This window comes from Nocardia jiangxiensis NBRC 101359, assembly GCF_000308615.1.
Taxonomy (GTDB): Bacteria; Actinomycetota; Actinomycetes; order Mycobacteriales; family Mycobacteriaceae; genus Nocardia; species Nocardia jiangxiensis.
The window spans coordinates 56,272-105,963 of the sequence record NZ_BAGB01000163.1; the positions used below are offsets into that span (position 1 = coordinate 56,272).

General features: G+C 66.7%; 42 protein-coding genes and 1 pseudogene (1 of these 43 only partly in view). 24 read left to right on the forward strand and 19 right to left on the reverse strand.

Annotation, left to right across the window (positions count from 1 at the left end):
* Window positions 1-167 carry the 5' portion of a hypothetical protein gene (locus tag ON40_RS39040; protein ID WP_040830479.1) on the reverse strand. 22 nt of this gene lie to the left of the window's left edge, so 167 of the gene's 189 nt are visible here — the first part of the coding sequence; its start codon is at window positions 165-167; its stop codon lies beyond the left edge, outside the window.
* A gap of 457 nt (window positions 168-624) precedes the next feature.
* Here ON40_RS39040 and ON40_RS39045 point away from each other — a divergent pair, with 457 nt between their 5' ends.
* Both ON40_RS39045 and ON40_RS39050 read left to right on the forward strand, forming a co-directional pair.
* Complete coding sequence (locus ON40_RS39045; protein ID WP_040830480.1) at window positions 625-1,509, forward strand: helix-turn-helix domain-containing protein; 885 nt, start codon at window positions 625-627, stop codon at window positions 1,507-1,509.
* 5 nt (window positions 1,510-1,514) lie between these two features.
* Complete coding sequence (locus ON40_RS39050) at window positions 1,515-1,721, forward strand: DUF397 domain-containing protein (protein ID WP_040830538.1); 207 nt, start codon at window positions 1,515-1,517, stop codon at window positions 1,719-1,721.
* Between the two features lie 260 nt (window positions 1,722-1,981).
* Here the strand turns inward: ON40_RS39050 and ON40_RS39055 are convergent, their stop codons facing one another.
* Window positions 1,982-3,241 (reverse strand): amidohydrolase, encoded by a 1,260-nt coding sequence (locus tag ON40_RS39055; RefSeq protein WP_040830481.1) that lies wholly within the window; start codon window positions 3,239-3,241, stop codon window positions 1,982-1,984.
* 130 nt (window positions 3,242-3,371) lie between these two features.
* Window positions 3,372-4,493, reverse strand: a complete 1,122-nt coding sequence (locus tag ON40_RS55200) for a DUF4913 domain-containing protein (RefSeq protein ID WP_245568186.1) — start codon at window positions 4,491-4,493, stop codon at window positions 3,372-3,374.
* 564 nt (window positions 4,494-5,057) lie between these two features.
* Between ON40_RS55200 and ON40_RS52805 the strand changes: the two genes are divergently transcribed.
* The 3 genes from ON40_RS52805 to ON40_RS39085 all read left to right on the forward strand — a co-directional run bounded on the left by ON40_RS52805 (window position 5,058) and on the right by ON40_RS39085 (window position 10,774).
* A complete protein-coding gene (locus ON40_RS52805) occupies window positions 5,058-5,825 on the forward strand; it encodes a hypothetical protein (protein WP_157186723.1) in 768 nt (255 codons plus the stop codon).
* A 113-nt stretch (window positions 5,826-5,938) separates the two neighbouring features.
* Window positions 5,939-8,965: an alpha-mannosidase gene (locus ON40_RS39080; RefSeq protein ID WP_040830483.1), complete on the forward strand. Its 3,027-nt coding sequence runs from the start codon at window positions 5,939-5,941 to the stop codon at window positions 8,963-8,965.
* 183 nt (window positions 8,966-9,148) lie between these two features.
* Window positions 9,149-10,774, forward strand: a complete 1,626-nt coding sequence (locus tag ON40_RS39085; protein ID WP_051194266.1) for a class I adenylate-forming enzyme family protein — start codon at window positions 9,149-9,151, stop codon at window positions 10,772-10,774.
* Window positions 10,775-10,777: 3 nt separating this feature from the next.
* Here the strand turns inward: ON40_RS39085 and ON40_RS39090 are convergent, their stop codons facing one another.
* A complete protein-coding gene (locus ON40_RS39090; protein WP_040830484.1) occupies window positions 10,778-11,563 on the reverse strand; it encodes an acyl-CoA thioesterase domain-containing protein in 786 nt (261 codons plus the stop codon).
* 124 nt (window positions 11,564-11,687) lie between these two features.
* Between ON40_RS39090 and ON40_RS39095 the strand changes: the two genes are divergently transcribed.
* Window positions 11,688-12,125: a MarR family winged helix-turn-helix transcriptional regulator gene (locus tag ON40_RS39095; protein ID WP_245568187.1), complete on the forward strand. Its 438-nt coding sequence runs from the start codon at window positions 11,688-11,690 to the stop codon at window positions 12,123-12,125.
* A gap of 51 nt (window positions 12,126-12,176) precedes the next feature.
* Window positions 12,177-13,592, forward strand: coding sequence for an MFS transporter (locus ON40_RS39100; protein ID WP_218008948.1), 1,416 nt, complete (start codon window positions 12,177-12,179; stop codon window positions 13,590-13,592).
* On the opposite strand, the gene ON40_RS39105 is transcribed toward ON40_RS39100, so the two are convergent.
* The 3 genes from ON40_RS39105 to ON40_RS39115 form a co-directional block, all read right to left on the reverse strand.
* The gene (locus ON40_RS39105; RefSeq protein WP_040830486.1) at window positions 13,508-14,668 is read right to left on the reverse strand and encodes an alkaline phosphatase family protein; all 1,161 of its coding nucleotides are present in this window, start codon (window positions 14,666-14,668) and stop codon (window positions 13,508-13,510) included. The two genes, ON40_RS39100 and ON40_RS39105, sit on opposite strands and share 85 nt — an antisense overlap.
* A gap of 97 nt (window positions 14,669-14,765) precedes the next feature.
* Window positions 14,766-15,560: an aminoglycoside adenylyltransferase domain-containing protein gene (locus ON40_RS39110; RefSeq protein WP_040830488.1), complete on the reverse strand. Its 795-nt coding sequence runs from the start codon at window positions 15,558-15,560 to the stop codon at window positions 14,766-14,768.
* Window positions 15,560-16,219: a hypothetical protein gene (locus ON40_RS39115; protein ID WP_040830489.1), complete on the reverse strand. Its 660-nt coding sequence runs from the start codon at window positions 16,217-16,219 to the stop codon at window positions 15,560-15,562. The genes ON40_RS39110 and ON40_RS39115 overlap by 1 nt, the downstream gene beginning before the upstream one ends.
* 18 nt (window positions 16,220-16,237) lie before the next feature.
* On the opposite strand from ON40_RS39115, the gene ON40_RS39120 reads away from it, so the two are divergent.
* Window positions 16,238-16,417: a hypothetical protein gene (locus tag ON40_RS39120; protein WP_040830491.1), complete on the forward strand. Its 180-nt coding sequence runs from the start codon at window positions 16,238-16,240 to the stop codon at window positions 16,415-16,417.
* Window positions 16,418-16,475: 58 nt separating this feature from the next.
* Here the strand turns inward: ON40_RS39120 and ON40_RS39125 are convergent, their stop codons facing one another.
* Complete coding sequence (locus ON40_RS39125; RefSeq protein ID WP_051194252.1) at window positions 16,476-17,162, reverse strand: arsenate reductase/protein-tyrosine-phosphatase family protein; 687 nt, start codon at window positions 17,160-17,162, stop codon at window positions 16,476-16,478.
* A 150-nt stretch (window positions 17,163-17,312) separates the two neighbouring features.
* Complete coding sequence (locus ON40_RS39130) at window positions 17,313-18,206, reverse strand: alpha/beta fold hydrolase (RefSeq protein ID WP_040830493.1); 894 nt, start codon at window positions 18,204-18,206, stop codon at window positions 17,313-17,315.
* Window positions 18,207-18,483: 277 nt separating this feature from the next.
* Between ON40_RS39130 and ON40_RS39135 the strand changes: the two genes are divergently transcribed.
* Entirely contained in the window at window positions 18,484-19,677 is a 1,194-nt protein-coding gene (locus tag ON40_RS39135; RefSeq protein WP_083896252.1) for a DUF5005 domain-containing protein, read from the forward strand.
* Window positions 19,678-20,430: 753 nt separating this feature from the next.
* On the opposite strand, the gene ON40_RS50780 is transcribed toward ON40_RS39135, so the two are convergent.
* From ON40_RS50780 to ON40_RS39145, 3 genes are read right to left on the reverse strand one after another with little or no spacing between them, the layout of a single operon-like run.
* A complete protein-coding gene (locus ON40_RS50780; RefSeq protein ID WP_245568188.1) occupies window positions 20,431-20,613 on the reverse strand; it encodes a ferredoxin in 183 nt (60 codons plus the stop codon).
* Complete coding sequence (locus ON40_RS39140; protein WP_063713180.1) at window positions 20,534-21,745, reverse strand: NADH-ubiquinone oxidoreductase-F iron-sulfur binding region domain-containing protein; 1,212 nt, start codon at window positions 21,743-21,745, stop codon at window positions 20,534-20,536. The genes ON40_RS50780 and ON40_RS39140 overlap by 80 nt, the downstream gene beginning before the upstream one ends.
* The gene (locus ON40_RS39145) at window positions 21,742-22,308 is read right to left on the reverse strand and encodes a ferric reductase-like transmembrane domain-containing protein (RefSeq protein ID WP_040830495.1); all 567 of its coding nucleotides are present in this window, start codon (window positions 22,306-22,308) and stop codon (window positions 21,742-21,744) included. The genes ON40_RS39140 and ON40_RS39145 overlap by 4 nt, the downstream gene beginning before the upstream one ends.
* A 324-nt stretch (window positions 22,309-22,632) precedes the next feature.
* Here ON40_RS39145 and ON40_RS39150 point away from each other — a divergent pair, with 324 nt between their 5' ends.
* Window positions 22,633-23,781 (forward strand): RNA-guided endonuclease InsQ/TnpB family protein, encoded by a 1,149-nt coding sequence (locus ON40_RS39150; RefSeq protein ID WP_040830496.1) that lies wholly within the window; start codon window positions 22,633-22,635, stop codon window positions 23,779-23,781.
* A 95-nt stretch (window positions 23,782-23,876) separates the two neighbouring features.
* Here ON40_RS39150 and ON40_RS39155 read toward each other — a convergent pair whose 3' ends face one another.
* Window positions 23,877-25,100: an oxygenase MpaB family protein gene (locus ON40_RS39155; protein WP_040830499.1), complete on the reverse strand. Its 1,224-nt coding sequence runs from the start codon at window positions 25,098-25,100 to the stop codon at window positions 23,877-23,879.
* 114 nt (window positions 25,101-25,214) lie between these two features.
* Window positions 25,215-26,075, reverse strand: a complete 861-nt coding sequence (locus tag ON40_RS39160; protein WP_051194254.1) for an oxygenase MpaB family protein — start codon at window positions 26,073-26,075, stop codon at window positions 25,215-25,217.
* A gap of 250 nt (window positions 26,076-26,325) precedes the next feature.
* On the opposite strand from ON40_RS39160, the gene ON40_RS39165 reads away from it, so the two are divergent.
* Window positions 26,326-27,945: an acyl-CoA synthetase gene (locus ON40_RS39165; RefSeq protein ID WP_040830501.1), complete on the forward strand. Its 1,620-nt coding sequence runs from the start codon at window positions 26,326-26,328 to the stop codon at window positions 27,943-27,945.
* A gap of 227 nt (window positions 27,946-28,172) precedes the next feature.
* Window positions 28,173-28,838: a TetR/AcrR family transcriptional regulator gene (locus tag ON40_RS39170; protein WP_245568189.1), complete on the forward strand. Its 666-nt coding sequence runs from the start codon at window positions 28,173-28,175 to the stop codon at window positions 28,836-28,838.
* A 40-nt stretch (window positions 28,839-28,878) separates the two neighbouring features.
* Here ON40_RS39170 and ON40_RS39175 read toward each other — a convergent pair whose 3' ends face one another.
* Window positions 28,879-29,691 carry an SAM-dependent methyltransferase gene (locus tag ON40_RS39175; RefSeq protein ID WP_245568190.1) on the reverse strand — a complete coding sequence of 271 codons (813 nt, stop codon included), beginning with the start codon at window positions 29,689-29,691 and terminating at the stop codon, window positions 28,879-28,881.
* A gap of 796 nt (window positions 29,692-30,487) precedes the next feature.
* Here ON40_RS39175 and ON40_RS39180 point away from each other — a divergent pair.
* Together ON40_RS39180 and ON40_RS39185 are read left to right on the forward strand one after the other, a co-directional pair.
* Entirely contained in the window at window positions 30,488-31,561 is a 1,074-nt protein-coding gene (locus ON40_RS39180; RefSeq protein WP_218008949.1) for an FO synthase, read from the forward strand.
* Window positions 31,554-33,023, forward strand: a complete 1,470-nt coding sequence (locus tag ON40_RS39185; protein ID WP_040830502.1) for a flavin-containing monooxygenase — start codon at window positions 31,554-31,556, stop codon at window positions 33,021-33,023. The genes ON40_RS39180 and ON40_RS39185 overlap by 8 nt, the downstream gene beginning before the upstream one ends.
* 95 nt (window positions 33,024-33,118) lie before the next feature.
* Here ON40_RS39185 and ON40_RS39190 read toward each other — a convergent pair whose 3' ends face one another.
* Window positions 33,119-33,538 (reverse strand): hypothetical protein, encoded by a 420-nt coding sequence (locus ON40_RS39190; protein WP_051194257.1) that lies wholly within the window; start codon window positions 33,536-33,538, stop codon window positions 33,119-33,121.
* A 966-nt stretch (window positions 33,539-34,504) separates the two neighbouring features.
* Here ON40_RS39190 and ON40_RS39200 point away from each other — a divergent pair.
* The 7 genes from ON40_RS39200 to ON40_RS39230 all read left to right on the forward strand — a co-directional run bounded on the left by ON40_RS39200 (window position 34,505) and on the right by ON40_RS39230 (window position 41,738).
* Window positions 34,505-35,509, forward strand: a complete 1,005-nt coding sequence (locus ON40_RS39200; protein ID WP_040830504.1) for a Rieske 2Fe-2S domain-containing protein — start codon at window positions 34,505-34,507, stop codon at window positions 35,507-35,509.
* On the forward strand, window positions 35,506-37,176 hold the full coding sequence (locus ON40_RS55835; protein WP_083896255.1) for a TetR family transcriptional regulator: 1,671 nt from the start codon (window positions 35,506-35,508) through the stop codon (window positions 37,174-37,176). Before ON40_RS39200 ends, ON40_RS55835 begins: the two co-directional genes overlap by 4 nt.
* A 123-nt stretch (window positions 37,177-37,299) precedes the next feature.
* Window positions 37,300-37,842, forward strand: coding sequence for a DoxX family protein (locus ON40_RS39210; protein ID WP_040830505.1), 543 nt, complete (start codon window positions 37,300-37,302; stop codon window positions 37,840-37,842).
* Window positions 37,843-37,896: 54 nt separating this feature from the next.
* A complete protein-coding gene (locus tag ON40_RS39215; RefSeq protein WP_051194258.1) occupies window positions 37,897-40,332 on the forward strand; it encodes a sensor histidine kinase in 2,436 nt (811 codons plus the stop codon).
* Entirely contained in the window at window positions 40,329-40,748 is a 420-nt protein-coding gene (locus ON40_RS39220) for a roadblock/LC7 domain-containing protein (protein ID WP_040830506.1), read from the forward strand. Before ON40_RS39215 ends, ON40_RS39220 begins: the two co-directional genes overlap by 4 nt.
* Window positions 40,745-41,122 (forward strand): DUF742 domain-containing protein, encoded by a 378-nt coding sequence (locus ON40_RS39225; protein WP_040830507.1) that lies wholly within the window; start codon window positions 40,745-40,747, stop codon window positions 41,120-41,122. Before ON40_RS39220 ends, ON40_RS39225 begins: the two co-directional genes overlap by 4 nt.
* Window positions 41,103-41,738, forward strand: a complete 636-nt coding sequence (locus ON40_RS39230; RefSeq protein WP_051194259.1) for a GTP-binding protein — start codon at window positions 41,103-41,105, stop codon at window positions 41,736-41,738. Before ON40_RS39225 ends, ON40_RS39230 begins: the two co-directional genes overlap by 20 nt.
* Window positions 41,739-41,760: 22 nt before the next feature.
* Here ON40_RS39230 and ON40_RS39235 read toward each other — a convergent pair whose 3' ends face one another.
* Window positions 41,761-42,174, reverse strand: a complete 414-nt coding sequence (locus ON40_RS39235; protein ID WP_157186724.1) for a hypothetical protein — start codon at window positions 42,172-42,174, stop codon at window positions 41,761-41,763.
* Between the two features lie 216 nt (window positions 42,175-42,390).
* Between ON40_RS39235 and ON40_RS39240 the strand changes: the two genes are divergently transcribed.
* On the forward strand, window positions 42,391-44,067 hold the full coding sequence (locus ON40_RS39240; protein ID WP_040830510.1) for an FAD-dependent oxidoreductase: 1,677 nt from the start codon (window positions 42,391-42,393) through the stop codon (window positions 44,065-44,067).
* A gap of 264 nt (window positions 44,068-44,331) precedes the next feature.
* On the opposite strand, the pseudogene ON40_RS39245 reads toward ON40_RS39240, so the two are convergent.
* Window positions 44,332-44,767 (reverse strand): annotated as a pseudogene (locus ON40_RS39245) (UTRA domain-containing protein); the annotation flags it as partial.
* 152 nt (window positions 44,768-44,919) lie between these two features.
* On the opposite strand from ON40_RS39245, the gene ON40_RS39250 reads away from it, so the two are divergent.
* Together ON40_RS39250 and ON40_RS39255 are read left to right on the forward strand one after the other, a co-directional pair.
* Window positions 44,920-47,802 (forward strand): acyl-CoA dehydrogenase family protein, encoded by a 2,883-nt coding sequence (locus tag ON40_RS39250; RefSeq protein ID WP_218008950.1) that lies wholly within the window; start codon window positions 44,920-44,922, stop codon window positions 47,800-47,802.
* Between the two features lie 47 nt (window positions 47,803-47,849).
* Window positions 47,850-48,941, forward strand: a complete 1,092-nt coding sequence (locus ON40_RS39255) for a Gfo/Idh/MocA family protein (RefSeq protein ID WP_085997874.1) — start codon at window positions 47,850-47,852, stop codon at window positions 48,939-48,941.
* 140 nt (window positions 48,942-49,081) lie between these two features.
* On the opposite strand, the gene ON40_RS39260 is transcribed toward ON40_RS39255, so the two are convergent.
* Window positions 49,082-49,669, reverse strand: a complete 588-nt coding sequence (locus tag ON40_RS39260) for a PaaI family thioesterase (protein ID WP_040830511.1) — start codon at window positions 49,667-49,669, stop codon at window positions 49,082-49,084.
* Between the last annotated feature and the right edge of the window lie 23 nt (window positions 49,670-49,692).

Here is a 49,692-nt window from a genome sequence, read left to right on the forward strand (position 1 = left end):
TCCGCAGGTACGAGCCGCTGAGCCTGCACCAGCCGCGCCTTCGCCTGCCGCTTGACCGCACAGATGGTCACCGGACAGTCGATGTGCCACTGCATGATCCAATGCGCGAGCTCTGTCGACATCACCGCCAGCGGCGCATGATCGGTCGGCGGAAGTATCTCGGCCACGACCCATCACCCGACCGACGCGTCAGTAGAAGTCCACGCACGCAGGGCATCTCGAATACGACAGAGCAATTCCGGCGTGGGCTCGTCCACCTCCCCGAGATCCCGCACCCCCGGACAGGTCACGAGCCACACCCGGTATGCACCGGGCGACCGCCGAGGCAAAACGCCTTTCTGCGACACACTCAACATGCTTCCGCCCCTTCATATTTCATGATATCGGTTGGGTATCCCGCGATCCGACGCAGCGGGATCAGCACCCGGACGAGAGAAGGGACTGCGACTTGACGACCAGCGTGATCCCCTCGGGCGCTGCATCTATGACACACCTGCGCGATCCCGGAGTCACCCCGAAACGGGGCCTCCTGACAAATCTCTCCTGAGTGCCTGCGGAACCTCCGTACGAGATGGAAGCAATTCCCCGAACCGGAGATTCGCATATCCCCGAAACGGAGCCACAATGTCAGAAACACCGACCATCGGATCGACGCTGCCCAGGCGGCAGCTCGGGCGTTACCTCGTGGACTGGCGTACCCGCGCCGGTTACACCCAAGTCAAAGCCGCTCAACTCCTGGAGATGGGCGCGACCAGTCTGAACCGCTTGGAGAAGGGCGAAACCGGCCGCATCAAGAATATGGTCATCCAGGCCATCTGCGACTTGTACAGCGTCCCACCGGATCTCGCCGAAGCCTTCAAAGGACTGGCGCAGCAGGCCAACGTCAAATCGTGGTGGCATCAGTACGGCGATCTCATCCCGAAGAATTTCGACGTGTACGTCGGCCTGGAAACGGCCGCAACTCAAATCATCACGTACCAACCGGATCTCATTCCGGGACTGCTTCAAACCGCTGACTACAACCGATCCTTGGTTCAGTTGATCTGGCCCGACGAGACGGTTGAGCAGTGGGAGCAGCGCGTTCAGATCAAGACTCAGCGACAGCGGATCGTCACCAGGAAGACCCAGCCCGTAAAGTTGGACGTCGTAATCGGCGAAGCCGCTCTACATCGCGTCGCGGGAAGCCGAGCGATCATGGCCGCGCAGCTACGCCATCTCGCCGACATCGGCGCGAGGGACAACGTGAGTGTCCGTGTTCTGCCTTTCGAGGCCGGATTCCCTGACGGGGCGGCTATGCCGCCCTACGTGATCCTGAGCTTCGGGCAGGATCAAGGCGGCGCTCATGTCGAACCACCTGTCGTCTTCCTCGAAGGGGTAGTCGGAGACATGTATCTCGAGAAGGAGGATGACGTGCTGCACTACTATCGTCGACACGAGAGTATCGAGGCGGCAGCCTTGGACGAGACAACGAGCAGAGTCCTGCTTCGGCGGGTGGCAAAGGGAGCATGAGCAACATGAGCGCTGATCTGTCCGGGGCGAACTGGTTCAAGAGCAGCCGCAGCCAAGGGGGAAAAGAGTGCGTTGAGGCCGCCTTCCTCGACGGCGACATGGTCGGCGTACGCGACTCCAAGAACCCAACCGGCCCAGCGCTCATCTTCACCCCGCGCGAGTGGGACGCGTTCACCGCAGGCATCCAGCGTGGCGAGCTCGACCAGGCTTGAGCACTGAATAGACCGGAACGGCCCGATACCGACGACGTCGGTATCGGGCCGTTCGAGTATTCGCACTCGGTTCATATCTTCAAGGGCACCAACCTGTTCCGGCCACAGGCGCACCGAAGCACAGCGACGCACCATGACTCGAGCGCATTCGCACTCTCGCATGCCAGCACCGGACGTCGACGACCGAGGACACGACAGCGTCATGAGCCGAACCGCTCCCTCGTTCCGGTACCGGTCGTCGGCCGAGACGCTCGGTCCGATCAAACAGGTGAACCCAGCCATGTGCGGGCTGCCACCACCATCGCCTCCACGCCCGTACCGAGAGTGGGTTCGATCTCCGGGGCGAACTCGGGCGAGTGGTTCGCGGGCGCCTGGTCCACGCCCCGGCCCTCGACTACCTCGCTCAGGTCCAGGCCCGCGAAATCTACTCCGCCCCAGAACCAATAGACACTCGGGACACCTGCGGACGTGCCGAAGACGCCCGCGTCCTCGCTCGCGTTCACCTGGGGTATGGGCAGGATGCGCTGTTCGCCGAAGTGCTCGGCGAACGCGGCGATCGTGGTTTCGGTCGACGCGGGATCGTTCACCAGGACGGGGGCGCTGAGGTTCCAGTCGAAGTCCGGTTCGCGTTCGGCTCCCGATGCGGTGGCCTCGGCGCGCACGATGCGTTCGATGGCGGCGCGGACCAGGTCCCGGATCTTCTCGTCGTAGGTGCGGGTGGTGATGCCGAGTTCGGCGGTGTCCGGGATGATGTTGTCCTTGGTGCCCGCCTGGAGGCGGCCGACCGTCACCACCGCGGTTTCGGCGGGCGGCACCTCGCGAGAGACGATGCCCTGCAGCCTGGTCACCACGTTCGCGGCCATCAGGACGGTGTCGATCGCGGCCTCGGGCCGGGATCCGTGCCCGCCCCGGCCGTACAGCCTGACCTGCACCGCGTCCATGCCGGACATCACCGGGCCGCTGCCGTAGCCGATCATCCCGGCCGGTAGCGGGCCGACGTGTTGTGCCAGCACGATGTCGGGCTTCGGAAATCGCTCGAACAGCCCGTCCGCCACCATATTTCGCGCACCGCAGGCCAGTTCCTCGGCCGGTTGGAACACCGCCACCACGGTCCCCGACCACTCCGCGGTCGAATTCGCCAGCAGTGTGGCAGCGCCGACCAGACAGGTGGCGTGCATATCGTGACCACAGGCATGCATCACCGGCACATCGGCACCCGAATGATCCTGCGCCCGAACCGAACTCGCATAAGGCAGACCGGTTTTCTCCTCGACCGGCAGCGCATCGAAATCGGCCCGCAGCAGCACCGTCGGCCCGTCCCCGTTCCGCAGTACCCCGACCACCCCGGTCCCGCCGACCTCGGTGGTCACCTCGAACCCCGTCGGCCCCAACGCCTCGGCCACCCGCTGCGCGGTCCGGAACTCCTGCAACGACAACTCCGGATGCTGATGCAGGTCACGATAGAAATCGGCGAGCTGCTCACGCAGTCCCGGACTGCAGTCCCACGGTAACGCGGCCATAGCTGGCTCCTTCCGAGACTCGGTACGCCGACTGTACCGAGGAAGACATCGGCCTACCACGACCATGTGCGGCGGGAGACACGACCGCTCGGCGTCGTGACCGTCGAACCGCTCGCAAATTCTGCGGGTGTCACCGCGGGGCTTGGTCGGGCGACTCCGGGCTTGCAAACAAGTTCGTCGTCCGGAGCGGAAGGGGAGGAATCGAATCCCGGTGTCCGTTACGGGCGCTACAGGATCCGAAGGGGCCGCGCTGGTCGAACAGTTCGTTCATATGCGGGTCGGCGTGATCGAGCAACCATACGCTCATACCTGTCGCGCCATCACGTCCGAGGATTTCCCAGGCTCGCCACAGCGTATCCAGACGTACGACCGCTTCGGTGTGCATCCACCATTCAGGGCACCATACGGTGTCATTCGAATCGACGACCTGTCGTCGATAAACCGGACTGACATAGTCTTCGACGAACCGGACGAGACTCTCGAAGTGGGTACTGCTCGCTGCGAGACCTTCGGCAGCGGGCTTGTCGAACACGGCATCGGGTGGCGACATCACAGGCAGCGGTTCGAGCGCATCTCGGTGCCCATTCCGCACGCCGCAGTACTTGAACGGGCCACGATGATCGAAAAGCCTCTTCATCTGCGGGTCGCCGTGATCGAGAAACCACCGGCTCATGCCTGGCATGCTGTCTTGTCTGAGATGTTCCCAGGCTCGCCACACAGCGTCCAGGCGCACGACCGCCTCGGCATGCCTCCACCATTGCGGACACCACGCCGCATCGTTCGGATCGCTTACCTGTCGCTGATAGAGAAGACTCAGATAGTTCTCGACGAACTGCCCCGCGTCGGCGTAAACACAATGAAGCGGGTCGACCTGCGCCGAATGGGCGAGGCCGGATGAATTCGCCGATGGCAACTCGGGAGACTCCATGGGCAACGGCGCCAGGAATGTTCGATGCCCTCCCTGGGCACTGCAATATCGGAAGGGACCGCGCGGGTCGAACAACCGCCGCATATGCGCGTCGGCGTGATCGAGAAACCATGCACTCATACCCACAAGGCCCACGTTTCGAAAATATTCCCAGGCCCGCCACAAGGCTTCCAGACGTATGACCGCTTCGGGATGTCGCCACCATTCAGTGCACCACACGGTGTCACTGCGATCTTTCACCTGTCGCGCATAGACGAAGCTCAGATAGTTTTCCACGAACTCGCCGACGTTGCCATAGACCGTCGAAGCCGACTGCTCATCCACCGTGGCACCTCCCCCGCCCGGTTCTGTGACCGCCACGGAACCGATTGCAGCAAGCCTACTCGCGACGGCACATCGACGGGCCGGATGCGAGCAGCCACTCTCGGATACCGAACGCAGGAGAAACGCTGCCTCGGTTCAGAATTCGTATCGGGCGATGCGCATCGCATCGCGCAGGACCGGGATTCGGTTGAGCCGTCGCGGCCATGCTCGGACTGCTCGATCCCGATCTCGCTGGTCCGGAGGTCCGTCCACTCGCCCAGGACGGGCTCACCGCATAACTGGCAACTCACGAGCAGAACCCACGCGCCAACTCCGGCCAGCACTGATTCATGGAGCCACCGAAACTCACCGGCCCCCAGCAACCATCGGGCCTTGACACAACGCCTGTCACCCCTTTGACTTACCGCAAGCTCGTGTTACCTCATCCGACAGCGTTCCGAGAGGTGGACATATGCACTTCACGTGGTCAGCGGGCCCAGGGCATCGGCCCGGATCGGTCGCCCGCCGCGCGACCCTCTCGCTACCGGCGCTGTTCCCAGTCGAATCCAGCGAGAGGGTGTTCGCATGACGCGTCGGTCCAGACACTCCCAACCCCGCGCGTTGCGACGCGCCCTGCTGCCGATCGTCGGCGCGATACCGATAGCCGTCGTGGTGACCTGCGCCGGGGCAACGGGCAGCGCGGCGGCACAGCCGAGCGTCCCGGCTCCCGCGCCCTTCGAGCAGCTCTGGACCAGCCTGGTACAACACGGCGGCAACCCGTTCCCGATCGCACCTCCGGCCGCGCAGCGCCCTGGTCGAGTGCACTTCGGAACGGCTGCGCCCGCACTCGCACCGGGCGCTGACCATGCGGTCCGCGAGGTCCCCCGGATAATTCGGCACGCGGAGCCCATGCGGGTCATCCCCTGGGGGAACACGCGCGCGGCCGAACCCGCCCGGACCGGCGGGCTGCACCCGGTCCCCGTCGACAGCAATTATTCGGACAGGGTCACCCAGCAGACGGTGAATGGCGGGACCGCCGGCATCGTCATCGGCACGCTGGTCGGGGGAATCCCGGGCGCAGCATTCGGGGCGCTGCCGGGAGCGATCCTCGGCGGTTCGATCGGTGCGATCATCGGCGGGGTCGCGGGCGGTGTCGCCCTGGCCGTTCCGACCCTCGGGATGGCCGCGCCTCTGGGAGTGATAGGCGGCGGCCTCGCGGGTGCGGGCGTGGGCGCCGTGGTGGGCGCTGTGGCCGGCGCGTTGGCGGCGGGTGTTCCCTTCGGCATCTTCGGCGGACTCGTCGGTTACGAACTCGGCGCGGCTACCGGGATCGGCAACGGTTCGCAGGGCTGAGCTAACCAGCAGCCCAACGGAATTCACCACGCAGCACGGAGAATTCACCATCCTGCCGGACAATGAGGACGCCTCGGTTTCGTCACGTCCCCGGTCCGATGGGAGCCAGCGCCATGCACGATGACCGCCTGCTGATCGAGGGCCGCCTCGCGCGCGTCCTCACCGAACGGATCGTCCCGGCGATCCATCCGGCGTCCACGCCGCTCACCGTAGGTATCTGGGTCGCACCGGACGAGCCGGTTCCGGTCACCGAGGGTGTGGCCGCACCACGCACGCCGATCGCGTCCGGTGCGCGCTGGGGTGCGCCGTGGGGAACCAGCTGGCTCACCGTGGCGGGGACGGTGCCCGCAGAGTGGGCCGGGCGCACCGTCGAGGCGATCATCGATCTCGGTTTCGACTCGGGGATGACCGGATTCCAGTGCGAGGGACTGGTTTATCGGCCGGACGGATCCCCGGTCAAGGGGCTGCATCCGCAGAACAGCTGGGTCCGGGTGGCATCGCCCGCGGTCGGCGGCGAAGATGTGCTGCTGCACGTCGAGGCGGCGTCGAATCCGGTCGTCCCGTTCCCCGGGCCGACGCCGCTGGGCGATCGGACCACCTCCGGCGACGAGCCGCAGTACCGGTTGGGGCGAGTGGATCTGGCGATCTTCGACGAGGAGGTCTGGCAGCTGGTCCAGGATCTCGAGGTGCTCGGCGAACTCATGCACGAGATGCCCGAGAATCCCGCCCGCCGTTACGACATCGCCCGCGCCATCGAAAACGCCTTGGACGCCATCGATCTGCAGGATGTGAACGCCACCGCAGCCGCAGCGCGCGCATGCCTGACCGAGGCGCTCGCCGCGCCCGCCATCGGCTCGGCGCACACGATCTGCGCGGTCGGGCACGCGCACATCGACACCGCATGGCTGTGGCCGTTGCGCGAGACGGTGCGCAAGGTGGCCCGGACCGCCGCGAACATGTCCGCGCTGCTGGCCGACGAACCCGAATTCATCTACACGATGTCCCAGGCCGCGCAGTACGACCTGCTCGCCCGGCACCGGCCCGAGGTCTACGAGAAGGTGCGCGCGGCCGTCGCGGAGGGGCGATTCGTCCCCACGGGCGGTATGTGGGTCGAGGCGGATACGAATATGCCGGGCTCGGAGGCGATGGCGCGACAGTTCGTGTACGGCAAGCGGTTCTTCCTCGAGGAGTTCGGCATCGAGAGCCGCGAGGTGTGGTTGCCGGACACGTTCGGATTCGCCGCCGGGCTACCGCAGATCATTCGCGCGGCCGGCTGTACCCGGTTGCTCACCCAGAAGATCTCCTGGAGCCGGACCAATCAGTTCCCGCACCACACCTTTCTGTGGGAGGGCATCGACGGCACTCGGATCTTCACTCATTTCCCGCCGGTCGACACCTACAACTGTGCCATGACGGGCCGCGAGATCGCCCATGCCGCAAGGAATTTCAAGGAGAAGGGGAGCGCGTCGACCTCGCTCGCGCCGACCGGGTTCGGCGACGGCGGCGGCGGGACGACACGCGAGATGATCGCCAAGGCCGCCCGCATGCGAAACCTCGAGAGTTCGCCGAAAGTCGTGTGGACCGCGCCCGCCACGTTCTTCGACCGCGCCGAGGCCGAATACGCCGATCCCCCGGTGTGGGTCGGCGAGCTGTACCTCGAATTGCATCGCGGCACGCTGACCAGCCAGGCCGGGACCAAACAGGGCAACCGGCGCAGTGAACATCTGCTGCGCGAGGCCGAGCTGTGGGCGGCCACCGCGGCGGTCCGCACCGATGCGGCCTACCCGTACGAGGACCTGGACCGGATCTGGAAGACGGTGCTGCTGCACCAGTTTCACGACGTTCTGCCGGGATCGTCCATCGCGTGGGTGCATCGGGAGACCGAACAGGCCCACGCCGAGGTGGCACGGGACCTGACGACGCTCGTCGAGCAGGCACAGTGGACGCTCGGCGGCGGGGAGGCCGGGCCGAACGTCTTCAATCCCGCTCCGCACGAATGGTTCTCGATTCCGGCCGGTGCGGCGGGGCCGGCGCGGGCGCATCGGCCGTGCACGGTGACCAAGCTCGCCGACGGCGGACACGTCCTGGACGACGGGCTGATCCGGGTCGAAGTGGATGCGCGCGGGCTGGTGGTCTCGGCATTCGATCTCGTGCGCCATCGCGAAACGGTGTCGCCGGGCGCGACCGCGAATCTGCTGCAACTGCACCCGGACCTGCCCAACGCGTGGGACGCCTGGGATGTGGATCTGTTCCACCGCAACCGCGTCACCGATCTCACCCACGCGGATTTCATTGCCGTACAACCGGATTCGAGAACGGGAACGGTTCTGCGAATCGGCCGGTCGTTCGGTTCCTCCAGCGTCGAACAGACGCTGTCACTGCGCGACGGAGCGCTGCACATCGAGACCGCCGTCGACTGGCACGAGACCGAGAAATTCCTGAAACTGGCCTTCCCCTTGGATATCCACGCCGACCGCTACGCCTCGGAAACCCAGTTCGGCCACATGTTCCGGCCCACGCACACCAACACCAGCTGGGAGTACGCGAAATTCGAGGCGTGCAACCACCGGTTCGTCCACCTCGGCGAGCCCGGCTGGGGCGTGGCCGTGGTCAACGACGGCACCTACGGACACGACGTCACCCGGACGGTCCGGCCCGACGCCGGGACCACCACGACCGTGCGAGCCTCACTGCTGCGCGCGCCCCGCTTCCCCGATCCAGCCGCCGATCAGGGCTCACATCGCTTCCGGCACATGCTGATTCCCGGCGCGACGATCGGTGATGCGGTGCGCGAGGGTTATCGCATCAACCTCAGCACACCGCGTCGCGGTGTCGCCGAACCCGTCGCGCCGCTGTTCACCATCGACAACGATGCCGTCGTCACCAGCGCGGTCAAACTCGCCGACGACCGGAGCGACGACGTCGTGCTGCGGGTGTACGAAGCGCACGGCGGCCGCGCTACAGCCCGGGTAACCCCCGGTTTCGCCACGTCCGGGTTCCGGATCTGCGATCTGCTCGAACGCCCTGTCGTCGACGAAGTTTCGGCGCTGCCCGATGGACCCCGAGTCCGCTTGCAGCTCAGGCCCTTCCAGCTACTCACGCTTCGTTTCACCCGATCTCGCGCGGATGATCCCGACTGAACAGCGCACGGCAGCAGGTCGGTCGGCCCCACCCCGCACTGCCGCGAATCGATGACGACCGTCTCGGGAACGCAGCCGGGACGGCAGTATCGTGCTGGACGGCAACCGTTCGGTATCCGAACGGCCGCAGCGCCCGACACGCTCCGAGGTGGCGGGTGACGCCGACGAAGTGAGGTGATCGTGATGACCGATGGCGAAGTGCGGCGAGATTCGCTCCGCCCGGGGGGATTCGCGAGCACGCCGGAGCTGTACGCGGATCTGTCCGTCGACGAACTCGTACAGACCTGGTCCCGGCAGATCCCCGACGCCACGGCATTCGTGACCGCCGAACGATCGATGACCTGGCGCGAGTACGACCGGTTCGCCGAGGCCATCGCCACCCGACTACGCCGAACCGGCGCGCCCCGCTCTCGCGTGGCCCTGCTACTGCCCGACACCGGCGTCATCCATGCCGCACTGTGTGGGGCCTATCGGGCGAACCGGGTCGCGGCGGCGATCGCCATCCGTTCCGGGCTGCGCGAAATCGCACACGTCATGGCCCGGACGGGAGCCTCGACGCTGGTCACCGTCGAGTCGATTCGCGGACGTTCGTGGCGTGAACTCCTGGCCGAATTGCGCGAATACGACATCGCACCGTCGAATGTCCTTGTTCTGGACGAGGATTCGTACCGCGTCGCCCGGCACCAGCTCGCCGACGACGACACCGCCTCCGAAGCCGCCGAACCATTCACGACCTCGGACATCACCATCCTCAACTCGACCTCGGGCACGACCGGACTGCCGAAGGTGGTCACCCACACCGAACGCCGCTGGGTCGCCTTCGCCCGGGAAGCCATGTCGGGCGGGCGAATCGGCCCCGCTGACGTCATCTGCTCGGTCGTCCCGGCCCCCTACGGCTTCGGCCTCTGGTCGGCGCACTTCCTGCCCGCGCTGCTGGGCATCCCGGTCGTACTCACCGCGCGCTTCGACACGGCCGACACCGCCCTGCTCGTCGAGCGCGAGCGCGCGACCGTATTATGTTGCGTCAGTACACAATTCAAGATGCTGCTGCGCTCCGAGAACGCCCGCGAGCACGACCTGTCCAGCCTGCGCGTCCTCTACACCGGAGGCGAGCCGGTCCCCTACGACGACGCCCTCGCCTTCGAACAGCGCACGGGTGCAAGCGTTCTCCAGTTCTACGGGTCCAACGAGTCCGGCGCGGTCAGCCGCACCACCCTGGACGACGATGTGGACACCCGCCTGCGCACCTGCGGTCGCATCCTGCCCTCGATGACCGTTCGGATCCTCGACGACACCGGCGCGGACGCCACCGGCAGCCCGCGCCGCGGTCAACCGGCGGTGCGCGGACCGCTCGTGTCCCCCGGCTACTGGGACGATCCGGCCGCGAATGCGGAGCTGTTCACCGCGGACGGCTGGATGCTGCTGGGCGATATCGTGGAGGTCGACGACACCGACCGGGTCCGAGTGGTCGGCCGCACAGCGGATTTCGTCATCCGCGGCGGGAAGAACATCTCGATCGTGGAGATCGAGCAACTCGTGCGCGCGCACCCGTCGGTGTCCGATGTCGCCGTCGTGGGCGTGCCCGACCCGATCTTCGGCGAACGCGTCTGCGCCGTGGTCGTTCTCACCACCGGCGCCGACCTGACCACCGAAACCCTGGCGAGTTGGCTCCGCGCCGAGGGCGTGAGCGCGGAGTACCTACCCGAGTACGTCGTCCCGGTCGATCGGCTCCACCTGGGTCCGGGCGGCAAGACCGACCGCGCAGCAGCCCGGGAGGCCGCGTCCGGGGTGGTGAACCTCGGGCGATAGCGGCTACTTGTCGCCCGAGAAGTCGATCTGCGCAGCGGCATTGGACACCGCGGTCACCATCCCGGTCCCGATCGGCCCCACCGAATCGAACAGCGTCGCCGTACCGACCGACAGGCCGTTGGCCGTCAGATGCGTCTCGGCGCGCAGACCGATCCGGTCCCCGACCGGAACCCGATCCAGCCCGACGGTCAGATCCGCGTTGATGTACCCGACACCCTGCGAACCCCAGTTGGTGACCAGGCTCGTGGACTCCGCGGCGGTCACGGCCTGCACGAACGGACTGCGTTCCTCACCCTCGACCGCGGTCAACGGCACGATCCACAGGCTCTTGCGGCCGGAGTTCTGATGGTCGGCCATACTCGTCGACCAGTCGTGGTCGCTCTCGTGCCACCAGTCCAGGCCCGAATCGGCCGGCGGATCGAACGGATGCTCCGAATGCCATTCGTCCCCGGGCGGCGTCTCGGCGGCGCGCAACTGCACCAGACGAGCCTCGGCGACCTCGACCTCACCCTGCAGTACCTTGGCCGCGGCGACGTGGACCCGGCGGCCCGCGCGCACCACCTCGGTCCGCACCTCGAGCGGCTGCCCCTTGGCCGCCTTGAACAGATCGATGGTGAACCGGGCCGGGACGAAGCCGTCCAGACCGTGTTCCCGCTCGAGTGAGCGCGCCGCCGCGGCGCAGATCGCCGGACCGTTGAGCATGTCCGCTCCCCATCGTCCGTACGCCCATTTCTCCGGGAGGTAGCGCCCGTCGTCGTCGACCTTGAACAGGGCCGGCATATCACTCATGCGTCCCATATTCCCGTATCGCCCGAACGCACCCCGCACGGACCGTGCCCGATCCGGGTTCCGAAACCGCCGTCACCCGCGACCGAAATTAACTTAGACGCTCTAATAAGGTAGACTAATAAGCGTGGGTGGAAGGACTTCCGAGGGCGATCTCGCCACGGTGACCACGCTTCGGGCGTCGGTCATGCGGCTCGCTCGCCGCCTGCGTCACCAACGGGTCGAGCACACCCTGAGCTCGACCGAGATGCAGGTGCTCGCAACGCTTTCCCGCACCGGCCCGGCGACGCCGGGCGAGCTGGCCCGTCAGGAACACGTCCAGCCGCCGTCGATGACCAGAATCATCGCGCTGCTGGAGGACAAGGGGCTGGTGCGGCGCGAACCACATCCGCAGGACCGGCGGCAGGTGCTCGTCATCGCCACCGAACCCGCCGCGGAGATCTTGGAGCAGAGCCGTCGACTGCGGGACGCCTGGCTGGCGGACCTGGTCGGCAAGCTCACGGATGAGGAGTGGGAGCTGGTGCGTTCGGCCGCTCCGGTGCTGGAACGTCTCGCGCAGCTGTGAGGTGTCTTCCGGTACCGCGACCGAACATATCGCGCCCCGGAGAGGCAGTACGTGACATCCAGCGACACCGACGAGAAGGACCTCACCCACAACACCCCTGACACCGATCCGGACTCCATAGAGCTGGTCCCGCCCTCCCACTCACGGGTGGGCATGTTCACCTCACTCCGAGTCCGCAACTATCGCTACTTCTTCCTCGGCCAGGTGGTTTCCAACACCGGCACCTGGATGCAGCGCATCGCGCAGGACTGGCTGGTGCTCAGCCTCACCGGCAGTTCCTTCGCGGTCGGCATCACCACCGCGATGCAGTTCCTGCCGATGCTGTTGTTCGGTCTGTACGGCGGAGTGATCGCGGACCGCTTCCGCAAACGGCAGCTGCTGATCCTCACGCAGGCCGCCATGGGTCTGCTCGCCGCGATCCTCGCGATCCTCACGCTGACCGACGCGGTGCACGTGTGGCACGTGTATCTGCTGGCTCTGCTGTTGGGCATGGTCACGGTCGTGGACAACCCGACCCGGCAGACGTTCGTCTCGGAGATGGTCTCGCGCGGCCAGCTGCGCAATGCGGTCAGCCTGAACGCGGCCAATTTCCAGACCGCACGGCTGATCGGGCCCGCGGTGGCCGGTGCGGTCATCGCGGCGGTCGGCTCCGGCTGGGCCTTCGCGATCAACGCCCTGTCCTTCGCGGCGGTGATCGGCGGGCTGCTGCTGATGCGTCCCGCCGAACTGCACGTCATGCCGCGGGTGCCACGGGAGAAAGGTCAACTGCGCGAAGGGCTGCACTATGTGCGGTCGCGACCGGAACTGATCTGGCCGATCGTGCTGGTCGGCTTCATCGGAACGTTCGGCTTCAACTTCCCCACCGTGCTGTCCGGCTTCGCGTACAACATCTTCCACATCGATGCCGGCCGATACGGTCTGCTCAACACCGCCCTCGCGGCCGGATCCCTGGTCGGCGCGCTGCTGGCGTCCCGGCGCACGAAGATGCGGCTGCGGATGATCGTGTTCACCGCGGTCGGCTTCGGCGTCCTCGAGGCGGTGACCGCGTTCGCGCCGGAGTACTGGGTGTTCGCCGCGGGGCTGACGATCGTGGGCCTGATCGGGATGACCTTCAACACCTCCAGCAATTCGATGGTTCAGCTGGCCACCGAGGCGTCCATGCGCGGGCGGGTGATGTCGCTGTACATGATGGTGTTCACCGGCGGCAGTCCGATCGGCGGGCCGATCGTCGGCTGGGTCACCGAGCGGTACGGTCCGCGGATGGGGTTGTTCGCCTGCGGTGCGGTCTCCGCGCTGGCTGCGCTCGTCGTCGCGCGAATCCTGGCCCGCCGCAGCGGATTGCGCCTGCGGATCTCCCGGCACGGCGTCGAGTTCGTCCCCCGTCAGCTCGTGGTCGCGCGCTCGGAGATCGCTCCGGCGGTGGCGATGAGCGGCACCAGCTGCTCATCGGCGGTCCAGGCTCCGTGATGTCCCAGTAGGGTCGACTCGAGCGGCTCGTCGCCCGGACGCACCAGCACCGTGCCGCCCTGTGCGACCGCGATCAGGTCGCCGATGCGCGCGGTGATTGTCTCGTCGGGTGGTGTCGGGCCGAACCAGTGCTCGTCCAGGGCCTGCTCCCGGCCGACCACCCGTGCGTGCGTGGACAATTCACCGGTCCACCGGTCCTGCACGTCGGCGAATGCCGCGGGGTGGTCCAGGTAGATGTGCCGCACGCGCGCCTCGCCGCCGATCAGCCGCACGTCGCGGTGCAGATGTTCCCGGACGTCCAGGTCGATGACGTTGTCCGCCAGGATCATTCCGTGATCGCCGGTGATCAGCAGGGAGCACGTCCCGGGCAGATCGGTGAGCAGTCCGGCCACGCAGGCATCCACCCGACGCAGAATATCCAGCCACTGCGGTGATCCGGGGCCGTGCAGATGTCCGGTCGCGTCGAGGTCGGCGAAATAGGCGTAGGCGAACCGGGATTCGACACCGGAATGTTCGGCGACCACGAGGATTCCGGCGCGCAGCTCGTCCAGCGTCGCGGCCGGGTGCACCGTTCCGGCGGCGCGGAAAGCGGCCCTGGTGAGACCGGAGTCGCGCTGATAGCCCGGAATCACGTAGTGCACCGCGACGCCGTGCGCCGCGAGATCCTGCACCCGGCTGGGCCGCTGCTGCACGGTCTCGGGCGGATGGGTGTGCAGGGCGTCGTCGCCGACGGCGGTGTCGAGCCGCCAGCGCAGTGCGTTGAGCAGCCGCGGACCTCCGGTGTCCGGGACGGCGAAGCTGTAGCCGATGACGCCGTGCGTGGCGCAGGGCGCACCGACGGCCAGACTGGTGAGACTGGTCGCGGTCGTCGCGGGAAATCCGGCGGTCAGGGTGGTGGCGACGTGCTCGGCGAGGGTGGGCGCCACATCGCGGTGCCGCGCCAGCAACTCGGCGCCCAGACCATCGATCAGGAGCACCACGACATCACGATGCGGCACGAGCCCCAGCGGGGCGGCCACATCCATCCCGAAGGATGCGGCGACGGACGGCAGGACATCGGCGAGTGTGTACGGCATCGTCGTCCATGCTGCCCGATCGGCCGCTGCGGCGCTCGTATCAGCTTGTCCCGCACTGTGGGTGCTCAGGACGGGTCGCCAACGTACGTTGCGCTGATCACCCGTCCGCGTTCCGGACGGTTCGCTCGACGATTTCCCGCACCCGGTCCAGGAAATCGCGCACCTCGTCCTGAGGCAGGTCCCATGCCTGCGAGCGAGGGAGTTCGACACTGCGCAGCGCACGGTCAACGAGTGGCCGGAATTCCGGCTCCGAGCTCGAGAGCATCTGTCCGGCAGCATATTTCGCGACCCACCGACCGGTCCGGCAGAAGACGACGGCGCGGCAACCGTTGAGGATCCGATTGTCGGCCAGATGACCCACGCCCCGCGAATGGTCGCGCACCGAGTCCAGAACCGCGGCCAGCTGATCCTCGTGCGACGGCGCGGCGAGCACCTCCCGCACCGGCCTGCCGAACAGCAACCGCCCCGACTGATACCCGATAGCCCGATCGATGACGAACCAGAACGCGGGTGCCCCGGACGGATCGTAGGTGGCGTGATATCGCAACAGCGGCCCGGTATTCAGGTTCAACCGGAATCCCGCCTCAGCGGACGACCGAGCGGCGAAGTCGGCGTCGTACAGGACCAGTTCCAGACCCGTGGCGGGGCAGGTCTGGTCCGTGAGCGAGTCCGCCAGCTCCCGTACCACCGGTCCCGGCAGCGACGGATCGACCACGACGGTGACATCGATATCGCTGCGGCCGTGCCGATAGTCCTGCAGCGCAATCGATCCCACGGCGAACACGCTCACCAGACTCGATCCGCAGACCTCGCGCGTTCGCCGCACGAGCTCGGTCAGATACGGCCGCACCTCGACGGGCACCGCCTGCGGATCGGCGAGCAGACCGGTCATCAGCTCTGCGGAACGTCGATCGGAATCTCGCCGCCGAGGTGGTACCCCTCGTTCAGCCGCAGGGTGTCTCCACTCCAGAATCGGCCCGGGTCATACCAATTCGCGCGTCGCTCGGGCAGCAGCCCCATCGACTGATAGGTCAGGGCCACGATCTCGGCGCAATAGGCGCTGCGCAGATCCTGTCCCGGCGGCGAATCCTGCTGGGCCGCACGTTTTCTCCCCCGCACCCGGGCCAACCGGCCACCGAACCAGCGGGCGGCCAGGGTCGAGGTCGACGGGAACGGCAGCCCGTCCAGGCGGGCCACGGTGCGCAACGCGGCATCCTCCATCTCGGCGGACACCGGACGGTCCAGCTGACGCAGCCAGGCGCGCTGACCGTAGCGATTCACCCACACCAGCACCGCATCCCGCAGATCGTGCAGCTGCGCGCCGCGCTGATGGTGGCCGGACCACATGTCCGGCAGCGACCTGCCCAGTTCGGCATGCCAGATCAGCACCGGTAGATCGTCCATCGCGATCACCATGCCGACGTGATTCACCGGACTGTTCGTGGTCATCCGAATCGCCCGGTCCGCCGCCGAATGCCCCCGGAACAACCACAGATCCCCGGTCCTGGTGAGCTCGAGTGCCCGGTCCAGGTGGATGCTCGTCTCCGCCATACCCAGTAGCCTAGGCACATGCGCTGGTGGAAGGTACTCGGTTTGGCAGGCGCGGCGGGCGTCGCCGCGACGGGAGTGGTGATCGTGCGCGCGGAGCGCAAACGACGTTCCTACACACCCGATCAGATCCGCAGCCGGTTGCACGAGCGAGTCGCCGAACTCGAATCGGGCAGCGACAGTTCGGATCAGACCACCTGAGAGGGCGAATATCTCGGCCCGGCAACGTCATCGGGCAGGTTTGGAGCCCCGGGCCGGATCAGCAGGCGACCGGAAGATCCAGGCTCGCCAGCAGATCGCGGACGCGACGGCCGATCTCGTCGCGAATCGGGAGCACCTCGGCCACCGACAGCCCGGCCGGATCGTCCACGATCCAGTCCTCGTACCGGATGCCCGGCACCAATGGGCACATATCCCCGCAGCCCATGGTCACGATGACGTCGGCGGCCCGAATGATCTCGTCGGTCCAGCTCTTGGGGAATTCGTGGGAGATATCGATCCCCGCCTCGGCCATCGCCGCGACCGCCGCCGCATTGAGTCCGCCGCTCGGCTCGGAGCCGCCGGACCAGGCCAGGGCGCGTCCCTGCGCATAGCGTTCGAAGAAGCCCAGCGCCATCTGCGAACGCCCGGCATTGAAAGTGCACAGGAACAGCACCACCGGAATGGCGTGTTCGATCCGTCCCTCGACGCGGGCGCGGGCGTACAGCCGCTGCCGGGCGAAACGCTCGGCCAGCAGCGGCAGATACAACTGCACCGACGCCTGCGTCCCGAGTTCGGCGTAGGAATCGTAGAGGTATTCGTGAATCGTGTTGGCCTCGAACAGAATAGTGAACTCGCAACACAGCCGTCGTTCTGCGCGGCCCAGCGCCGTGCTCTGCACGATGTCCAGTAACCGGTAGGCCGGAGTGATCTCGGCGTATCCGGCCCCATGGGTCCGTTCGGGCATGGCCACGATATTTACGATCGCACCGGCGCACTGCGGCGGCAACCGAACTCATGATGAATCCGGTTGAACCTTCCAGCAACGAACGGCCGTACCCCCGACGAAGCCGCACGATACCGAGGCCCTGCGAAAACAGTTAGCGCAGAAAATTTTTCACCCGGAAATGTACTCCGAGATCACATCGCCGACCACCTCGGGCTGCTCGAGGTGCAGGAAATGCCCGGCCCCGGACACCGGGACGATGCGGCTGCCCCTGGGCAACCTGCCGCGGACGGCATCGAACAACTGTGGTCGCAGACATCCGTCCGAGAGCCCGTGCAGTTGCAGACTCGGCTGCTGCGGTGGGGCCAGCACGTAGTTCTGGAAGGCGGCGTGCCGATCCGAGAGACGGTGGGGCCGTGCGAAACTCCGGTAGTAGCCGATGACCGCGCTGCGCTGCGCGGCATCCTGCACGGATTCGGCCAGGTAGCGCAGATCCACACTCGCGTCGTAGCCGGGCGACCAGACCCGCCACAGCAATGCGGTCATCCGATCGAACACCTTCTCCGGCACCACCGGAAGCTGATTGACCATGACGTACCAGCTGTTCACGGATTGCAGCAGGATCTGCGGAATCTGCTCGATGAGACGACCGCGCGCGGGAGTGAGGCAGCCCAGTGGCGGCACGGCCAGCGCGACGATCCGGCGGAACGGTGAATCATGCATCGCCGCAATGCTGTTCGCGGTGATCGCACCCCAGTCGTGGCCGATCAGGACCGCGTCGTCGGATTCCACGAGCGAGACCAGATCCAGTGCGTCGGCGACGAGTGCGCCGACCGAGAGGTCACCGTTGCGGGGAATCGCGGACGGCCCGTACCCACGGGTGAACGGTGCGACGGCGTAGTACCCCGCGTCCGCCAGCCGGGGCGCCAGATGCCGCCACGTCCACGCGGTGTCCGGATATCCGTGCAGGCACAGTGCCAGCGGCGCACTCGGATCTCCCCAGGTCAGCGCATGGATACGGACGTCATCGAGGTCGAAGGTCCGCCGCCCGGCCGCCGCGCTCACGCCAGGACCGCCGCATGCGCCGTGCCGCGGCGGGCCGATCCGCCGCTCGCCGGCGCTCCGAGCCCCGCAGCGCCGAACTCGTCCTGCCCGGATGTCACGGCCCTCCCGCACGGCCGTACTCTCGCCACTGGTTTCGACAATCTTCGGCCTCGATTCGGGAGGTAGTGAACTGTGTTAACCGACACCGTAATTTCGGCCGCCGGGCACTGGCAACCTCCGAACCGACCGGAACGATAGTGACGATCGCGCACCCGACCGACGTCTCGGGTTCCGACCGGTGAGCGGATCCGCTCGCAGGTCCCGGCCGCACGTGCCGTGGGCCGCAGTTCGACTGCTCGCAGTCGTTGTCGTCGTGGCCGTGGGGCTCGGGTTGTTCGCACCGTGGCCGCCTCCCCGAGATCCCGCACCCGCTGTCGCGAACGCACGCCCGCTCACCTGCCTCGATGACGCCCTCACCGCGTACGGGAACTCCGGACACGGCTGGACCGGCGGGGATTCGACCTGGTCGACCGCGTTGCCCGGCGGCCGGGAGGTGTTCGCGTTCTCCGATACTTTCCTGCCGCCCATCACCCCGCCGAGCCGTCCGGCCGACGCCGGATTCGTACACAACTCCCTGCTCGTCCGCGACGCCGAGGGGCACCTGTCCACCATCGTGGGCGGCACTGTGGCGCAACCGGATTCGCTTCTCTCACCGCCGGATCCAGCGGATTGGTTCTGGCTGGGCGCGGCGACGTATCTCGATGGCGCACTCCAGATTCCGCTGACCGAATGGCGCTCGGCCGGACCGGGTTCACTCGATGTCACCTTCGTCGGCTCGGCGCTGGCCCGCCTGAACCCGGACGACCCGCACGAACCCGCGTCGATCACACCGTGGCCCCGCTCGCGTGGCATCCAGTGGGGGCAGTGGGTGCAGCAGGAGGGTGCGTTGACGTACGTCTACGGCATCGAACCGGTCGCGGGCCGCAAGTACCTTCACATCGCACGCGTCGCGGGAACCGATCTGCGGCAACGATTCTCATACTGGACCGGCCGGGGATGGTCGGATTCCGAATCCGATTCGGCGCGGATCGCCGACGGAGTCTCCGCCGAATTCTCCGTCCACCGCCTCCGGGCGAATGCGTATCAGCTGATCACCATGCAGGACGGTGCACTCGGCAATCGAATCACCGCCCGCTACGCCCCGACCCCGATGGGCCCGTTCGGCCCCGCCGTCACGCTCTACCTGACACCGGAGGCAGGCGGCTCAGGCTCGTACCACGATCCCGCCGTCTACGCCTACAACGCCCATATCCACCCCGAATTCTCCACCCCCACGAGACTTGTCGTCTCCTACAACGTCAACAGCCTGGACACCGCCCCCGGCAGTGAGGTGTACCGCCACGCGAGCATCTACCGTCCCCGATTCATCGTGGTGACACTCGACGACGCGGGCAGCGCCTCGCCCCGGTCTGCGCGGGACGCCTGCGGATAGCCACGTAAGCCGCAGTGCTGCAACATATCTCACGCACGATCCCATGTGACGCGCTGCGTGTCGTGAGTATCCAGCAGACGCAATCCGTGCAGGACCTCCGCGTCCGGGTCTACCACCACTTCACGAATAAGCAGGCGCTGTTTCGCGCGGTCCTCGAACTCGTCGACGAACGAACCGTGACCATGATCGCGAGCACCGCGGGCTCGGTCGACTCCCCCTGGGACGCCACACTCGCGGGCCTCGCCCAGCAGGCACGAAATGCCATGGGCCGCACGATGGTCGAACTACTCGAGGGCCTGCGTCCAGCTCCCCCGAAAAGAACCAGGAAGCCGTCCGGATGCACGGCCGACAAAAGCGCTGAGGAGACGCCACCCACCGATCCCCCTCTCGACTCCTCGTCGGCATTCCGGAACGTCTTCCGACGACTCGTTCGCCGATGGGCAGCGCACCGATTCACTGTCGGCGCCAATACCGGCCGACACCTACAGCGGCGCAGTGTATTTCATAGTCGATGTGCAGCGGATCGGGCCGGACGGATATCGCGCGCGGCCCGAGTCCGCCCGACTCACCGCGGGATTCGAGATTCCGCGAACGCCACCGGTGTGGCGCTGCCGATCCCGGCGGACCCCAGGTCCAACTGGTTGAGCATGTTCTGAATCGCGACCCAGAAATCCATTCGTGCACTCCTTGTCTTCGCGACCGACTCTCGGCCGGAATCCTGTTCACTACGAACCGCGCCGATCGGCGCGGATTTCACCGCCGCTGCCAGCGCAACGCGCGGGACGGGCAGAGTTTGATGGCCTCGGCGGCGAGCCCCTGATCGGGGGCGACATCGCGGAGGATCGGATATCCCCAGTCATCGAGATCTATTGCGCCGGACAGAATGTGAGCGCAAATCCCGTGTCCGGTGCAGGCGATGCGATCGACGGTGAGCACGCTCGTATCCGAGGGTGCGGCGGTGCCGAGTAGGCGGTTCATCGGTGACATGGGGTCGTCCTGAGGATGGGGTGGGCAGCGATCTTCCGGCGGGGGGCGCGGCCGTGCCGAACACCTCGAGCGCCGAGCCGAGGAATCCGGCGACACCGTCGGGATAGCCACACGCACCCCGGCCGGTCACCTGCTCGAGCCTGCGGGCGAGACGATCGGCCGCGCCGACGGGCGGACGCGGCCGCAGTACACTCGTCAGATCCTCGAGCAATGCGGGCAACCCGAACATGCAGGGCCCACACTGTCCGGCCGACTCCCCGACCGCGTAGGCCAGCACCTCCAGCAGGTCACCCCACGGGTCGATCCCCGCCTCGATGACCCGCAACGTCCCGACGGAAGGACGAATCCCGAACCGCGCCAGGCTCTCCCGAGACCAGAGTGCGTCCTCGGCATCGGCAGCGGACAGAAATCCACCGCCCAGCCCGCCGACCCACACCGCCTGCATCGGCACGGTGAGTCCGCCTGCGCGATCGAGGATCTCGCGCAGACTCATCCCTGCCTCGACCGGATGCACACCGGGCGAGCCCACCCCGTTGGCGAGCGTGACCAACTGCGGTCCCGGCTCCTCGGCCGTGCCGTACGAGCGAAACCACTCGGGCCCGTTCTCGATGATCTGCTGTACGCGCCACACGGTTTCGGCATTCAGCACCAGTGTCGGCGGCAGTCGTCGGCCGTGCGGATCGCGGCTGCCCGCGGTGACCGGCTCCGAGCGCATGAGCGGTCGCGCCGGCCCGCCGTAGGCCAGCCGGGTCAGCGCCGACTCCTCCGAGGAGACGTACCGGCGCGGCACGACCACGGTGTCCACCCGCGCCGCGTGCAACGCCGCGAGAGTGTCCGAATCCCGATGCGCCGCAATCCTCATATGCCTGCGCGTGAGATATCGTGCGCCTTCCAGCACCTCGGGCAGATGGTGGGCGACGACCCAGGCGTCCTTGCCGGAATCGAGTTCGCCGTCACAGGCATTGATGATCAGCTCGGCGTTATGACGTTCGGCCAGTTCGAGTTTCACGCCGGTGGGAAATCCCGCGCCGCCTCGTCCGGTGAGTCCGGCGTCGAGCAGCAGTTCGGACAGTGCGCTCATGACCACTCCTGTGCTGCGATCTGCGCACGGCGGCGGGTATCGGGATTGCGGCCGAGCCAGCGCCATGCCGCGACGGCCACCATGGCCGCCGCGCAGGTGGCGGCGACCCCGAGCAGCACCGGATTGTCCGGAGCGCCCGTGGTCAGTGCGTGCACGACCGCGAGCGGCGCGATCGCGTAGGACAGATAGTGCACCGCCCGCCACACTCGCACCGGCAGCCGATGGCGCAGCAGCGAGGTCAGGTTCAGGGTGAGCAGGATGTCGAATGCCATGGCGCCCAACGCCACCCACTCGCGGCGATATCCGGAGGCGAACGGCACGACCGCCGACCACCAGCCCAGATGGACGTAGGTGTCGACCAGGGCGGTCAGAACGTGCACCGCCAGGAAGACGGTCATGCCGAGGGCGAGTGTGCGATGCACTCCCATCGCCACGGCCATCGCCGCACTGTGCGGGCGCGGATGCGCGGTGGTCAGCAGTCCCAGCAGGACGACGAGCGTGAGCAGGATCAGGGAGACGACACCGGCCGCCCGCGACAGGTACCACAGCCACGGACTGGTCATGACGCACGCCGCCGCGCCCGCTCGTCCAGCATGTTCTGCACCGATGGCGTCGGCGTCCAGGACGGCGGCAGCTCTCGCAGATGCCGGGCGCCTCGGTAACCGCGAGGCTGAAAGTACCTTCCTCCCAGGCTATTTCGACGGTCAGTCCGGCGATCGCCAGAATCGCGGCCACGGAGATCCCGGCCGCGACTCGACGAATTCGCCGCAGACTCGGACTGTTGTTCATCGGGCATCCGCCTCGGATACTCCGTTGTTTACAGCGGAGCGACATAGACGGGTGTGTCGTTTGTGCCGCACGACCATTTCTTTCGATAGCATGTTCGAATGGATGAGGTGGTGCGGTACACGTACCGGCTTCGGCCCGGATGCACCGCCGAGAAAGCGCTGCTGGCCGAATGGGGGCGTTGTCGATGGTTGTGGAACGAGGCAGTTCACCAGGACAGGTCCGGGCAGAAGCCAACGTTCGCGCGGCTCGGGAAGCTGCTGACCCGCGCGCGAGCGACGATGCCGTGGCTGCGTGAAGGTTCCCAAGTCACGCAACAGCAAATGCTGCGCGGTTACGCGCGATCGCTGGATAAGTCTTTCACCGTGAAGGGGCGTGGTCGCCCGAAGACCAAGTCCCGCAAGAGTTCCCTGCCGTCGCTGGAGTACACCATGCGGGGATTCTCGATCCGTAAGGGCCGTTTGATCCTGCCCAAGGGCACCGCGATTCCGGTGGTCTGGTCGCGGGAGTTGCCGTCCGAGCCGACGTCGGTCCGCGTCAACCGGGACAGTCTCGGACACTGGTATGCCTCGTTCGTCGTACGCCGCGAAATCACGGCCCGCCCGTGCGGCCAGGGCAGTATCGGGATCGACTGGGGTGTGAGCACCACTGCGACCACCACCGATCCCGCCTTCGATCTCCCTCATGTCCGCCACCGCAGACGATGCGCTGCGGAGTTGGCGAAGGCGCAACGCAAGATGGCGCGGCGTCACCGGAAAGGCCGCCCTCAGTCGCGGGGATACCTGGAGGCCAGGAGACATGCTGCCCGGCTGACGAAGAAAGCTGCCCGCCGAACCGTGCACGACTCGCGGGTCTGGGCCAAACGCGTTGTCGACCACCACGACCTGATCGCCGTCGAGGACTTCAAACCAAGGTTCCTGGCGAAATCCAACCTTGCACGTAACGCCGCTGACGCCGCGATCGGTGCGGCCAAGCGTGAACTTATCGAGCGTGCCACGCGGGCCGGGCGGACGGTGGTGATGGTCCGGCCCGCATACACAACCATGACGTGCAGCCAATGCTTCGCGAGAACCAAGCGACTGGAACTGCACGAGAGAAACTTCCGGTGCCAGGACTGCGGCTACGCCGACAGTCGGGATCGGAACGCTGCCAGAGTGATTCTGGCCGTGGCAGAACGGGGCCACGTCAGTGCCGAGGACGTCAGACAAGCGGATCACCTCCTCCGGGTGGATGATTCGGTTGCGGTCTGAGCTGGAAATCTCCCGCCTGAAGGCGGGAGAACCGTTAAGAGATCTGTCTTTCTCCGCACACCCGAACCCGTTCACCGTTTCCGGTGAATCGTGAATTACCGGTTGGTCTGCGGGATTTCGATGCTCAGCGGCATCCGCAGTTCGGATACGTACCACATCGTGAACTGGCGCAGGAACTCGTCGAACATCCAGTAGGCGTCCTTGCTGGGCGGCACGACGCCGAGGATGCCTTCCCGAACGGCCAGGAACGGACCCCAGCTGAACTGCAGCAGCGGTCCCCAGACCGGCTCCCGCGCGACGTTCAGCTCGTCGGCGATCTTGTCGCCCAGGATGAATCGGGTGAACGCGCCCAGGATCCCCCGGCTGAGCAGGGTCAGATCCAGGTCCGCACCCAGATTCAACAGCTCGTTGGCCAGCCACCGGCCCTCGGGCGTGGGCTCGAGGATCGGGTCCAGCACCTGCGCGGCCTGGGCGTCGGCCTGATCCCACGACACCGGGATGTACTCGTCGCGAATGCCGAGCAGATGCCCGGCGAGCTGCCAACTGTGCAGGTACCCAACCGATTCCGCGGCCGGGATCGGGATCTTCCACTCGGTCAGCACGCGCATGATGCTGGTGCCCAGGCTGTGCCAGGTGACCATCAGATCGTCCTGGCTGATCGGGGTGTGCCCCTTGGGCCAGACCGGCGCGGTCGGCAGCAGATGCCGCACGGCGGCATGGATGATCCTGGTCTTGACGCAGGTCACGATCATTTCCCCGCCGGGGGCGTAGGCGTTGACCGCGCCGATGTCGTAGCCGAACTTCGCGGTCTTGGCGATACGTTCCTTGAGGTGCGACCCGCCTCGGGAGTAGTACACCGCGAGCGCCTCGTGCGGGATGACGTTCGACATCATGCCGCTGGCGAACGCGTAGAGCACCCCGAGGTAGGTTCCGCGCTTCTGCTGGAACTGAAACGAGTCGGCCAGCTTGCCCGGATCGGCCCACGAGGGCAGCCGGCGTGCGTACTCCATGAAGTCGCGCAGATTCTTCGGCAACCCCGCGGGAATCGGTTGATCGTTCTTGATCCAGGTCGCGAGCAGCCGATTGACCTGGGGCACATCGGCGTGGTCCATCACATCGGCCACGACCGGATCCGCCTCGGCGTCCCACACCGTCATCGGGTCCGCGCCCTGGCCACTGCCGAGCACCGATCCGCTGGGCGACCAGGTCCAGGGTTCGGCCCGGACCGTTCGCGCCCCTAGTGCGAGTGCGCCCGCGGCTCCCACGAAGCCGCTGCCCACTCGCAACGCGTCACGTCTGTTGAGTCCGATTCCATCCATGCCACGTTCCTCTTCGTCGAGTCACTGATACAGAGATACAAAGTCTGCATCTGCGTATCTCTATATCAGCACACTGTGTCTGCCATCACAAGCCGAGGAACCGGATTTTTCGCACTAGACGAGCGGCTTGCCCTGGGCGTGCCGCGCCCGCATCTCGCGCAGGTACGTCTCGAACGGATACAGCCGGAAGCTCGCGGGCAGAACGGTGAAGACCGCACCGATCGCGCGCATCACCACCTCGAACGCCCGCTGCCGGACCGGCCCCCACGGCAGATCCAGTTCGTCCCGGAACTGTTGCGGCAGAAAGCCCGTGGTGAAGAACCGGTTGACCCGCCCGAACAGGATCTGCTCGAACCTGGGATAGGGCCCGAGATCGACGACCTGCTCGAGCAGGTAGCGGCGCACCTCGTCGTCGAAGGACATCTCGCCCACGTGCGTATCCCAGTACTGCGCGAACGCGGCCCGATCCGACGGCCACATCTGCGGGCGCACCTGCAGTGTGGTGCCGAATCGCGCGGCCTCGCGATAGAGCTCGTCGGCGGATTCGTCGTCGATACCGCCGTACAGGAAGTTCAGCGAATCCACCGTGCCGCGGTACAGGCATGCGGCGACCCAGAGTTGCAGTTCGGGGTGGAAGGCGTTGTAGGCCACCGGACTGTCCGCGTCGGAGCGGACCTGGCGGTGCGAGGTGTTCACCGCCGCGCGGTAGATCGCGCGATCCTCGTCGGTGCCGAGCATGGCCACGGCCAGGTAGGTCAGGGTCGTGCGGCCGCGTTTGCGCGGATGCAGATCGAAGCGGCCGCTTTCGACCTTGCTCTCGATCACACCTCGGCCGACCGGGGCCAGACCCAGTTGCATGATCACGTTCGCCGGGCCGCCGAGCAGTGCCGCGGGACCGGCCATGAACCGCCTCCGGTCGGCCGGTGCGTCGTCGGCCGGATCGTGCCGACGCAGGAATCGGGTGGGGAGAGACATGAATGCTCCACGAGTCGATGAGACGATTTTCACAACATCATGTCAGCGTGGACAACGCCTGACAATGCACCCCGAGTGGGGCTCGCGGCCCGGTGAGCGATGTTGTAAGTTACTCAACATTCTTGTTCGCCTATTGTGACCCGCGCAACGCGGATACGGCAGTAACATGCTGATAAACAGGTGAATTCACTCATGCTTAGCGATCGTTCAGGAGTGGTAAGTGAGGGCACCATCAGGTTCAAGAGCAGCGGTGAAGGCGATCGCTGAGCCCTTCGCGGCCCTGTCCGTGCTGTTCCGGCGCGGTGTCGTCGAACCTCAGCACCCCGTCGAGCTGATACGAACCGTGCATGACTCGGGAATCTACGGGCCCTTCGTGACCGTCCTGCGCCACGCGCGGCGCACCCGCGGAGCATCGAATGCGCTGATCGACGAACGCGGCACACTCACCTTCGAACAACTCGACCAGCAGTCCGACGCGCTGGCCCGCGGACTGGCCGCGGCCGGTATCGGCGCGGGAACCGTCGCCGCGCTGCTGTGCCGCGACCATCGCGGCATGATGCTGTCGCTGCTGGCCGCCGGAAAGCTCGGCGTGCGAATCGTGTTGATGAACACCGGATTCGGCGGCCCGCAACTGGCCGCGGTCGCCGAACGCGAGAACGTCGGCGCGATCCTGCTCGACGAGGAATTCCTCGGCCTGCTCGACGAGGTCCCCGCGACCGTCCCCCGCTTCCTCACCTGGGTCGAGGACCCGGACACCGCGTCCGGCGAGATCAGCACGGTCGAGGCCCTGATCGATGCGCATCCCACCGGCACGCTGGCGGCCCCGAAACGTCCGGGCGGCATCGTCATTCTAACCAGCGGAACCACTGGAACGCCCAAAGGCGCTCCGCGCGACAAGGTTTCGCCATTGCAGTCCGCACAGTTCCTCGATCGGATACCGCTGCCACGCGATTCGGTCATGATCGTGGCCGCACCGACCTTCCACGGCACCGGCCTGTCCCAGCTGACCCTCGGCTGGGCGCTGGGCAACGCGATCGTCTGCCGACGGCGACGCTTCGACGCCGAGCGCACCCTCGCCGACATCGCGAAATACGGTGCCGCAGCACTGGTTCTGGTGCCGACCATGCTGCAACGCATCGTCGATCTGGGCGAGGAGGTGCTGTCCCGGTACGACACCTCGACACTGCGCGTCGTGTTCGCCGCCGGATCCTCGCTGTCCCCCGACCTGAGCCGCCGCACCGAACGGATCTTCGGCGAGGTCCTGTACAACCTCTACGCCTCCACCGAGGTCGCCGTGGCCGCGGTGGCCACCCCCGAGGACATGCGTATCGCACCCGGAACCGTCGGGCGGCCGCCGGTGGGTTGCCGGGTCGCGATCTACGACGCGCAGCGGCGCGCGGTCACCGAACCGGGCGTGATCGGCACGATCTTCGTCTCCAGTGGCCTGAGCTTCTCCGGCTACACCGACGGCAGGCACAAGGAGATCGTGGACGGCCTGCTCTGCAGCGGCGATCTGGGCCACTTCGATTCCACCGGAAGGCTTTTCATCGACGGCCGGGAGGACGACATGATCGTCTCGGGCGGCGAGAACGTCTATCCGCTCGAGGTCGAGAATCTGCTCGTGGACCGCCCCGACGTACTCGAGGCCGCCGTAGTGGCCGTCGACGACCACGATTTCGGCAAACGACTGCGCGCATTCGTCGTCCCGGCCCAGGGCACCTCCGGCGACTCGCAGGAGATCATGACCTACGTCAAAACGCATCTGGCCCGGCACAAGGTGCCGCGCGAGGTGATCTTCCTCGAGGAACTGCCGCGCAACGCCACCGGCAAACTGCTGCGCCGCGAGCTCGAACAACTCGACATCGGCTGAGGCGAGCGGTCTCCGACTCCTCTCCCCGCGCCGCATCGCGATCGCCAGGTGATCCGCGACGCTCCGGCGTATTCACCGCACCGAGCCGGGCAAACCGGGTGATACGCTGAATCGAGCGTCGTATCTCAGTACCATTCGGCGAGATCACCGTCGGCAGACATCACATCTCTTGTCGTCTCACTCTTGTCGGCACGGCGTGGATGGAGATCGCGCGGGTAGGAGGAGTCGTGGCACAGGTGGAATCGGGAACGGCCTCGGGCGCGGAACGGCTGATCGCCCGCGCCTACACCGAGGCGCTCGAACAGGTCGACGAGGTCGACGAAATCCGTTTGCGCCTACTGGATTCGGCGTACGACCAGTTCTGCCGGATGGGCATTCAGCGCTCGACCATGGAGGACGTCGCCCGCCGCGCCGAGGTCTCCCGGATCACCGTCTACCGTCGCTTCGCAACCAAGGACACCCTGGTCGAACAGGTGATCCTGCGGGAGTTCCGGCGGTATTTCGACCAATTCCTGCTGGACATCCGCCAGGCGAGCACCGTCGGCGACCGGGTGGTGATGGGCTTCGTCAGCTCGTTGCGGGCCATCCGCAGCAACTCGCTCATCGGCGGTCTGCTGGAAACCGACCCAGACCTGCTGGTCAGCATCCTGATGCGCGACGAGGGACGCACCGTCGCCGCGGTCCGCCAGTTCGTCGCCGGTCAGCTGCGCCGCGAACAGGGTGCGGGCAATATCGGCCCGGCGGTCGACACCGATATGGTCGCCGAACTGATGGTCCGCGTCTGCGCGTCCTTCCTGGCCATCCCGAGCCAGCTCATCGACCTGGACGACGACGCCCAGCTCACCACCCTGGCCCAGCGTTTCCTGGTCCCCATGCTCGAGGCCCGGGACTGACGCCGATCGGGCGCAGGGTGGCGCTACCGCTCGGCGGCGCTCAGACCTTGCGGCCGATCGCACCCCACAGCGAGACCTGCTTGTCATGGCTCGGCGGGTGGTCGATGCCGTCGTTGCGCCACCGGTGGATCACCTCGACGCCGGGCTCGAGCAGTTCCAGTCCGTCGAAGAAGCGGGACACCTCGGCGCGGCTGCGCGGACGCACCGGAATGCCGCGATCGATGTAGACCTGCAGCAACCGCATCATCCCCTCCGGATCCTCCGGCCCCTCGTCGAAATCCGTTGTGACATGCGACATCGCGAGGTACGAGCCGGGCGCGAGCGGTTCCATCAGCGCGTTGACGATCTCGTACACGTCGCCGGGCACGAAGTGCAGCAGCGCCATCAGCGAGACCGCCACCGGCTGGGTCAGATCCAGCGTCTCGGTCAGCTCGGGGGCGGCCAGGATCGCGGCCGGATCAGCGGCGTTGGCCTGAACGTAAGCGGTGCGGCCCTGACCGGTGCTCACCAGCAGTGCCCGTGCGTGCGCCAGCACGATCGGATCGTTGTCGACGTACACCACCCGAGCCTCCGGCGCGCCTTCCTGGGCGACCTGATGCAGATTTGGCTCGGTCGGAATACCGGTGCCGATGTCGAGAAACTGCCGCACACCCTGTCCGACCAGAAAACGCGTGGCGTGCCGCATGAAATCGCGGTTGGTCCGCGCGGTCACCCGGACCGCCGGAAAATCCTGTAGCGCCTGCTCCGCCGCGGCCCGGTCGGCATCGTAGAAATCCTTGCCGCCGAGGAAATAGTCGTACATCCGGGCTGGATGCGCTACGTCGGTGCGCAGGTCGATCGGGCCGTCGGCCACGGCGAACTCCTTGTCAGATCGAATCTTTACGATGGGAGATATACCCCATGCCGATATACTCCATGCGGGCAAGTAGCCCAACGTATTCCGGCATACCGACCCCGCTTCGATGCCTACCGGTCATCCGGCGCGCTCGCCCCGCACTCGCGGACAGTCCCTCCGACCGGAACCATTGCACGCGTGAGGAGTTCATCTCACAGAGGCTCGGCGCACGATCAACTGTCCGGTTGCTCGTGCCCGCAGGCGCGGCGACGGCCGGGCGCGCGTACCGCCGTATCCAGCGTGTCCTCGGGTACGAAATACGGGCTGTGAATGACCGGAATATCCTGGGCTACTGTCCCGTTCGCCCGAGTCTGGGCACGACGCTCGGGATCGACCCCGCCGATTCCGGTGAACCGACACCGCGAGCGGACCGCTCATATCCTGTCCGGCGGTCTGCATATCGATGGTGTGCACATCGTGACCGCGCGCCATCAATCTGCCAGGGGTAGGACAACCCGCCCGCTCGGTGACAGGGAGAGCGGCCATATCGTCCCGCAGCACGACTGCCGGCTCGGCACCGTTGCGCAGCACCCCGATCACACCGGTGCCGCCGATACCTTCGGTAACCGACCAGCGTCGGCACGATCGAACTCCTCCACCTGCCCTGCGGTCGTTCCGAGGCCGCCATTGCCGTCGCACTCCTGCTCATGACGGAGATGTTTCCTGGAGGTGGAGCCGGTGGGCGAAGCGTCGGGACGACCTCTCGCAGGCCAGGTCCGGAGGCATGTCGGCGCCCGGCGGTATGGTTGCCCTCGTGGGTGATGTTGTTGTCGCCGGATCCGGTTTGCCCGATGCGGGCTTGGTGCGCAAATGGCTCGACGAGGCTGCCGATACTCCGGCGGCCCTGCCCGACGAGGGATATGTCGCGCTGCTGGGTGCCGATGGGCCGGAACTGGACGAACTGTGTCGAACTGCCGATCTGCTACGCCACCAGGCCACCGGTGACGTGTTGACCTATGCGGTGAACCGAAACCTGGACACCGCCGCGGTATCCGGCACGAGCGCGCCCGCCCGCGCCCGCCTCACCGCCCTGGTGGTCGAGGCGCGCGAGCTGGGCGCGACCGAGATCTGCATGCAGGGACCGCTTCCGGCCGACAGCGACGACGACTACCTGGCCTTGATCGAGGCCATCGCCCAGGCCGGGCCGATCCACCTGCACGCGTTCCGCGCGCCCGAACTGCTCGACGGCGCCGCACGCCACCAGATGACGCTGCCCGATTTCCTGGCCGCGGCGCGCGAGGCCGGGCTCGGCTCGGTCCCCGGCACTGCCGCGCGCATCCTCGACGACGAGGTGCGTGCCCGTCTGCTCGGCGGCCCGGACCTGCCGGTGCGCACCTGGACGGACGTCATCGAGACCGCCCATCGTGCGGGCCTGTTCTCCACCTCCACGATGGTCTACGGCCACATCGAGACGCCCGCGCAGCAGGTCGCCCATCTCCGGCTGCTCGCCGAGATCCAGGATCGCACCGGCGGTTTCCACGAATTCATCGCGATGCCCTTCACTCCCGGTCCGGTATCGCCCGGCGTCGGCTCCCTGCCCGGACCGTCCTGGCGGCAGACGCGCGCGGTGCATGCGGTGGCCCGTCTGCTGCTGCACGGCCGGATCGCGAACATCCAGGCCGCATGGCCGAAATTCGGCTTCGACGCGGCGGTCGACCTGCTGCGCGGCGGTGCCAACGACCTCGGCGGACTGCTGCTGGACGGCCGCCTCGCCCCCGGATCCTTCGCCGAGGCGGGGCTCACCCTCAGCACACGCGAGGTCGAACAGGCGGCGCAGGCCCTGGGCCGCACCGCGCGGCAGCGCACCACCGGATACGCCGATGTCTGAACTCACCCCGGTCGACGTGCTGATCGTCGGCGCCGGTTTCGCAGGAATCGGCATGGGCGCACAGCTGGCCCGGCGCGGACGCGAATCGTTCGTGATCATCGAACAGGCCGACGATGTCGGCGGCACCTGGCGGGACAACCGCTATCCCGGTGTGGCCTGCGACATTCCGGCCCATCTGTACTCGTTCTCCTTCCTGCCCAATCCGCGCTGGAAGCGCATCTTCGCCGAGGGCGCGGAGATTCACGAGTATCTGCGCACCTGCGTGCGAGAAGAGGGCCTGGAACCGCATCTGCTGCTGAACTGCACTCTGCGCCAAGCACATTGGCGTGAGTCGGACGGCCGGTGGATCGTGCACACCAGTCGCGGCAGCTTCGCGGCCACCACCCTGGTCGCGGCCACCGGACGACTCACCGAACCGAAGATTCCCCAGGTGGAGAATCTGCGCGAATTCCGCGGCAGGCATTGGCATTCCGCGCGCTGGAATCCCCGGGTGTCGCTGGTGGGCAAACGGGTCGGACTGGTGGGGACCGGAGCCTCGGCGATCCAGATCCTGCCGCGGCTGGCCGGAGAGGCCAGCGAGGTCGTGGTCTTCCAGCGTTCGGCGCCCTACGTTCTCCCCCGCGGCGACCGCCTGTACAGCCGCGAGGAAATGTCGCAGTTCGCCGCCGACCCGGCCGCCATCACGACCTTGCGGGACGAATTGTTCGCCGAGGCCGAGCGCAGCATCCCGGCCCGCAAACGGCGGCATCCCGAGATCGACCTGCTGCAGCAACGAGCGCTGGATCACCTGTCGAGCCAGGTACAGGACCCCGAGTTGCGTCGGCAGCTGACGCCCGATTACGAGATCGGCTGCAAGCGAATCCTGTTCTCCGACGACTACTACGCGTCCCTGCAACTCGATCATGTCCGGTTGGAGCCGACCGAGGTGACGCGCGTGACCGAGGATGGCGTCCAGGCCGCGAGCGGAAACGTCTACGACCCCGAGATACTCGTGTTCGCAACGGGTTTCGACACCACTCGGCTACCGATCGCCCGGCAGATCCTGGGCCGGGGAGCCCTACCGCTGGCCGAGCGGTGGAGCAACGGCATGGTCGCGCACGCCTCCACCACCGTCGACGGTTTCCCGAACATGTACGTCCTGGACGGCCCGAACGCCGCGCTGGGGCACAATTCGGCGATCTACGTCATCGAGACGCAGATCGACTACGTGCTGGGCGCTCTGGACCATCTGGCCTCCACCGCCGACACGGTCCTGGAGGTCACCCCCGAGGCAGTGCAATCCTCCACCCGCCGCATCGACGAACTGGCCCGCGACACCGTCTGGACCCGCGGCGGCTGCACGAACTGGTACCGCGACGAACGCACCGGCCGCCTCACGCTGCTGTGGCCGGACTCCGCGACATCGTTCCGCCAGCAGAACGCGACGTTCGACATCACCGCCTACCGCGCGTCGGCGGGCTGAGCCGCACACCGCTCATCGGTGGGCGCGCACGGCGTCCGCCGGCCAGGCGAACGCCGACACCGCGCGGGGTCCCAGCGGGCGACCGTCGATCAGGCTCAGCAGTTCCCAGTACCGTTCGACTCGCGTTTCGGCGACCAGATCCAGCCGTTCGAGTAGTGCCGCGGTATCGGTCGCACCGAAGTCGGCAGGCACGATGCGGTCGAGAACCGCACGGCCGGAATCGGATTCGGGTGCATCCCCTGCTCGACGGCCTGCCCGGCATGTTCGAGTACGAGTGGCCGGATCCGCAGGCCGAAGTCGATCCGATAGTCGGATCCGCCGCTGAGCACCATCTTTCGCATGGTGCGCTCGAATTCGGTGTCCGAGACGAGTTCGGCCAGTTCCAACCAGGCATCCACCTGCGCGGTGGTCAGGTCGTCGGGCAGCCGCGGCGGCGTCTGCCGCATGAATTCCGCGATGACGAGCGCGTCCGGATCCCCGACACCGCTGAACACCCGCTCGACGCTGCACTGCATCGCATGGTCAGCCCGAGCGACCAGTGATCCATTCGGATAGCGCCCCGCAAATCTTCGCGTGGAGCAGCGCGCGCCGATATCGACCGCTACCAAGAGAGTCTGCGGAACCTCGATCGAGTTGCCCTGCCCGAGAACGGGTCCGCACACTGACACATGAGACCGCCGGAATCTGCGACACAACAATCGCTCAGGAGGCCGGATCGCACTTGAACCAGCGCCGCCCCGCCGAGACCAGATATCACCGAATCGGGCCCCTCCTGTTGATGGTTCACCCGCCCGTGCTCCAATCTCCGTCCCCCTCCTCGAGATTGGCTACCCACCTGATGCTGCCCCCGACTGTGACGTCTCGGGACACAGGAAACGGGAGGCACCCTTCTCAGAAATATGGTCCGACCAAATGAGATGCACCCCACTGGACCATCACCGAACAAGGGCGACAAGTTGGTGAGGCGGCACAGCGGTGCGACGCACCCTGTCGCATGCACAGCTCTCGGCCTGCCGCTCGGCCTACTCGCAATTTCAGTCCAACCTATGTAATGTCATTTTTGACGAGAACGTCAAGTTGGTCGGAGTGTGCACGGCGGACTGGCAGCTCCCAACCTGCGCCGAAGCCGCGCTTCTCCTCGCTGCGGCGGCGTGCCTGGGGCTCATCCAGAACCCGCTGCTGCCGATTCCGAGGGATGCGGAACCGCGCCCGCCCTGCACAAGGTCCGGCTTGATCTTCTGATCAGCGCCCGGACACGGAATCGCTCGGCAGATCCCGATCGGAACACATCCAGCGCAGCCGAAGACGATTGTGCACCAGCACCGAATTTGTCGGAATAGTCAGCGACCAACACACTTCCCAAACTGACGTCTACAGAGGCTCATTGACCGCATCCATCACCCACGACCAAGATCCAGGCATCATATTTGACATTTATGTCAAAACGACTCACGATAGAGGGCACTCGAAGGGAGTCTGAAATGACCGATATTCCGTCGGCTCGGCCCACCGGCTGGTTCCAGGTCGCGTGGTCCGCCGACCTCGCGAACGGCGAGGTCAAGGCCCTGCACTACTTCGGTACCGAACTCGTCGCATTCCGGGGAAACGACGGTCGAGTCCGGGTCCTGGATGCTCACTGCCAGCATCTGGGCGCCCATATGGGGCACGGCGGGTGCGTCGTCGACAACGATATTCAGTGCCCCTTCCACGGTTGGATGTGGAACGGCGATGGCCGCAACACACACATCCCCTACCACGACAAGCCGAACCGGGTTCGGCGGGTGCGCGCATGGCCGGTCACCGAGCGCAACGACTCGATCTACATCTGGCACGATTCCGCGGGCAGGCCACCCGGCTGGGAGGTGCCCGAAGCCTTTCCTGCGCTGGGCTCGCATGTGGCGCGCGTCGAGTACTTTCCCCTCACCGCACCGGCTCGCTCGCTCCACGCCAGAGTTCACGTCCACCCACAGGTGATCGCCGAGAACGCCGTCGACCCTTGGCATTTCAGGTTCGTGCACCACACGTCCATTGCCCCGGTCGTGCTCCGCGAGACGGTCGAGGGCGCGAACTGGCAGTCCAAGGTCGGATTCGGCCGCCGGTGGAGCGACGGCGTGGACCGGCCCGAGGACACCTCGAACACGATCGAAATCCTGTGGTCGGGTATCGGCGTGAGTTTCAACGGCGAGGTGACCGCCGAGGGAATCCGTGTCATCGCGATCTGCCCCACACCGGTCGACGACACCACCACGGACATCTTCGCGACGTACTGGATAGACAAGGACAACGGCCGGCACGACGAACGGCTCGCCCAGGCGAAATTGGCCCTGCCGGATGACATCGCCATCTGGGAGCACCAGAAATACATGGATCCTCCGGGTTTGGCCCCCTCCGAGGCCGCCGGCTTCCGGCGGCTGCGCACGTGGGCGACCGACTTCTACCCGGGGACGGCGCACTCCGATCCGGACGCGGCCGTCGCACCGGCATGAGCATGCAACCGATCGCCCGCAGGATGCCGGGCACGAAGGCGGAGAACACCCGCGCGGCGATCCTGGACGCTGCGCGCGAAGCCTTTGCGCAGCGCGGCTACTCCGGCACGTCGATACGGGACATCACCGACGGCGCTTGCGTCGCCCGCGCCGGGTTCTACTACTACTTTCCCGATAAGCGCGCGGTATTCGTCGAACTCGGTACCGCCACCTACCGCGATGCTGTCGATACGGCGTCGTCGTTCGCCGACAGCAGGACGACCGCATCCCTGGCGGGTATCACCGCGTGGACCCAGCGGTACTTCAGCTACCTCGACCGCCACGGCGCCTATCTCATCCGATCCGCCGAGGACGCGCCCGACGACCCGGAATTCCTGGAGGCGGTACGAGTACTTCAGACCCGAATCGCCGCGCTGCTGGGCGGGGAGATCTGCAGACTCGCGAACGAACCGGCGGACTCCGCCGCCGGTTTGGGGCTGGCGATCACGGCCATGATGGAACGCACCTGGTTCCTCACCCATGTCGGAAGCTATCCGCTGCGGCGAAGCGAGGCGGTTTCCGCCATCGCGTCACTTCTTTTCGGCTTGATCGGATCGGCGGCGCACCGGACACGGGAGGAACCGATGCCGACAGGAACCGAACTCACCTCGGCCCGAGCCGGGCGTGAATTCGCCCTGGAGGTGGTCGATGTCGTGCGCGAGACAGCGGATGCGTCCACGATCGTTTTCGCCGGAGACAGCCTGTCCTTCTCGTGGAAGCCCGGGCAGTTCCTCACCGTGCGGGTACCCGTCGGACGGGAGTGGATCGCGCGCTGCTATTCGCTGTGCACATCACCACATGCCGGCGAACCTCCGGCCATCACCGTCAAACGAATCCCGGGTGGCCGCGGATCCGCCTGGATGGTCGAGTCGGTCACCGCCGGTGATGTGATCCGGGGGCTGGTGCCGTCCGGTCGCTTCACCCCGGCCGACCTCGACTCGGACCTGCTCCTGATGGGCGGCGGAAGTGGGATCACCCCGCTCATGTCCATTACGAAGTCCGTATTGCATGCCGGGACGGCAACTGTCGCGATGCTGTACGCGAACCGGAGCGAGGACGAGGTCATCTTCGCCCGCGAACTGGCCGAACTCGCCACACAGTATCCGGATCGTCTCGTCATCCATCACTGGCTGGACTCGGTGCAGGGGTATCCCGACCCGAGTCGGGTCGCGCGAATAGTCACGCCCTATGCCGATCGTGAAGTCTTCATCTGCGGCCCCGGTCCATTCATGGACGCGGCCCGGTCGGCGTTGGATGCGTTGGGCGTCTCGCCGAAACAGGTTCATGTCGAACAGTTCTCATCGCTGTCGACAGACCCGTTCACCGATATCCCGGTACAGGTCGTCACCGACGAGACGGCCGCCACGGTCGAGGTGACCCTGGACGGACGGCAGCACCGAATGGCCTGGCCGAGGTCGGTCAACCTGGTCGATCTGCTGCTCGCCGCCGGAGTCGACGTTCCCTATTCGTGCAAGGCCGGTGAATGCGGTTCCTGCGCAGCGACTCTCGTCAGTGGCCAGGTCGAGATGGAGAGCACCACCGCTCTCGACGCGGCCGATATCGCCGAGGGATACATCCTCGGCTGCCGCGCCTACCCGGCATCGAATGCGATCGGCATCGAGTTCTGAACCTGTCCCGGCGGACGCGGCGGGGCCGCCCACCACACGCGGATCTATATAGATAGATATTTTATCTGATAGTTTCGCCTCTGGCGTGTAGCCGACGCCGCCATCTCGACACAGGAGTACACCATGAACTCATCGTTGCGAACCGGCTCCGACCGATCGGTGGACGTCGCAGCCGTCGCATTGCGCGCAACTCTCGGTCCGATGCTCATTTCCCATGGCTGGAACAAGATCGCCGGCCCCGGCGGCATCGAGGGAACCACCCGCTGGTTCGACTCGCTCGGCTTGCGACCGGCTGCGGCGCACGCCCGGCTGGCCGCCGTCGGCGAAATCATGGCCGGCGCGGGACTGGTTCTGGGACTTGCCAATCCGCTGCCCGCGGCGGCGACGGTCGGCCTCATGTCGGTGGCGGCCGCGACCGATCATCGCGGCAAGGGGTTCTTCGTATTCAAAGGTGGATGGGAATACGTCGGCGTGGTCGCGGGAACCGCCGTAGCCCTCGCGGGTCTCGGCCACGGCAGGTTCTCCATCGACGGCGCCCGAGGCGGCGGCCGGACCGGACTGCGTCCCGCCGCGACCGCCGCCACCCTCGGCGTCACAGCAGCCGGGGTGTTACTGAAGCTGTGCTACCGGCCCGCACCGACAGAGGCCGGTACGGCCGATGCCTGAGCCGAGCCCCGCGCGACCCGGTCACGGCGGTCGGTATTTTTCAGGCAGATAATTATGTTCATCACCCTGATCAACGAGAAGACGCCGCGTTATGCTGTGCCGGTGTTCAAGGCCAAACTCGGTGTCCGAGGCCAAATTTTGTCGATCGCGCTGGTGCCGAGTCTGGCACTGCTACTCGTCGGGCTGTGGATTGCCATCGCTCTGCTGATGCAGGGCAGGCAGGCCGAGAACTGGGCTCACGAGATCGACCGGAATACCGCGCCCGGTATGAACTTCGCCGTCCAAGTGCAGAACGAGCGACGACTCACACTGATGAAGATCGGTGGCGACAGTCAGCACGACGGGGACCTCACTGCTCAGCGCGCACGGGTCGACAGCGCGACCCAAACCATCATTTCCGCGGGTCAACGGCTCAGCAAGCTCGACAGCGTGTTTTCCGGCGCGCTGGGCACGGCCCAATCGATCATCGCCCAGTTGCCATCGGTCCGGCAGCGCGCCGACGCCGGAACAATGACCCCCGACGAGGCCTACGCCTACTTCAACCAGCTCACCCAGGTTGCCGCCGGAGGTATGGAGCTGCTGGCCAAAGCGTCACCGACCTCCGAGACCGCCGCCGAGGAATCCAACGCCGCCAGGCTGTTTCACATTGCCGAAGCGATGTCGAAGGGCAACGCTCTGGCCGCGGCGGCGGTCACGAGCAATAAGTTGTCCGCCGCACAGCTCGTCGAATACAGCCGCCAGGTCGGCTTCTACCACAGCGAGATGACCGATCTCGAGCCGCAGCTGAACCCGCAGGAGCAGGCATCCGCGCATGCTCTCACCACCAGCGACGCCTGGCAGCGACTGGCGATGATGGAAAACGCCATCGTCCAACGCGGCGTGCCCCAGCCCTCGTTCGGGACGAGCACCGGCAAGATCAAGGATACGAGCGAGCCGGCACCGCTGCCTCTGAGCGTCGCCGATTGGCAGGACGCGGCCATCCAGGTCAGCACGGAATTGATCGATCTGTGGCAGGCGCAGAACCATTACGCGCTGCGTTCGGCCACCGATCACGGCCGGACGATCGCCCGCAACTCGCTGCTCGGCGGCGGCGCGGTGCTGCTCGTTTCCGTCGCCGCATTCCTGGTCGCCGCCTGGCTGGCCACCCGCACCATCCGGCGCCTGCGCCGGCTACGTCACGAGACGCTCGCCCTCGCGGACAATCAACTGCCACGGATAACCGAGCGCCTGCGCGCGGGCCGGTCCGTCGATCTCGACACCGACGTCGCCCGGCTCGATTTCGGGGCGGACGAGGTCGGCCAGGTCGCCGACGCGTTCAATCGCGCGCAGGTGGCGGCGGTCACCGCGGCGGTCTCCGAGGCCAGAACCCGGGAAGCGGTCAACGCGCTGTTCCTCAATATCGCCTACCGCAGCCAGTTGGTGATTCACCGTCAGTTGGAGGTGCTCGACCAGGCCGAACGTGAGATGGAGGATCCGGCACAGCTGGAGCTGCTGTTCAAACTCGATCACCTCGCGACGCGCGAGCGCCGCAACGCCGAGAACCTCATCATTCTGGGTGGTGGCCGGCCCGGCCGCCAGTGGCGCAATCCCGTCCCGCTGCTCGATCTGGTCCGCAGCGCGGTCGCCGAGACCGAGGATTATGCTCGCGTCCAGGTCATCGGCGTCCCGGAGGGATCGGTTGCCGGAACCGCGGTCGCCGACCTGATTCACCTGCTGGCCGAACTGGTGGACAACGCGACCTCCTTCTCCCCGCCCGGCTCCAAGGTAGAGATCACCGGCAACGCCGTGGGGAAGGGGCTCGTGCTCGAGGTCTCCGACCAAGGGCTGGGCATGACGCCTGCGGACATTCAGCGAGTGAACGAAACTCTTTCCAACCCACCGGATTTCAGCCTGACCAACTTGTCGGATGATTCCCGGCTCGGATTGTTCGTGGTCGGGTTGCTGGCGGCTCGGCACAACGTCTCGGTGCGCCTGGCCGAATCACATTACGGCGGTATTCGAGCCATCGTGGTCGTCCCGACCGAGCTGATCTCCGCGGCGGCAACGGCGGGTGATCACCGGCCCGCCGACGATTCCCGGACCGCCATGGATGTTCCGGCGCCCCGGGTCGGGGCTCCCCCGCCGCCGCCGGAGCCGGAGTATCAGTCGGCATCGGTCGACCGTGACACGGCGACCTGGTCGGCACCGGAGGCCGCGCGAGCCACGGAGCAGACCGCGACGACGCCGTCCTTCTGGAACCCGGTTCCCGTCGAGACGCAAGGCGGTGACAAGCCACCGCTGCCCCGCCGTCGCCGCCAGCAGAGCCTGGCGCCGGAGCTGGCCCAAGCGCCGCCTCCGCCCGCCTCGCGAGGCGGCGACACGAACCTAGCGCAGCAACCCCGGTCCGCTGAACAAGCCCGAAATCTGATCGCGGCCATCGAGACCGGCACGCGCCAAGGCCGCCGGATGCGACCCGAAACCACCACCTACGAACACGAAGGCCCCCGATGACGACCTCCGCTCACAACCTGGACTGGCTCCTGGACGACCTCGTCGCGCACATTCCCGGCGTCCGGCACGCTGTTGTGCTGTCCACGGATGGTCTGCTACTCGGTCGTTCCAGCGTCATGCCCGTCGAGGACGCGGAACACTTCGCCGCCATGGCGGCCACCCTGCAGGGGCTGGCGCGCAGCGCCGGACACCGCTTCGCCGGCGGTAACGTCCGCCAGACGGTGATCGAGCTCGACCACGCCGTCATGTTCGCCACCTCGGCGGGTCCCAACGCCTGTCTGGCGCTACTCACCGACGAGACCGCCAATATGGGAATGGTCGCCTACGAGATAAACCAGACGGTGCACCGCGTGGGCACGTACCTTTCGACTGCGCCCCGCCAGGGCTTCGGTTATTTCGACAACGCAGACTCATGACCGGTCCGCATGTCTCCTGGTACGAGGAGGAGGCCGGTCCGCTCGTGCGCTCCTACGCCCTCACGCGCGGGCGCACGCACAATCCGCGAGCCGATCTGGATATGATCACCCTCGTCCTGGCTGTCGACACGACTGCCGAACTGCGCCGCCGCGAGCCCGAGTACCGCGACATCATGCGCTTGTGCCAAGCGCCGCAGTCGGTCGCCGAAGTCTCGGCCGCTCTGCGACTTCCGCTGATGGTGACGAAGATCCTGCTCAGTGATCTGCTCGCCGACGGCCACCTCATCTGCCGGTCCGCCTCCCCTGTCACCGACACCGGACTGCACAGTCTCGACCTTCTACGAACGGTATTGGATGGCATCCGCAACCTTTGACCCCAACGACCAGCCCGGCCTCGCCGCCTCGGTGAAGATCCTCATCGCGGGTGGCTTCGGTGTCGGCAAAACCACCACGGTCGCTGCCGTCAGCGAGATCACCCCGTTGCGGACCGAGGAGGTCGTCACCGAACAGTCGCGCGGCACCGATGATCTGTCCGGGGTCGAGTCGAAGATGACCACGACCGTGGCCATGGACTTCGGGCGCATCACCATTTCGCCCGATCTGGTTCTGTACATATTCGGAACTCCCGGGCAGGACCGATTCTGGTTCATGTGGGACGAATTGGTGCTCGGCGCCCTGGGAGCAGTCGTGCTGGCCGATCCCCGCCGGCTCGAGAGCAGCTTTGCCGCTGTCGACTTCTTCGAACGTCGCGAACTTCCGTTCGTCGTCGGCGTCAACTGCTTCGACGGCGCACCGCGTTACACGCCCGAGGAGGTGCGTTACGCCCTCGACCTCGCCGATCACGTGCCTGTCACGCTCTGCGACGTGCGCCATCGCGAGTCCGCCAAAGCCGTGCTGGTGACACTCATGGAATACCTCGTCGAGCGCACCGCGCGGCACATCGGCTCCGGGCACCCCCGGGAGATCGACCAGGCCGCGCGGCCGCGGTGACGACCGCCGACCCGGGGCCCGGCTAGACCGGCAGCTCCCCGGCCGGAGCCCTCAGCACCAAGCCCACCAGCTGGGAGCGCGAGGGCACCGGGCGGGCGGAGTGCAGGTTCTGATACCAGTAGGGACTGTTCGCTCCCGGCATCGGCAGTTCCAGCGTGCCGGTGTCCAGGGCGGTCACGCCCGCTCGTCGCAACCTACGGCGTTCCGATTCGGCCACGGGCCGATCGGGTGTGACGAACATCAGCCACTGCCCGGGCCGGTATTCGAAGACGGGTACCGTCCACCCTCTGGACCTCGCCGCCGATTCGACCTCGCGGCCGATGCCGGACGGCATGTCCAGGGCGCAGACCTGACGTCCCAGTTCGATCATCAGCCGCATGGCGCCGGTCCGTACCGAGGGGGACCACCTACTGGTCCACATTGATGCCACGTCCATGTCAGCACACCCGCCTGTCGAATTCGGCCCATCGACGCACCTCGGGTGGCACGGCAGCGCAACGATGCGCGGCCGCATACCGACAGACTCGATCCATACAGTATAATAGGTGCATTCAATAAACTGTATAGATTCGTCGCATCCACCCGAGAGTGGTCGGCAGCTCACCAGTTGGGCGCCGAAGTAGTTGCGCCGCAAGGAATGTGAGGACACACGATGACCTTCGTAGTGACGCAAAGATGCTGCAACGATGCCAGCTGCCTGTCGGAGTGTCCAGTCGATTGCATCCGGCCCCGGCCCGAGGATCCGGATTTCACCACCGCGGAAATGCTCTACATCGACCCGCAAACCTGCATCGACTGCGGCGCATGTGCCGATGCCTGCCCGGTCGACGCGATCTACTCCGAGGACGAGCTGCCCGAGGCCCTGCAGCGGTACACCGAGATCAACGCCGGCTATTTCGAGCGGCACCCGCTGGACGCGAAGATGATCCAGCCGGCGCCGCCCGGCCGGGTGGCGAAGGAACTCGGGACGCTGCGCGTCGCGATCGTCGGAGCGGGTCCCGCGGCGGCCTATGCCGCCGAGGAATTGCTCCGGCGCGCCGATGTCGAGGTCGAGATGATCGATCGGCTACCCGCACCGCACGGACTCGTCCGGGCGGGCGTCGCCCCGGATCACGCGGGCACGAAAGCGATCACCTCGATGTTCGAAGCCACGGCTCGGCACGGGAATTTCCGATACCTGCTCAATGTCGAAGCGGGCAAACATATTTCGCATGCAGAGTTGATGAACCACCACCACGCCGTGATCTACGCGGTGGGCGCGGCGGCCGATCGCAGTCTCGGCATCCCCGGGGAATCGCTGCCCGGAAGCCATTCCGCCGGAGAGTTCGTGGCCTGGTACAACGGACATCCCGATTACGCCGACCGCGTATTCGATCTGTCCGGTGACAGCGCGGTCATCGTCGGCAACGGGAACGTGGCGATCGATATCGCTCGCGTGCTGACGCTCGACCCGGATGAGCTCGCCCGGACCGATATCGCCGACCACGCGCTGGCCGCCCTGCGCGAGAGCAAGATCCGCGAGGTGATCCTGCTGGGGCGGCGCGGCCCGGTCCAGGCCGCTTATACCTCGCCGGAATTCCTTGCCCTGCAACGGTTACCGGGAGTGGACGTCATCATCGACGAGTCCGAGCTCGATCCGGCCGGCCGAGCCGCACTGGACGATCCGGATGCCGAGCCGTCGACCATCCTGAAGGTCGAGCTCGCCCGCGAGTACTCGCAGCGGCCACAGGATCCGGCCCACAAACGGATCGTGTTCCGGTATCTCGTCTCGCCGGTGGAGGTGCTGGGTACCAACCGCGTCGAGGGGCTCACCATCGTGCACAACGAACTCGTCGAATCCGATGGCGATCTCGTTCCCCGGCCGACGGATCACACCGAGAAGATCCCGACGTCGCTGGTCCTGCGTTCGGTCGGTTACCGCGGGCGACCGGTGCCGGATCTGCCCTTCGACGAGTCCCGGCATATCGTGCCGAACGACCGGGGGCGAGTGCGGGCCGCCGACGGAACCCTCGTACCCGGCGTATACGTGACAGGCTGGATCAAACGCGGTCCGCGCGGTGTGATCGGCACCAACAAAACCTGCGCCCAGGAAACCGTGGCCGGTCTGCTGGAGGATTTCGCCGCGGGCAAGCTACCGGCCCCCGAGCACGACCGGCAGGCCCTGCACGCGCTGCTGGCCGAGCGCCAGCCCGACCTCATCGACGGCGCCGGCTGGCGAGCCATCGACGCCGCCGAACGCGAACGCGGCAAACAGACCGGCCGTCCCCGAGTCAAGTTCGTCTCCGTTGCCGACACGCTGGCCGCATCTCATGGGCTACGACCAGCGTGAACGCATTTAGATGAGATTATTTATCTATTTTTCGCATCCAACCTCCAAAGTGTGATCAGTTTAATCATCTATCGGATAGCATCAGCCTTCCGGCAGGGGTACGTGCGTGCTGTATCCGTGCATCCACCCGGCCGCACGGCCTTGCCGCCGGGGCACTGTCGAATCGGCTCGCGTGATGCTTTCGTGCGTGCCCGGTTGCAGGTCACGCTATCACCTAATAGATAGATGATTCATCGTTTTGAGCTATATAATGCGCCGTCGTGATCAGGCCGGAGAGACCCCCGATCGCCGCAGTGTCACGCGATAGGTGTAGTGCTCGGGCAGGAACTGGCTGACCGACAATTCCACCGGCGCACCACCGGCATCGGAATACAGCCGATCCACGCGCAACATCGGATGTCCCGGTGCGCAGCCGAGTTCGGCGGCAGTGCCCGGCATGGCCGCCGCCACGGTGATCGATTGCGCGGCCTCCACGATCGGACTGTCCAGATGCGGTTCCAGCAGTCCGATCACGGTGTAGGGACTCGACGCCACCATCCGCCGGCCCGGCAGCGTCGGCGACCAGCCGGGCGATCCGCTCGGGCAGATGAACCCTCGTGCAGACGAACGGCACCCCGTCGCGCAGACGAACGAAGACCACCGTGAACACCACGTCGGTGTCGAGCCGGAGCCGGCTGGCCGCGCTCGACGAGGCCGCCCGGCACGGCGCCGGCGTGGCCCGGCTCGGCGACCGCATGCTGGACGAAGCCGTCGCGATCGCGGCCCGGCGAGTGAAGGCGAATCTGTTCTACCGCGGACTGCGCCTGCACCGACCACCTCGACCGCACGGTGCTCGATTTTCACCGGTGCGCGATGCTGCCGCTGAGCGAAAACCCCGATCCCGCCCGGATCGTGCCCCACGACGACCTGTCACGCATCGGTACCGACGCGGCAGAGGTTCGGACCGCACCCGAGCAGTGGGACCCGCGCGCGTTCCGCGCGGCGGTGCCGGGCGCCCACTTCGATCCGGCGCTGGCCGGACGGAGCTGGCGCTCCAGCGGTGACGTCGTCTCGAACGCACCCGAATACTCCCGCCTGAGCGTGAACATCGCCGCGACACACCATGATCACCGGGTCGGCGAACAGAGCAGGCTGGTCTGCGGCGGGCATGCCATCGGCATCGCGCTGGCGCAGGCCACCCGGGCACTGCCCAACCTCGTCACGATGCCGGGCTGGCAGTCGTGTGATCACACCGGCCCGGTGCACAAGGGCGACACCCTGTCCAGCGAGCTCACCGTGGAGGGCGCGAGGGCGCTGGGCGATACCGGCGGGGTGTTGCGGCTGCGCTCGCGGGCGTTCTCCCACGACAGCGCATCCACGGACCGGCAGGTGCTGGACTGGCGGTTCACCGCACACCGCACTACCGACCTAACAGGTACAACATGGCATAATCATTTATATGATTTTGTTCTTCGCGTGTGCCGAAGGGGACAACCTGTGATCAATCCGCCTGTAGTCGTGGCCGACACCGAAGAGCAGCAGTCGCTTGTGGAAACGATCGCGCAGCTGCTCGGCCGCCGCTGGGGTTCCGGCTCCGCGCACAAGCTCATTCAGGACCCGGATCGGGTCAGCGAGGTCTCGCTGTGGTCCGAGCTCGCGGACACGGGCGTCGCGGGGCTGCCGATCCCCGAATCTCAGGGCGGATCCGGTGGCAGCTGGGCCGATTTCGCCGTGGCCGCCGAAGCATTGGGCGCGGCAGTGACGCCGACGCCGATCGTCGCCGTCGGGGGTGCGCTCGGCGCGTTGAGCGCACCGAATGTCGCGGGCGGCGAACTACTGGCGCAGATCGCCTCGGGCCGCGCCGTCCCGGCCGTCGCATGGACCGAGCACACCGGAATGCCTGGCGTCGCAGGGCAATTCGAGGCCGTGGCCGGTGACCGCGACGCCCGTGTGCTGGTATCGGGCACCGCGGAGTCGATCCTGACACCGGAAGCCGACGTCGTCCTGGCGCTCGCGGACGGCGAGTCCGGCCCACTGCTGGTCGCGGTGGCCACCGATCAGCAGGCGGTGCGGATCGAGCGGGCCCAGAGCCTGGACCTGCTGCGCCCGCTCGGCACCCTGAACCTGCAGCGGGCAGCGGGCACCGTCCTGGCCACCGGTGACGACGCGGTGACAGCGATCCGGCACAGCCTGGTCACCGCGGGACTGGCCCTGGCCGGCGACCTGACCGGCGTCGCCGGCCACTGCCTGTGGGCCGCAGTCGATTACGCGTCCACCCGCGAACAATTCGGCAAACCGATCGGCGCATTCCAGGCCGTCAAGCACAAGTGTGCCGACATGCTGGTTCATGTCGAACTGGCGCGAGCCACCACCCGCGAGGTCGCCGGGCTGCTGGATTCCGGCGCGCCCGCCGCCGCCCTGGATCAGGCGGTCGCCTTGGCGCTGCTCGAATCCATCACCGCCGCACAGCATGTCACTGCCGACTACATCCAGGTGCTGGCCGGGGTCGGCTTCACCTGGGAGCACGAAGCGCACCTCTACTATCGCCGGGCGGGTGCCGCGGCACCGCTGTTCGGCGGCGTGAGCGCCGCCCGCGAGCGCCTCGACCCCACCCGGGACGCGGCCGCGTCGACCGTGGCCGCCGAGATCACCCCCGGCAGCCCTGCCGCCGAACTCGCCGCCGCCGTCGAATCGCTGTTACCGCTGCATCATGAGCAATGGAGTGCCGACGATTCGTTCCCGGCCCGGCTGTCCTGGCAGCAGCGCTTGCACCAGGCCGGCTGGATCGCACCGCAGTGGCCGCAGGAATTCGGCGGACGCGGGCTCTCCATCGTCGATCAGGTCGCCTGTGACCAGGTCCTGGCCGGCTCGCGCGCACCCATGCTGGCCGGAGTCCTGGGCGTGAACAACGTGGCGCCGACCCTGATGCACTACGGCACCGCGGAGCAGCGCGAACATCTGGCCGCCATCCAGGCCGGTACCGAGGTGTGGTGTCAGGGCTTCTCCGAGCCCGGCTCGGGTAGTGATCTGGCGAGCCTGCGCACCCGGGCGACGCTGGACGGCGACGAATTCGTCATCAACGGCCAGAAGATCTGGACCTCGGAGGGTATGGAGGGCACGCACTGCCTGCTGCTGGTCCGCACCGACCCGCAGGCGCCCCCGCACAAGGGGATCTCGGCCCTGCTGGTCCCGATGGATACCCCCGGAATCACCCGCCGCCCGATCACCCAGATCACCGGGGAGGGCGGATTCGCCGAGGTGTTCTTCGATGACGTCCGGGTGCCGCGCAGTGCGTTGCTGGGCCCCTTGCACGAGGGGTGGAAGGTCACCATGACCACACTCGGCTTCGAACGCGCCGGAGTGATCATGATGGCCGGGCGTCTGGAACAGACCGTCCTGGATCTGGTCAACACCCTGGCCGGCCACGACCTGCCCGCGCACGCCCGCGCCGAACTCACCGACCGACTGAGCGAGGCCCGCGCGGTCGGGCTGCTGGGCAAGCGAGCACTCGGCCGGATCGCTGCCGGTGGTGCGCCGGGCGCCGAACATTCGGTGATCAAACTGGTCTGGAGTACCACGATGCAGGCGATCGGCGACACCCATCTGCGGGTGCTCGGTCCGGCCGCGATCACCTCGGCCACCGGCGCCGCCGCACAGCACGACTACCTGATGTCGCGCTCGGCCACGATCGCCGGCGGCACCACCGAGATCATGCGCAACATCCTCGCCGAGCGTGTGCTCGGCATGCCGAAATAGGCACGCGCACAACAACATCGGAAAACCCGGAGAAACGAGGAGAAGCGGTGTCTGATCGGTTGCGAGTCGGGATCGTCGGCGTCGGATGGGGTGTGCACGTGCAGGTGCCCGCATTCCGCGCGGTTCCCGAATTCGAGGTGGTGGCGTTGTGTGCCCGCACCGGGGCCAGCGTCGAGAAGGCCGGCGCCCGTACCGGAATCACGGATCTGAGCACCGATTGGCCCGCTTTCGTCCGGCGTCCCGACCTCGACGTCATCTCCATCGCGACGCCGACGGTGGCCCACCACGATCAGGTCCTCGCCGCTATCGAGGCCGGAAAGCATGTGCTGTGCGAGAAACCGCTGGCGCTCACCGATGACGACGCGCACGATATGCTCACCCGCGCCGAGGACAGGGGTGTCGCCCATGCCGTGTGCTTCGAGGACCGCTGGTCGCCGGAGAAGTACGCGGCGCGCCGGCTGATCTCCGGCGGTTACCTCGGCACACCGTATTCGGCGCGGGTGAGCGCGCGGGTGGACTACTGGCATCCGGCTCATCCGCTGCAATCGGAGTGGATGTACCGCAGCGCCGACGGCGGCGGTTATCTGCTCGGCCTGGGCGCCCATGACCTGGACTACCTGTGCTGGCTGTTCGGAGAGCCGATCGCGGTGTGCGCCGACGTGCGCACCACCGTGCCGACCCGGCAGCGGCCCGACGGCACGGTGCTCGAGATCGATGCCGACGACACTGCCGCGCTGCTGATCCGTTTCGCATCGGGGATCGTGGCCACGCACACGCTGACCGCGATGGGCCTGCACGCGGGGGCCTCCTACCACCTCGACATCACCGGTAGTGCCGGTGCGGTGGCGATCGAAGGCACGCTGTTCGAGCGCACCCTGCTGGCCGGTACCGCGCAAGAGTCCGGATTGAGCGCCACACTGGGCTCGACCCGCATCCCGCGCTCGGGCGCGCTGTCCTTCGAGGGCGGTGCGCGCAACGGCGCGGCGCGGCAATTGGCGCTGCTGCTCGAGGATTGGCTTCCGGCCTTCGACGGCAAGCCGACCCCGGACGTGCCCGGCCTCGCGGACGGATTGCGGGTCCAGCGCATCATCACCGCCGCCCGGCGCAGTTCGGCGGGCGCGGGATGGGTCGAACTGTGAACGACGGGCGAATCATAAATACGCACAACAGTATTCGAAGTCACCAGAGCCGAAGGTAGGCACGGTCCGCTCGGCGGCTGTATGCGCCGAGCGGACCGCTCACCGGGCCAGCGCCCGTGCGGCACCGGCCGTGACGGGAGCTACGACTGTCCGGGCAGTAACCGCACGAACAGGGCCTCGGCCGTCGCGCAGAGATGCTCCCCGTCGAGCAGCCGGCCGTTGACGAACGTCTTCCGGTTCTCGACCCGCTCGATCGTCGCCTCGACGCGCAGCGGCCGGTTGATCGGCGTGACGCGGCGGTAGTCGACCTTGAGATACGCTGTGCGCGAGCCGGTTTGGGCCCTCATACCGACGAATATGCCCAGCAGGTCATCGAAGAGCAGCGGGATCTGGCCGCCGTGGACCGCGCCGTTCCCGCCCAGGTGCGCGTCGGTGAACTGGGCAACCGCTACCAGCTGTGCCGCGCCGATCTCGGTGATGACATACGGAATCAGCGCCGGATGCGTCACCTCCGGGGTGGGCCGCTGATGTGCCGGACGGTCCTGTTCCGGCACTCGGTAGCGATCCAACTCGGCTGCGGTACGGTCGAATTCACGAACCAACCGGCCGATGACGTCCGGCGGCGGGGCCGCCGCACACACGGCGGCCTGCAACCTGCGGAAGGTCTCGGTCAGTTCGGCGTATTGCGATGTAGTGCGCTCGGCAGTATCGGGGAGTTGCGAAACCATCAGCGGCTCTTACCGATTCGGCC

Coding starts and splice junctions, on each gene's coding strand:
- ON40_RS39045 (WP_040830480.1), top strand. CDS start 625: ATGTCAGAAACACCGACCATCGGATCGACGCTGCCCAGGCGGCAGCTC.
- ON40_RS39050 (WP_040830538.1), top strand. CDS start 1,515: ATGAGCGCTGATCTGTCCGGGGCGAACTGGTTCAAGAGCAGCCGCAGC.
- ON40_RS39055 (WP_040830481.1), bottom strand. CDS start 3,241: ATGGCCGCGTTACCGTGGGACTGCAGTCCGGGACTGCGTGAGCAGCTC.
- ON40_RS52805 (WP_157186723.1), top strand. CDS start 5,058: ATGACGCGTCGGTCCAGACACTCCCAACCCCGCGCGTTGCGACGCGCC.
- ON40_RS39080 (WP_040830483.1), top strand. CDS start 5,939: ATGCACGATGACCGCCTGCTGATCGAGGGCCGCCTCGCGCGCGTCCTC.
- ON40_RS39085 (WP_051194266.1), top strand. CDS start 9,149: ATGACCGATGGCGAAGTGCGGCGAGATTCGCTCCGCCCGGGGGGATTC.
- ON40_RS39090 (WP_040830484.1), bottom strand. CDS start 11,563: ATGAGTGATATGCCGGCCCTGTTCAAGGTCGACGACGACGGGCGCTAC.
- ON40_RS39105 (WP_040830486.1), bottom strand. CDS start 14,668: ATGCCGTACACACTCGCCGATGTCCTGCCGTCCGTCGCCGCATCCTTC.
- ON40_RS39110 (WP_040830488.1), bottom strand. CDS start 15,560: ATGACCGGTCTGCTCGCCGATCCGCAGGCGGTGCCCGTCGAGGTGCGG.
- ON40_RS39115 (WP_040830489.1), bottom strand. CDS start 16,219: ATGGCGGAGACGAGCATCCACCTGGACCGGGCACTCGAGCTCACCAGG.
- ON40_RS39120 (WP_040830491.1), top strand. CDS start 16,238: ATGCGCTGGTGGAAGGTACTCGGTTTGGCAGGCGCGGCGGGCGTCGCC.
- ON40_RS39125 (WP_051194252.1), bottom strand. CDS start 17,162: ATGCCCGAACGGACCCATGGGGCCGGATACGCCGAGATCACTCCGGCC.
- ON40_RS39140 (WP_063713180.1), bottom strand. CDS start 21,745: ATGAGCGCACTGTCCGAACTGCTGCTCGACGCCGGACTCACCGGACGA.
- ON40_RS39145 (WP_040830495.1), bottom strand. CDS start 22,308: ATGACCAGTCCGTGGCTGTGGTACCTGTCGCGGGCGGCCGGTGTCGTC.
- ON40_RS39150 (WP_040830496.1), top strand. CDS start 22,633: ATGGATGAGGTGGTGCGGTACACGTACCGGCTTCGGCCCGGATGCACC.
- ON40_RS39155 (WP_040830499.1), bottom strand. CDS start 25,100: ATGGATGGAATCGGACTCAACAGACGTGACGCGTTGCGAGTGGGCAGC.
- ON40_RS39160 (WP_051194254.1), bottom strand. CDS start 26,075: ATGTCTCTCCCCACCCGATTCCTGCGTCGGCACGATCCGGCCGACGAC.
- ON40_RS39185 (WP_040830502.1), top strand. CDS start 31,554: ATGTCTGAACTCACCCCGGTCGACGTGCTGATCGTCGGCGCCGGTTTC.
- ON40_RS39190 (WP_051194257.1), bottom strand. CDS start 33,538: ATGCAGTGCAGCGTCGAGCGGGTGTTCAGCGGTGTCGGGGATCCGGAC.
- ON40_RS39200 (WP_040830504.1), top strand. CDS start 34,505: ATGACCGATATTCCGTCGGCTCGGCCCACCGGCTGGTTCCAGGTCGCG.
- ON40_RS55835 (WP_083896255.1), top strand. CDS start 35,506: ATGAGCATGCAACCGATCGCCCGCAGGATGCCGGGCACGAAGGCGGAG.
- ON40_RS39210 (WP_040830505.1), top strand. CDS start 37,300: ATGAACTCATCGTTGCGAACCGGCTCCGACCGATCGGTGGACGTCGCA.
- ON40_RS39215 (WP_051194258.1), top strand. CDS start 37,897: ATGTTCATCACCCTGATCAACGAGAAGACGCCGCGTTATGCTGTGCCG.
- ON40_RS39220 (WP_040830506.1), top strand. CDS start 40,329: ATGACGACCTCCGCTCACAACCTGGACTGGCTCCTGGACGACCTCGTC.
- ON40_RS39225 (WP_040830507.1), top strand. CDS start 40,745: ATGACCGGTCCGCATGTCTCCTGGTACGAGGAGGAGGCCGGTCCGCTC.
- ON40_RS39230 (WP_051194259.1), top strand. CDS start 41,103: ATGGCATCCGCAACCTTTGACCCCAACGACCAGCCCGGCCTCGCCGCC.
- ON40_RS39235 (WP_157186724.1), bottom strand. CDS start 42,174: ATGGACGTGGCATCAATGTGGACCAGTAGGTGGTCCCCCTCGGTACGG.
- ON40_RS39240 (WP_040830510.1), top strand. CDS start 42,391: ATGACCTTCGTAGTGACGCAAAGATGCTGCAACGATGCCAGCTGCCTG.
- ON40_RS39250 (WP_218008950.1), top strand. CDS start 44,920: ATGCTGCCGCTGAGCGAAAACCCCGATCCCGCCCGGATCGTGCCCCAC.
- ON40_RS39260 (WP_040830511.1), bottom strand. CDS start 49,669: ATGGTTTCGCAACTCCCCGATACTGCCGAGCGCACTACATCGCAATAC.